We start from the raw sequence: 51,504 nt of genomic DNA on the forward strand, positions 1-51,504 counted from the left end.
GCACCAAAACCTACTAAGGAGTTAAGTTTAATGAGTAAGCCAACGATTGTTGTCCTTGAGGGCGATCAAACGGGGCAAGAACTGCTTGAAGAAAGTCTGCGCGTCCTTGATCCTGCGGTGACGGGCGTTGATATAGAGCTAAAGCGCTACGATTTGAGCCTCGAATCGCGCCGAGCAACCAATAATCAAATTGTGTTGGAAGCAGCTCAAGCTATGAAGGAAGCTGGTTTTGGCTTGAAAGCTGCCACAATCACCCCCGAAAAAGCTGGCGATGTTGGTAGCCCCAACGCAATTTTGCGCGAACAAATCAATGGCACGGTGATTGTACGAACGGGCCGTCGGATTCCAGGCGTGCGGCCAGTTGGTGGTGCATATGCGCCAATCTCGGTCATTCGCATGGCGGTTGACGATGCCTATGGTGCCAAAGAATGGCGTGAAGGCGAAGGCGATAATGAAGTTGCCTATCGTACCGAGAAAATTACTCGTGGCACATGCCGCGCTGTTTCAGAATATGCCTTTATGCATGCTCGCCGCATGAAAGCCAAAGTTTTCGGCGGCCCTAAATATACGGTTAGCCCAATTTATGAAGGCATGCTCAAAGAAGAAATGGATGCTGCTGCTAAACGCTATGCTGACGTGCGTTACGAACCACAATTGATCGATGCAACCTATGCTTTGCTCTTGACCAATTCGGGCGATCCGATGGTGATTCCTGCGCTCAACCGCGATGGCGACTGCTTGAGCGACTTGGTATTGCAAATGTTTGGCACGATTGCTGGAGCTGAATCGTTGCTCTTAGCTTTCGACAAAGATTTCAAGGTCAATGTTGTGATGGCTGAAGCACCCCACGGCACGGCTCCCAGCTTGGAAGGCAAGAACGTTGCTAATCCAATGGCGATGATCTTGGCTTCAGCGGCCTTGCTTGATTATATTGATACACCTCAAGCTAACATGGCTGCTCGGGCAATCAGCGAAGCCACGTTGGAAGCTGTCTACGATGGCGTGCGCACCGCCGATTTGGGCGGCCACACCACCACCAGCGATTTCACCGACGAAGTGATTCGCCGCGTAAAAACTAAAATGGAAGTTTGGCCATCGCTCGGTAACTAAACCGTTCGCTGCCAGAAATTGCAGCCAACTTGCGCATTAGAAAGCACACTGCAACGGCGGAGTGTGCTTTTGTTGTATCTGGGGAGAAGAACATAGAGCAACGAACATAGAACATAGGAATGGGGAATCGTTTGTTGGGGGGTTTGATCTACAAAGGATAGGAAGAGCACGAAGCGTTATTTTTTTAGCCACGAATTACACGAATTGCACGAAAAATACTTTGATAGATCCGATTTTATTTTTTGCCTTCTATATTTAACGTTCATCCTTCATCCCTCATCCTTCATCCTTATCGATAGAGGTATTGCCATGACCAACAGTATCAGCGATTTTTTTGGCTCGAACAATGCTGGCTTTGGTGATGTGAATATTGATGCGGTGGTTGCGGGCAATAACAATCAAATTAACAAATATTTGCAATTACCAGCCCAAACCGACCCTTTACCAGCCGCTTTGGCACGCTTAGCAAGATTGCCACAAGATCGTTTACCTGAACGCAGCCAATTGCCACCGTACTCAGTCATGCCCTATGTGCCACTGAATGATTTTGTTGGGCGTGAAGCTCAGTTGTATCAATTGGCTCAAGCGATGTTACGCCCCGACCCAACCATGATTACGCCAACAGCCTTTGCCACCGGCATGGGCGGGATTGGCAAAAGTAGCCTAGCCCTTGAATTTGCCCATCGCTATGGCAGTTATTTTGCTGGTGGGGTATTTTGGTTGTATGCCGCCACCAACGAAACCCTGCAAGCCAGCCTTGATCGCTGTTGGGATAGCCTGAAACCAGACGAATGGCGCTATGAAGTTAAGCCTGAAACCCGACTGCAGGTGGTACGCGAATTGTTTAATCAGCCCATGCCACGCTTGTTGATCTTCGATAATTGTGAAGATCCAGCCTTGTTTACTGCGTATCGTCCGCAGGCCAGCAGTGGTTGCCAAGTGCTGGTTACTAGTCGGCGCAGCCAATGGCAACTTGGCTCGATTAATCTGATTGTGCTGGATACCTTGCCGCCGCTCGAAAGCCGCCAATTGCTACAACAACTAGCCGCCCAACCGAATATTAACAACTATCTCAGCGATGATGCTGCTGATCAGTTGGCCGAATTGGTGGGGCATTTGCCTTTAGCCTTGCATTTGGTTGGCTCAAGCTTGAAATTTTATTTTCGTAAGCCTGCTGCTGAGTATATTACAGCCCTGCGAACCCAACGACTTGCCAGTTTGCAAGCGATGGTTAAGCCAACCAGCAAGCTCCATCAAAATAGAATCAACAATTTTTGGAGCGTGCGCGATACAGTTGAGCTTAGTTATGGCTTATTGCCTGCTGAATCAAGTCAAGCTTGTCGGCGTTTATTGCTGATAATGGCCTATTGTGCGCCGAATGTGCTAATTCCGTGGGAGTTATTGCAAACTGCCAGCGGCTACGATGATGATAGCTTAACCGAATATCTGTGGGAGCTAGCCCAAGCAGGCTTTTTCAATGACCCAACTCAACCACGTTTGCACCCGCTGATGGCTGATGTAATAATTGATCTTGATGCAGCGAATGAGCCTGAATGTTATGCGTCGGTTGAGCAAGCATTGATCACGCTTAGCAAACGCTATCATGATCAATGGGCAATGCATGAAATTGAAATGTTGCTGCCCCACCTTGAATATGCTCATCGCCAATCGTTGCAACGCCCAACCTACGATGGACAATTGGCCTATCAAACTGGGCTTTGTTTGCAACGTCAAGGTAAATACCCTCATGCAGAGTTATTGTATCGCGAAGCACTTGGGCGAAAACAACAGGCTAGCGAAACGCTGATCATTAAGTATAAATTTAATTTAGCCAGTAGTCTTGGTAAGCAAGGTTTATATACCGAAGCCAAACGCTTATATAGGGAGATTCTAGAACCCTACGAACAAATGTTTGCTAAAGACCATCCTGATAGCATCATCGTTAAACATAATTTGGCGGGTATTTTTGGTGAAGAGGGTGCTTATGCTCAAGCGGAATTACTGATTCGCGATATCTTGGCGGTTTGTGAGCAAACGCTTGGTAGCAATCATCCCGATACTTTAGCTGCTGAACATTCCTTGGCTTGGGCAATCGGTCATCAAGATCGCTATCCTGAGGCTGAGCAACTTTATCGTAAAGTCTTAGTGATGCGTGAATTGCTGCTTGGAGCTAACCATCCCGACACGTTAGCAACGAAACATGGCTTGGCTTGGGCCTTAGGATGTCAAACTTTGTATGCTGAAGCAGAATCGATCTATCGCGAAGTGCTTGTAATTCGTGAGCAAACCCTAGGCAATACCCATCCTGATAGTTTAACCACTAAACAGAACTTGGCTGCGGTTATTTATAGTCAGGGCCGAAACCATGAAGCTGAATTATTATTGCAACAGGTTTTCGTTGAACATGAAAAGGCTTTGGGTAAAAATGACCCAACTACCCAGGCAACTCAAGAGTGGCTTGAACTGGTGCGCAGCAAATTATAGGGTTTAGGGATCAGGGTTTATCCACGAAGTGCACGAAGATGAGGCTCTAGGCTCTAGGCTTTTGGCTATCGGAATGGTTGCAATCCCACAAAACGTTCCGATAGCCCAGAGCCAATAGCCTTATTCCCTATGTTCTACGTTCTTTGCTCTATGTTTTTTGCCTTCATCCCTCATCCTTCATCCTTCATCCTTCATCCTTATCAACACCACCCCAACCCATAAAAACCAGCCAATCATGCCCACACCAAAGAGTGTGCCAACTGCGGCGATTGCTGGAATCGTCATTGCAATACCTGCTGCGCCAATCAGCAAGCCGAGATAATTGAGTGCTTTGGGTAGGCGTTTGGTTTGTAATGCTGCAATACTGATTAAGCTGACCCAAATGCCTCCAGGCAACTCGATTGCCCCACCCAACCCGCTGGCAACTGCTGAAATTGCAGTCGAAACAGCGAGGGTTTGCTCAGGATTCTGCTGCTGAAGATCGGCAATAATTTTGATATTGTTGACCAACAACATACCACTGGAAAGAATGGTCGTAGCCCAAATGATCCCCATGGCTGTGGTTACCTGCATCAACAGCGGATTTGCTTGCTGCATACGGTGATGCAGGGCAATTGCCAGCGGAACCATCCAAACTCCAGCGACCAAATAAATAATCAAATACCACAGAGCCATCAAGTTTTGATGTTCGATCAAAAAGCTGATCTTTTCAGTTTGGCTAGCTTCGAGGAAGGTCGCTAACAGGGTGACGACCATGCCAATGCCGATAATATAGGCAAACCCGTTGATCAAGGCGGCAATGCCACCCCATTTTTGTGTGCTTTGCATCGCTTACTCCAACTATAGGCTAGATTTCTGCGGTTGAGCATACAAAAAAGGGTTAGATGCAATCAGACACCAAAGTGTTGTTGTGCGGTGTTTATCGGCGGCGAGGGGTCAGGTTTCAGGGGCGAGGGGTCAGAGATCAGAGTGTCCGCAACCATGAAGCACTATGTTGATCCACGAAGGACACGAAGATGAGGCTCTAGGCTCTAGTCTTTTGGCTATTGGAATGGTTACAATCCCACAAAACGTTCCGATAGCCCATAGCCTTTCGCCAATAGCCATGCGTGCTCTGCGCCTCTGCGTTAAAGCCTAGCCCCTTAGCCGATAAAAACACCCCTCGCCCACAATTGGACGAGGGGTTGGAGTGAGTAATAAAATAATGGATGCTTACTTTGCGCCGAGGGCTTGCAAGGTGTCATTCAACAAATTGATGCCTTCATCAACTTGATCTTTGGTGAGCACCAATGGCGGGCAGAAGCGGATAGTCGATTTGCCACAGGTTAGCAGCAACATGCCACGGCGGAACGATTCTTCCATCACGGCGTTGGATAAATCGCCATGCGGATCTTTGTTGACGTTATCTTTGATGAATTCCATACCGATCATCAAACCACGCCCCCGTACATCGCCGATACATTCGTAGCGATCTTCGAGTTCGTGCAGACGTTGTTTGAAGTAGCCACCAACCTCGTTGGCATTGGCCATCAATTCTTCTTCGGCGAGGCACAAGGTTTCGTAGACTGCTCGCATGGCCAAGGCATTGCCACCATAGGTATTGCCGTGTGCGCCTGGTTTCCAAACACTGCTAATTTCTTTGCGGGCGACCATCGCGCCAACTGGCACGCCTGAGCCAATGCCTTTGGCGCTGGTGATGATGTCGGGCACAATGCCTTCGTATTCAACCGCCCACATTTTACCCGTGCGGCCAACGCCGCTTTGCACTTCATCGGCGATCAACAAAATTCCGTGGCGATCGCAGAGGTCGCGCAAGCCTTGCCAGAAACCTGGAGCTGGCACAACATAGCCGCCTTCACCTTGAATTGGCTCGGCGATAATTGCCGCAACATCATCGGCGGGAGTGGTGGTGGTAAACAAGGTCTTTTCGATAAAATCCAAGCAGATTTCGGCAACCCGCTCTGGTTCAACCCCCCAAGGTGTGCGATAGGGGTTGGGATAGAAGGCGTGGAATACGCCAGGCATCAAGGGGAAGAAGCCTTTGCGTTGGTAGGGCTTCGAGGCGGTGATCGATAAGCTGCCATATGAGCGACCATGGAACGAGCTATAGAAGCCGATCACATTTTGGCGTTTGGTGTAATATCGCGCCAATTTGATTGCTGCTTCAACTGATTCAGTGCCGCTATTGGCGAAAAATACTTGCCACTCGCCTGAACCTGGCATCAACGAGGTGATTTTTTCGGCGGCCTTGACCATTGGCTCGTTATAAAAATCCGTACCAGCCATATGGATAAACTTGGATACCTGATCTTGCAGGGCTTGCACCAGCCGCGGGTGGCTATGACCAGTGGAAACCACCGCAATCCCCGCATTCAAATCGAGATAGCGATTACCATCAACATCCCACACTTCACAACCAAGGCCACGATCCATCACAAAGGGATAGACCCGCCCACTACATGGGGCCATTACCGCCGTATCGCGATCAACTAGGGCAGTTGCGCGGGGGCCAGGAATCGTCGTCAGCAGATCAGTCACGGGGAACTCCTTAAACAGGTTGATAGGCGACATTGCCAAAATACCCACCGTTGGCACAGTGATAGGTATTCCTACCCATTCTATCCGAGCCATTCTAGTGCGTCAAAGGTAAATCAAAAGTCAAAAGGCAGAAGTCAAAAGAGGGATCAGGTGCTCGTTGTTAGAGGGCAGGCGTTTGGCAATGGATGATAATCACATCAATCTGTGGCTAAATATTTAACCTTCGTGCAACTTCGTGTCCTTCGTGGATCAATAACGTTTTGACGAAAACTGCAAAGCCTGCTATAATCTCGCTTCGGTACAAGAAATACCACCGTAGACAGCAGGTGCGTTCGCGCTTAATGATGCCAAGCATCACCCGCCGAGGTAGCTGATAGATTCTTGCAATCTTCCACACAATTGTGTGCTACTGCCTCTGCGTGTCGTTACACTCAGGGCTTTTTTATTTGCCTGTGAAAGGAGGTGAACGGAATGCCAACACAAGCTAAGGTTGCAACCGTTGCCGAATTAACCGAACGCCTAAACCGCGCTCAAATGCTTTTAGTTGCCGACTATCGCGGCTTGACAGTTGCCGAATTGAACGAACTTCGCAAGAAAGTTCGTGAAAAAGGCGGCGAGGTGATTATTGCAAAAAACACCTTGACCCGCTTGGCAGCACGCGAAGCAGGTAAAACTGAAATTGAAGAATTCTTGGGTGGCCCAACCGCACTGGCATTTTCATACGATGATATTCCAGGCGTGGCGAAGGCAATTGATGATTTCTTCAAAGCATCGAAGAAAGATATTAAGGTCAAAGGCGGGATCGTCGGTACCTCAAAAATCACTGGCGCAGATGTCGAACGGGTGGCCAAAATGCCAACCCGCGACGAAAGCTTGGCCAAGATCTTGGGCGGTATCAATGCTCCAGCAAGCCGAATTGTCGGTGGCTTGAAGGGTGTTATGCGCAATATTGCCTACATCCTCGGTGCACACGCACAAAAAGGTGCTGAAGGCTAATCGCATTCGTTCGGCGAATCGCCTAGCCTTTTCGCCAAATCAACTTTGAAATCCCTATTTTATTGCTTTGGAGGCAATTACACTCATGGCTTCAGAAAAAGTAACTGCATTGTTGGAAGAACTCAAAGGCTTGACCTTGGTTGAAGCTGCTGAATTGGCTAAGGAAATGGAAGAAGTATTCGGCGTTTCAGCCGCTGCTCCAGTGATGGTTGCTGGCGTTGCTGCTGCTGGCGATGCTCCAGCCGCTGCTGCTGAAGAACAAACCGAATTCACCGTTATCTTGAAGGGCGCTCCAGCCGACAAGAAAATCGCGATCATCAAAGCCGTTCGCGAAGTTGTCGCTGGCTTGGGCTTGAAAGAAGCCAAAGATTTGGTCGAAGGCGCTCCAAAACCAGTCAAAGAAGGTGTCAGCAAAGAAGAAGCCGAAGCTGCCAAGGCTGCTTTGGCCGCTGCTGGTGCAGAAATCGAAATCAAGTAAGTTTTTACTTGGCTTTCAGCCGACGTTTGGGGTTTAGCCCTCAAACGTCGGTTTTTTTGTTAATTTCAGGCTTGTTGCCCGCTATTCTGCCAAAATTGGATTAAACTGAGGAGAAGGCTTTTTTTCAGTTGTGAGTTGCCATGCTTGTTGTTGTTCAACTTATCAAAACGCGTTGGACAGTGCCCCACGGCCAACGTCCGCCGCAGTTGTGTCAAGGCACACCTGAACGTTTAAGTGTTATGCCGCTCCCACCCCATGGTTTTGTCCAAGGCGCTGTGTTGCATCACGCCGAATTCGATGAAACCAACGCCTATACCCGCCCAACTCGGGCCAATTTGCGCACCTACAGCGATTTGCGTCATCTGTATCATAATGGTTTAGGTTTGCGCCTCAATACGACTCCACAGCTTGAGGTGCTGTTGCGCTTGCCTGAACAAACGCTTTCAACCAGTTTGATGCAGTTGGCGATTGGCGAATGGGGTCAGCTGAGTTATAAAACCCGTTTTGGCTTGGAACGCGAGGCCACCTATACCAAATATGTCTTCAATATCACCTACCGCGCCTATCTTGACCCATTTGTATTTATGCGCGGCAGCCCGCAGCATACTATTCATTTGCCATTGGAGCAGACCCCATGAGCCTTGAGTATCTGTTGATTGGGGCATTAACTCGCGATCGTACATCAACTGGCTGGCAGCAGGGTGGCACTGGCACATTTGCGGCGCGAGCTTTAGCCGCTTGTGGCATTGCAACCACGATCATTACGCCAGCCCACGCCAAGATCATTTTTGATTTGCCGAGCAACAGCACGCTGGTGCGCTTGCCTAGTCGAGCCACTGCCACCTTTGAAAATCGCTATCATGGTGATGCTCGCACTCAGTGGCTGCATGCCGCGCCAACCCCGTTGGATTGGGCCAATCTTGCGCCGCATTGGCAACAAGCCAGCCTAGTGCACCTTGCACCCTTAGCCCAAGAATTAACCACAATTCCGCCGCGCAAGGTTTTTCCGCAGGCTATGATTGGCTTGACGGCCCAGGGTTGGCTCAGGCATTGGGATAGTTCGGGCCGAATCCAACCCAAACGTTGGCAACCGACCTCAACGGAGTTAGCTCAAATTGATGCTTTGGTGGTGAGCGATGAGGATGTTGGTGGTGATGTGCAGCTGGTTGCTGGTTGGGCGCAGCACTGTGGTTTGGTCGCAATGACCCAAGGCTCACATGGCGCAACGATTTGGGTTAATGCTCAAGCCCAGCATGTCGCGGCCTATCCAGTGTCAGTTAGTGACCCAACCGGAGCAGGCGATGTCTGGGCGGCGGCTTGGTTTTGGCGCATTCAGCAGGGTAGTTCGGCCTTGCAAGCCGCCGATTGGGCTTGTCAACAAGCTGCCTTGCACATTAGTGGTCAATTGGTCTAAGCGTCCTTACCGCCAGCCTTTATCCCGCTTGGTGAAGAAGTGGAGTTTCCAGTTTTAAGGATAACTGACGTTCCCTCACCCCCAACCCCTCTCCCACGGTGCGGGAGAGGGGAGTTTAGTTTTGTGGTTTTCCATGATTCAGGATGATTAATAAGTCAATTCCCCTTCGCCTGCTAGGCGGGAGAGGGGGCTAGGGGGTGAGGGAAACCTGATTTAGCGCAGCACAATAACTTCAACTTCAACCTGCACATCGCGAGGCAGGCGAGCGACTTGCACGGTCGAGCGAGCTGGTGGGTTTTCAGGGAAGTATTCGCCATACACGGCATTGACCGCTGCAAAGTCGTTCATATCAGCCAAGAAAATTGTGGTTTTAACGACTTTTTCAAAGTTGGTGTTGGCTGCCGTCAGTACGGCCCGAATATTTTCCATGACGCGGCGGGTTTGAGCCGTCACGTCGCCCTCGATCACTTGGCCGGTTGCTGGGTCAAGCGGAATTTGGCCTGAGCAGAACAACAATCCATCAATTGCGATTGCTTGTGAGTAGGGGCCAATTGCGGCGGGAGCATTAGACGTGCTGATAACTTCACGGGTCATTGAAAACTCCTTGATAGCTGCTTATTCTATCGAAATTGCTTGAAAATGCTCAAGTTGGGGTTGACCACGGGAGAGCGTGATCGCGATGGCATCGATGCGGTAATCGCCGAGCCATGGGGTTTGGGCTGCATCGAGGGCTTCTAAATAAGCTTGGAGCAAACGAGCTAAACGATGGCGTTTTTTGAGGGTCAATGATTCAGCGGCGCTGCCATGGGCTGTGCCTCGGCGGGTGCGCACTTCAATAATCACCAAGGTTGCCTGATCATAAGCGATCAGATCGATCTCACCCCAACGACAACGCCAACCGCTGGCGATCAGTTGATAGCCTAATTGTTGTAGATACTCAGCGGCGTATTGTTCGCCCCAACGCCCAAGTGCTTTGCGATCATCGGCCATGCTTGCTCCCCCTAAAATAGCAAGCGGACACGCGCCGTTGCGTGTCCTGAATGGTCAGTATCGATTAGCCGCGTTTGACGGCGAAGGCACTCCAGCCAGCAAATTTTGCTTGGCTATCGAGTTCTTCTTCGATTCGCAGCAATTGGTTGTATTTGGCTACGCGGTCGGTTCGCGCTGGCGCACCAGTTTTGATTTGACCAGCGTTGGTGGCAACCACCAAATCGGCTACGGTTACGTCTTCGCTTTCGCCTGAGCGGTGGCTGACGATCGCCGTCCAACCAGCACGTTGCGCCATTTGAATCGCATCAAGCGTTTCGGTCAAGGTGCCAATTTGGTTGAGCTTGATCAAAATACTGTTCGCTGAGTTTTCTTTGATCGCACGGTTGAGCCGTTCGACGTTGGTTACCAACAAATCGTCGCCGACCAACTGCACGCGATCGCCGATGCGTTGGCGCAACAACGACCAAGCACCCCAATCGTCTTCGTGCAAGCCGTCTTCGATTGAAATGATTGGATATTTGTTAACCAGATTTTCCCAGTAGCCCACCATTTCTTCGGAGCTAAGCTTGCGGCCTTCGCGGGCCAAGTTGTAGATGCCATTTTCGTAGATTTCGCTACATGCTGGGTCGAGTGCCAACATGACATCTTTGCCTGGGGTGTAGCCAGCTTTTTGAATCGCTTCGACGATCACTTCGAGAGCAGCTTCGTTTGATGGCAATGATGGCGCAAAACCACCTTCATCGCCAGTATTGGTGGCCAAACCACGGTCGTGCAGTACGTTCTTGAGCGTGTGGTAAATTTCCGCACCCCAGCGCAAAGCTTCGCGGAACGATGGAGCGCCAACTGGCATCACCATAAATTCTTGGAAGTCGGTGCTATCTTGGGCGTGCTTGCCACCATTCAAGATGTTCATCATTGGGACTGGCAAGGTATGCCCGAAAACCCCGCCAAGGTAGCGATAGAGTGGCAAACCAACTGACAATGCACCAGCTTTGGCTGTGGCCAATGAAACCCCTAAGATTGCATTAGCGCCAAGTTTACCTTTATTTTTAGTGCCATCAAGCTCAATCAAGGTCTTGTCAAGGGTAATTTGATCAAGTGCCTCTAAGCCTTCGATGGCTTCAGCAATATCTTCATTGACATGCTTTACAGCTTTGAGCACGCCTTTACCGCCATAGCGGCTTTTGTCGCCGTCGCGTAGTTCGACTGCTTCGTGTGCGCCAGTTGAAGCGCCCGAAGGAACAATTGCGCGGGCAAGCGTGCCATCTTCCAAACCGATTTCAACTTCAACGGTCGGGTTACCTCGGCTATCGAGAACTTCGCGACCGCGAACGTGCGTAATGAGTGCCATATTGAGAAGCCTCCTCAAGGGACACGAATCTTTATGCCCCATCATACCACGCTCTGTCCATTCGCTGGGTAGCGATTTCGCGACCTATCGAGAAAATATGAAGGATGATGGATGAGGGATGAAGGCTCTGGGCTAGCGAAACGTTTTGAGGGGTTGCAATAATTTCGATAGCCAAACGCCCAGAGCCTAGAGCCAAATCTTCGTGTCCTTCGTGCCCCTCGCGGTTTCGGTTATGCTGACCCCTGTCCCTGACCCCTGAAATCTAGGCTACAACTACGGTTTCAACCCCATCCAAAAAGCCATTGAGATCGGTGATGCGCACCCGCCCGACATTCGGGGCTGCTAACGAGGCTGCTTTGACAACCGAGGTATAGGTGGCATCGAATGCGCCTTGTTTGATGTAGCGTTCGCATTGTCGCCCTGAAATGCCACTAATTCGTCGCCCACTGGCATAAACCCCTGGGGTTTGCACAATGTAGGTTAATTGATCAGCGGCCAATGCTGAGGCGATCATCTGGGCTGCCGTATCAGCGTTGAGCAATTTCACTGCACCTGTGGCACTTTCCATCGCCAATGGAGCTAAAACTGGCAGCCAAGCCTGCTCTAGCAAATAGTGCAACACCTCAAAGCGCACAATTGGCTCATCGCTTTTGGGCAGCAAATACATCAATTCCAAATCCGAGCCACATAAGCCAATTGCTTGCAAATGATGTTGCGTCAGCGCAGCAACCAAGCGCGGATTGATCCCGCCACGCAAAGCCATGGCTGCAATTTCGGCAGCAGCCGGATGATTCGGGCCACCAATAGCGTTTAAGACGCGCGGCAAAATGCTGCCACCACCATGAATTAAAACCACTTGATCGTCGATGCTGCTTAAGGCACTAATTAATGTTTGCAATGAATCAGCTTGATCCACTTCGTAGCCGCTAATTTTGATTACGTGCGTCATTGCTGTTGTCCCCATCTGTGTTGTACACAATTGTAACGAGGGGGACTAGCCAACAATAGGATTAAAGATGACGAAGCGGTGACAGTTTATTTAGGCAATTGCGCTAATGCTTGCCAAACATGAGTTCGCTCCGGAAAGCCATTGGTTGCGCCTTTGACTGCAATTTTTCTGGCAGCCACATATTGCCCAAAACTCAGGGCTTGGCGGGGAGCCAAATCGCTGGCCAAACCTGCAATAAAACCAGCGCAAAACGCATCGCCTGCTCCCGTTTTATCGACGACTGGCCCAAGTTCAAAGGCTGGTTCATATTCGATTATGTTTGTTGTTCGCACGCCAAGGGTTGCACCATGATTGCCATGGGTTGCTACCACGATTTCAACCTCAAATTGCTGCCATAATCGGCGCATGAATTCATGACTATGCATAGCCAGTTGCTCAGTGCTAAGGATAACAATCGAAGCAGCTTGCAGAAAATCACGGTGATATTCGTCAATATCGATCAAGGCTTGTACATCGACAATGACTTTCCTGCCAGCTTCGCGGGCAGCTTGGGCAACGTAGCGACACCAGTTTTGGGTCGAGCAATAGACCCATTGGCTTTGTGCAAATAGCGCTGGTAATGTGGCTTCGGGGTAACGATAACGATGTACCGCTTTGGGGTCGTTGATGCACTGGCGATTCCCATCAGCATCAATTAATACAACTGTGCGCGAGGTTATTGGCCAATCGGGGCGAATGCAGTTGGTGGCTAAACCTTTGGCTTGGGCCAGTTGCAGCACCAGCTCAGCCATACGATCTTGACCAACTACACTACCAAAATGAACCTGGTGGCCCAGCGCAGTTAAGCCAACCGCGACATTGGCCGCAGCTCCGCCAATCTCATCGCTAATGCCATCGAAGCTAAATAATGTATCGCCCACGTGCAGTGGAAATTGCCCAATTGAAACGCTGGTATCAAGATTAAGATCGCCAAAAACAACAATCGCCTGATCCATTGTATGCTCCTCAAACTCAATAATTTAGTGGTTGCGCAGGGCTAGCGCGGGTGGGCGATAATCCATGGGGCTTCATACCAACCAACTTCGTGGTTGGGTTGCTCACGCCATTGCTGCAAAATATGTTGATGAAATGGCGCTAAAGCTGGGTATTGATCAGGTTCGAACCAACCCATTTGATCAACCTCACGCGAGGCTTGAAATGTGCCGCCAACCAGCTTGCCACACACCACAAACTCAAATTTAGGGCGATCGCGAGTAACGCCAATTAATGCCAAGCGTTCAGCGCGGACGTGCAAGCCCGATTCTTCATGTACTTCGCGTTCGAGGGTTTCGAGCGGCGATTCACCTTTGCTCATCCAACCGCCAGGCATGCCCCACGGATGCGAGCGGCGATAGGTATGATGAAACAATAATAAACGCCCCTGCTCATCGGTGATAATGCCTGCCACACCCAGCAAAAAGTGCGGGTTGATCAGATTAGCAGCGAGCCAGTGCAAGCGCGGCGGCAAACGAAAGCGTTTTAATAATGGAAAAATAAAGCTTGGTAATTCCACAAAAACCTCATAATTACGCTATTTGCTTTAGTATACGCCGAGATTGAGCTAGTGAGCTATGGCAGGCCAAACACAGCTTGAATGGTTAATGTAAACAACAAACACAAACCAAGATAAATTAAATGCCAAACTGCCCGCCACCGCCAATTTAGATTGTTAAAATTGAACTTGATCTGTTCGCTAACCACAATACCTAAACTAATGATGCCAAACCAAAGCGTAAATAGACTTGCGCCTGAGCCACGCACAAGCATCGTAACAGCATCATGAATTGCCCCACAGATAATAAATGTGAGCATAATTGCCAACCAGCGTGGCCCAATGCGGCGCAATGGCGCTTCAATATATCGTGCCAACCCATAGCCAAAAATCGGATTCCAATAACGCCAAAACCCAGCCAAACTATTAGCCCCAAATGCACGCTTTAACATGGCACTTAACGAGCCTTTGGCTCCAAGTGGTAAGCCAGTACGCCAGCGAATATAGGTTGTCAGTGAAATTCGTGATGCTGAGGTTGGAGTAGATTGTTCGTGCATTGAACGATTCCCATAATCAAGAATTAGCAGCGCTACGCAAAAACCCTGATTGGGTTACCAATTGCTTAATTTCGCTTAATAGAGGCCTAATTTGGTCAATTAAACAAAAAAGTAGAACATCCTAGTTGACAGAACATATGTATTTTTCTATAATAAAGACTAGAACGTCTATTCGTGTATGGCTGAATACCCACAGCCTCGTCGGCCCTGAAAGGAAGGCGCTTCAATGAGCGGATTATCGCAACGCCAACAACGGATCTATGATTACATCAAGCAATTTATTCGCACAAATGGCTATGCTCCGGCGATTCGCGATATTCAACGCGAGTTAAGTATTTCATCAACCTCAGTGGTTGCCTATAACTTACGCGCCCTCGAAAGCAAAGGCCATATCCGCCGCGAAGGTAATATCTCGCGAGCTATCGAATTGATCAATGCTGAGCAACCACTACCAACCGTGCTTGGTGGCCAACGGGTGCCAGTGCTGGGCGTAATTGCCGCTGGTCAGCCTATTCCAGTTCCCAACGATTCGGCCAACTCCGACGATTCGGTGTTAGTGCCCGAGGAAATTGTTGGCAGTGACAAGCTGGGCGATGTTTATGCCTTGCGGGTCAAAGGCTATTCGATGGTCGATGCCTTGATTGCCGATGGCGATATTGTCTTGTTGCGCTATCAGGCAACCGCCGAAAATGGCGAGATGGTCGCTGCCCGTATTCGCGATGAAAACGAAGTTACTTTGAAACGGATCTATTGGGAAGGCGACCGTGTGCGGTTGCAACCAGCTAACGTCACCATGGATGCAATGTACTATCCATCAACCAATGTGGAAGTGCAAGGCCGTGTGGTTGGGGTGATTCGTAACCTCGGCTAAAATCTAAATAAAACCACATAAACCCAAGGGACGGAATTATTTCCGTCCCTTTTTGTTGCTACGTTGATTAATCTTCTCTTGGGTTTCGATCAATTTGGCTTGCTGTTCTTGGAGTTTGTGTTGTTCTTGGGCTTTTTGCAGCGCTGCCTCGCCGAGTTTGATCCCAACATTTTTCATCTCTTGGTCGTAGGCTCGTTTACCCCGCCACAGCAAAAACGGAATCAACACGGGCCACCATGGCCGCAAATCTTGGAATTTCTGGCGATAATCCTCGACTTGGGCGCGAACTCTGGTGATATTGCTGAAGGTGGATAAGATTTTTTGTTTGACCATCACGTATACTCCCAACTAAAGCTAGTTGCATTATAGCTGAGATCGCCAAGCAATGGTCATTGTTTTGGTTCCCTCACCCCCTCACCCCCTCCTTTCAAGGGTAGGTTTTAACAATGATTGGGTGGGATATGGAGTCGATTTGCATGCCCTCACCCCCTGACCCCCTCTCCCGCACGCGAGGCGAGGAGGAACCGTTCTAGGAGTGCTCCCCTCGCCCACCGCAGTGGGCGAGGGGTTGGGGGTGAGGGGTCATGATGCATTGCTAACGCATATGGATAACCAAGAGTTAACTGGTTTCACCCAAACCTTCGTAGGCAGCGACAGCTAAACCAGCCCCGACGCTGGTAAAGGGATCTTGCTCGCGCAGCCGATCCTCAGTAAAGCGGTCGGCTAATAATTTGATAAAACGCGGAATTCGCGAGGAGCCGCCTGTGCGCAGCACCACATCAATTTGCTCGTGGCTCAGGCCAGCCGCGCGAACCGTGCGATCAACACAATCGCCAATGGCGCGGGCTTCGGGGCCAACGAGGCGCTCAAATTCAAAGCGGGGCAGCAAATGATCAAAATCAATATCTTTAACATGCATACTAATTTCAACTTGGCGTTCGCTCGAAAGTCGTCGTTTGGCCGCTTCGGCATGCTCATACAGCACCAACCCATAATTTTCGCGCACTAATGAGCGCAAGGCTTTGAGTTCTTTGGGTTTATCGCTGGTACGCACCGCTTCTTCGATGATATCGAGCATTTTTGGGGTGTGCATTTCGAGAATATTTTGCCAGTTGTCGAGGTGCTCCATCAAGGTAGCAGGTAAAGGCAATTTACGTGGGCCAAGCCGAGCACCATCACCAAAATATTGACGCAAGGCTCCCGTGACGATTTTGCTATCGAGCACGTCGCCGCCAATTGGCACGCCATCGGTCGCCAGTACTTGGCGCTTTGCGCCATCAATGGCCATCACGGTTACGTCGAGCGTCCCGCCACCAAAGTCGAAGACGATGATATTGCGGCGTTCGCGTTGACTAGCAGCAAAGGCATGGGCTGCGGCAACTGGCTCGGGCATAAAACTCACATTCGGCAAATCGGCTAATTCGCAGGCCTCACGCATGCGCCGAATTGCCAAAGCATCGCCTTCGGGTGTGCTGGCATAGTGCACAGGTCGGCCAACCGTAATTGCACTAATTTTCTCACCAGTAAAGCGCTCGATCTCGCGACGAATTGCCCGTAAGATTTTGGCGATCAATTCTTCGAGGGTGGTTTCTTGGCCAAACACATTGGTTCTGATGTAGGATGGATCGCGCAGCATGGTTTTGATCGATTGAAATAAACGGCCTGGTGGGTTGCTATCGATCAAGCCTTCGACGGCCTGCGTGATCGTGCCAACCCCTGCATAGGTGTTGGTAACTGTGCCAACATAGCGTCGCTCGTAGACAATTTCGCGGCCAACGTTGCCCTCAGTAAAGGCATTAATTGCTGCACGGCCAATCCGTTGCTGGCCTTCGGGCGTGATAAATAAGGCGGTGCGTAACACATTGGGATTCGCCGCTACGGAGTCTAGCGGAACCAAAGTTACCTTTGCGCCATCGTAAATTGCTGCGGTCGTATTAGTTGTTCCGAAATCTAAGCCTACCCGCATTGCAATGCCTCCTAAATTAAGATGGATGAGTTGCACGGCGAAATGCCGCCCAAACCCAAAACTGGGGGGCGGCTGGTGCAGACCATCGATTGTAACAAAGCATTTTACGCGCCATGATCGGTCGTAGGGCGGATGTTGGATGAGCAATTTTGGGCTTTTGCAAATAATACCTATTTAAAAATTCCATCGTTGGTTGGTTGCAGGCTTGCCAGCCCTCGATTAAGCTAGGTTTAGTATTGTTCGCTGAGGAGCTTTCGCATATGAGCCTCGCTCTTATTTCACACGATCATTATCTCGACCACGATCAGCCTGAGCACCCCGAAAATGCCAATCGTTTGCGGACGATTCATGCCATGCTGGCGGCTGATTATGAATTGCAACAACATTTAACCCCACATGCACCACGCCATGCAACTGCAGCTGAGATTGAAGCGGTGCATGTGCCCAGCCATTTGCCAACGCTGCAACGTATGGCCCAATTTGGCGATTGGGCTGATGCTGAAACCTATATTTTGCCAGATTCGGTCGAGATTGCCCGACTGGCTGCTGGCGGCGCGATTGTCGCGACCGATGCAGTGCTCAGTGGTCGGCAGCGCAATAGTTTTGCTTTGATCCGCCCACCGGGCCATCATGCGACCGCTGATCAAGCGATGGGATTTTGCTTGTTTAATAATGCGGCAATTGCGGCGGCTTTTGCTCAACGTGAATATGGCCTCAAACGAGTGGCGATTTTGGATTGGGACGTACATCATGGCAATGGAACCCAAGATATTTTTTATGAAAATCCTGATGTGTTGTATATCTCGACCCATGGCTGGCCGCTTTGGCCAAACTCGGGCCATTGGAAGGAGATGGGCGCGAAAGCTGGCTTGGGCACAACCCTCAACCTGCCATTACGGCCATTGACTGGCGATATGGGTTTTCATTTGGTATTTGAACAAGCAATTGCTCCAGCGATTCGGCGCTTCAAACCTGAGTTATTGATCATCTCGGCGGGCTATGATGCGCATATCTACGACCCATTGGGGAATTTGGCGCTCTCAACCGGCGGTTATGCCCAGCTATCTTCGATCGTGTATAATTTGGCCGCCGAGTGCTGCGATGGACGCTTGGTGGGCTTGCTTGAGGGTGGTTATAACCTCGAAGCTCTCGCTCAAAGCCTCAGTGCAACGCTGCAAACATGGGTTTCTGGTCAGCCTGCCCCGATTTTTAACCAAGAAGTCAGTCATACCCCAGAACCCGATGTTACATGGCTGATCGAGCATCTGCGCCGCGAACATCCGCTTTTGAAGGGATGAAGGATGAAGAACATAGAACATAGCGATCAAGGCTAGGGGGTTGGCAATGATGCCTATCCCTCACCCCCTAGCCCCCTCTCCCGCACGCGAGGCGAGGGGGAACCGCTTCGGCATTGCACCCATCGCCCGCCGCAGTGGGCGATGGGTCGGGGGTGAGGGGTCGGAGTTGATTGGCAACCTGCTGAACCATTAAACATAGAACATAGAACATAAAGATCAGGGGCTAGTTGTCAGGGGGCAGGTTTTGAGTTTTCGGTACAGCAAACGACCCATGCGATGTGGCGAGCAACCGTCACTCAAGAAACTGAAAACTGACCCCTCGCCCCTGACTTCTGGCCCCTCGAATACATACAAGGACACTTATGATTGCAGTGATCAATTATGGAGCTGGCAACTTGCCCAATGCAGTGCGAGCCTTGGAATATGTTCAAGCCCCAATCGAAGTGGTGACTGATCCGGCGGCGGTTCGAGCAGCTCAAGCAGTCGTTTTGCCTGGAGTTGGCGCGACCGCCGATACCATGCGCTCGTTGCGTGAAATGGGCATGGATTCAGCAATTCGCGAGGTAATCGCCCGTGGAACGCCATTTTTGGGCATTTGTGTGGGGATGCAAGTGTTGGCTGAGCAAAGCGAAGAATTTGGCTTGCACGAATGCCTTGGTTTAGTGCCAGGCACGATTCGCCGTTTTGAACAAGGCTTGAAAGTGCCGCAAATTGGCTGGAACGGCGTGCAGCACGATGGCAGCGCTTTGTGGGATGGGATTCCCAACGGAGCTGAATTTTATTTTGTGCATTCCTATTATTTAGCAACTGACGACGCGGCTTTGGTTACTGGCCGTACCGAGTATGGCCTGAATTTTCCAGCGGCGATTGCCCGCGATAATATCACTGCTGTTCAGTTTCACCCCGAAAAAAGCGGCCAATGGGGGCTAAAATTGCTGGGGAATTGGGTCAAGGGGGCAGTTGGCAGGGGTCAGGGATCAGAATAGCCGCTAAAATACCGATGATTTATTTTTGAGACAAAACTATGGCAGGGGTAACTAATCCCTCATCCCCGACCCCTAGCCCCTACGTTTTAGGAGAACCATGCAACTGATACCAGCAATCGATTTGCGCGATGGCCGTTGTGTACGGCTGGTGCAAGGTGATTTTGAACAAACAACCGTCTATGGCGATGATCCGGTAGCGGTCGCGCAGCGGTGGGAAGCAGCAGGCGCGGCGCGGATTCACATTGTTGATCTTGATGGAGCCAAAGCTGGCCGACCAACCCAAACCAGCACAATTGCTGCGATCACCAAAGCGGTCAGTGTGCCAGTGCAACTTGGTGGTGGCTTGCGCGATGCCGCCAGTGTTGCCGCTGCTTTTGAGCTTGGCGTGAGCGATGTGATTTTGGGCACAGTGGCGGTGCGCAACCCTGAATTGGTGGCCGAATTGGTGGGCCAATATGGCAAGGCGATTACGATAGGGATTGATGCCCGCAATGGGGTCGTGGCGACCGAAGGCTGGCTAGCCAGCAGCCGTCAACGAGCAACCGAACTGGCTGAACAAATGGGCCAACTCGGAGTTGCGCGGATCATCTATACTGATATTAGCCGTGATGGCACCTTGAGCGAACCAAATTATGCGCAAACGGCTGCCTTGGTAACCCCCGATGGCCCAGCAATTATCGCTTCTGGCGGGATTGCCCGCGTCGAACATTTGGCGCGTTTGGCAGAGCTTGGCATTAGCGGGGCAATTATTGGCACGGCGCTTTATACAGGCCATATCGATCTGGCCTCGGCAATTCAAACGATTGAACACGGAGGCTAAACGTGTCGTCATCGAAACAAGATATTACCGCTCGTTATGAAGAGGAGCGTTTACGCGCCCAAGAGCAATCGCAATTGCTCTATCTCCAGAATCAAATTGATGAATTGCGTCGTCAAATCAAAGACGTAAACGGCAAATACGCTTGGTCAACCGAGCAATCGCGTAAATCCGAGGCGGTGGTTGCCCAACTGCAAGGCATGATCGAGCGTCAAGCCCAAGAGCAAGCCCAAACCTTGGAAAGCTATCGCCGCGAATTGACCACCTTGCGCAAGGAAATTGCTAACAGCACTGTGCGCATGGACGATAGCGTCAAGCCAATTCGTGACATTCAGCTTTCGTTGGCCCAACAGCAAGAGCATCGCAAACAAGATTTACAAACATCACAAAGCTGGTTTGCGCGAATTGAATTGATGGAACAGCGCATGAGCGATTTTGAGGCGCGGATGCGTGAGCAAACTGAGCATTATCGTTCGCTGGGCGGCCAGATCGAGCACTTGCGGGCTGCCGATGCTGAAACTGTGCAAGATATGCGCAAACTCAGCGAAGATGTGCAAATTGAAAAGCAACAAATGCGTCGCCAAGCCGTCGAAACTCAACAAATGGTGATCGACATTGGCGAAGGCATTCGCGAATTGCGTTCGCGCTTCGAGCGGCTTGAAGATTTGCAAAAAGGCTTGGAAGCCCAAATCGAACCATTGCCCGAGCAAATTGAGGTTGTACGTGCTCAACTCCCCGATATGATCGCCGAAATTAAGCGGATCGAGCGGGTCAGCACCGAACGTTTCTTGATGAACCAAGAACGCTTGGAAGAATTACGCGGTCAACATAACGAGCAGCTTGATGAGTTGCGCAGTGCTGATGAAACCCATCTGCGCCAAATTATGAGTTCGTTGGAGCGAATTGATACCTGGTGTCATGAGTATGAATCGAAGCTCAGCCGCACCCAAAACCGCCTTGAAGATGCCCAAATTTCCAATTTGAGCCGCATGCAAGATTTTGAGCGGCGCGAAGTCCAAGCACTGAGCGATATGTTGGCGGCAATTCAAGGCCGCTTGCAAATTGCCCAAAGCGAAATTTTGGAACGCGGAAGCGAGATCTAAGCATGCTGACACGGCGAATTATTCCTTGTTTGGATGTGAAGGCTGGGCGTGTGGTCAAGGGCATCAGCTTTCTCAACCATCGCGATGCTGGCGATCCTGTGCAATTGGCGGCTTTCTACAACGAATCGGGCGCTGATGAATTGGTGTTTTACGATATTACCGCTTCATCCGATGAGCGCAATATTATGGTCGAAGTCGTTGAGAATGTGGCACGGCAGGTCTTTATTCCGCTAACGGTTGGCGGCGGCATTCGCACGGTCGATGATATGTATCGAATGTTGCGGGCTGGCGCGGATAAAGTTTCGATCAACACCGCTGCAGTGCTCAACCCACAATTAATCGAAGATGGAGCCAAGCGTTTTGGTTCGCAGTGCATTGTGCTTTCGATGGATGCCCGTCGGATCAACGAGCCAGGCCAACCCAGCCAATGGAATGTTTTTACCCATACTGGGCGCGATCCACGGCCAACTGGCTTGGATGCAATTGAATGGGCCAAACGCGTGGTCGATTTGGGCGCTGGCGAGTTGGTGATCAACAGCATGGATGCCGATGGGACTGGTGCAGGCTACGATAACGAATTATTATCGGCGATTAGCCAGCAAGTTGGCGTGCCCGTAATTGCCTCTGGTGGTGCAGGTAAACCCGAACATTTGCTAGCCGCATTGCACGAAGGCAAAGCCGATGCCGTTTTGGCGGCCTCGATCTTCCACTTTGGCACCTACACGGTCGAAGCCGTCAAAGAATATTTGACAGAGCAAGGTATTCCAATGCGTCGCACGCCGAGGCCTGTATGATCATTCGCATTCGTTTATTTGCGGGCTTGCGCGAAGCGCTCAATCAACATAGCCTGAGTTTGGATGTGGCTGAGGCTGCGACGGTTGGCACGGCGCTGGCTCAATTAGCTGAACTGTATCCCAAATTGCCCTTAACTGGCTTAGCCTATGCAATTAATCGCCAATATGTGACGCTTGAGGCGACGCTTCAGCCCAACGACGAACTGGCCTTGATTCCGCCAGTGAGTGGGGGCTAAAGTGCAAGTATTTTTGGTAACCGAGGCAGTTTTGCAGCCCGAGCCGTTGCGCCAGTTGGTCAGCGACCCCGGCCATGGTGCGATTGTGCTGTTTGAAGGCGTGGCTCGCAATAATTTTGGTGGGCGAGCAACGGCCTACTTGGAGTACGAAGCCTATCCCGAGATGGCCGAGCAGCAATTAGCCTTGTTGGGGCAACAAGCCCAAGCTCAATTTGGCATTGGCAAGGTGGCGATTCACCATCGGGTTGGCGTGTTGCAAATTGGCGAAACTGCCGTGCTGATTGCAATTGGCTCGGCCCATCGTGGCGCGGCATTTGCTGCGGTGGCTTGGCTGATGGATCAAATCAAGTTGGTTGTGCCAATTTGGAAATGTGAGCACTGGGCCGATGGTTCGCAAGAATGGGTGGGTCAGCGTTGAAGCACTAAGGTGAGCTATGCGATTGCTCGAAAAACTAGCACGATGGTGGTGGCGTTGGCTTCTAACAACAATTAGTTTGTTGGGCATGGCGCTGCTTGGCGTAATCGTGGCGAGTATCGCTGGCTGGGTTCCGCAACCAAGCGTTTTGCGCCTAACGCCGTTGGCTGGTAGCCGCGAATTGCCGCCAGCCACGGCCTTGGAATTTAATTTCAATCTGCCGATGGATCGATCGAGCGTCGAAGATGCTTTGGTGATTACGCCGCCGGTGCGTGGACGTTGGCATTGGGAAGGCCGCTCTCGCGCTCGTTGGCAGCCTGAATTTGGCTGGACACCAGGCACAACCGTGACGGTGCAATTACGCCCAACCGCTCAATCGATGTTGCGCCAAACCCTAGCGACGACGGTTACCACTCAATTTGCCGCCGCACCCGCTCCATTGTTGGTGTTTCGTTCACCGCTGCCCAATGCGATTATCGCTCCCAATACTCCGATTTTGTTGCGCTTCAATCGGGCGATGATCGACTATGCCAACCAAACTGAGCGTGGCTTAGCCGAATTAAGCATCGAGCCAAACGCCGCTAGCCAAGTGCGTTGGCTCGATGATCGCAGCGTTTTGGTGCAGGTGCAATGGCAGGTTGGTCAGCAATATCAACTCAAACTTCAAAATCTCAATGATCTGCTGGGCATTCCCGTTCAGACCACCGAATGGCAAGTGCAGGTGAGCGAACCAAACCTGATTGCGCCGCCAACAGCCCAAACCCTTCAAGCCGATCAAGCCGTGGAATGGGCTTTTGAGGGTTTGCTTGATCAAACTACAACCCAACAATTGATCAAGCGGATTCAATTTACTCCCGCTGTGAGCACAACATGGCAGGTGCGGTATCAACCTGAGCCACAGCCGCAAACCATCATTCAGGTCTTGCCTGCTCCGGTTTGGCCGACTGGTCAAGCCCTTACCACCAGCCTACAACTTAGCCAGCCGATCACCCAGGTTTGGCAAATTCAGTCCAACTTGCAATTAATTGGCTCAGTGCCAGGCCGTGGCGGCAGTTTGGCCGTTGATGATCCATTGCGTTTGCTGTTCAATCAAACGCCTGAGCGCCAGCAACTTGCCGAGCAACTGTTAATCGAGCCTGAAGTTGCGAATGTGGCGATTAACATCAACAATCAACAGGCCTTAATTAGCGCTGCTTGGCAACCAAGCACTGTTTACACCTTGACCTTGGCTGGCTCTGCTCCGCTGACCTTTCGTACCCAAACCCAAGCCCAACCATTGCAAATTGAAGGCGTAGGTTATTCGTTGTTGTTGCCGGAAACGACCGCCGAATTGCGGCTGAGCGGACGCGAAAATAGCCGACTCACTGCGAGTTTGTATGTGGTTGATCGGGCGGTTTTGGCAGCGGCCTTACAACAACCGCAAACCCCGCTCAATCCGCAGCGTTATAATTTGCAACCGCAACAGCAATGGCAGATTGCGGCTGGCCCTGAACGAACTATCAGCATCACCCCAACTCAAGCGGCGTTATTGCTGCAAGTGCAAGCTCCCAATACCGAACTTGTGCAACATGTCTTGATTTGGACACCCTATCGAGCACAATTGTTGGCGACCCCCGAGCAAGCCCAAGCATGGATTGTCGATCTGGCCAATCGTCAACCAGTCGCCGCCGCAGATTTGAGCATTTTGGCGGGCGCGAATCAACTTGCCACAGGCCAGAGCGATTCGCAAGGGCTTTGGCAAACCGCAATTCAGGGCAGTAGCGGGCGTTTGGTCTTGCTTGGCGGCGAGCCGCAAGCGCCGATTGTGGCCGAAACAATTATTCGACCGCAACGCCAAGCTCCAAGTTTGAGCAGCCAATTGCTGCTTGACCGCCAGAGTTACCAAGCCAACCAACAACTGACGATTATCGGTAGCAGCGAGTTTGCAACCGATCTGGTAACTACGCCAACCCTAACTTTGGCTGTGCTTGATCCCAGTGGCCAAGCGATTGCGCCCGAACAAACTTTGGTGGTAAGCCAAAGCCTCTGGACAACCAAGGTGCAACTTGCCGCCGATGTTCAACCAGGTTTGTATCAAGTGCGACTGCGCTATGCCAACCAAGTGATTGCCAGCCAAAATTTTGTGGTCAATCAGCCAAATTTGGTGTATCGTGTGGTTTTGCCCGAAGTTCAAGCGACCAATGCGATCGTGCCAGCTGAAATCATCAGCGATTTACCGAACCAACATGGCCTGTGGCGCTTGCTTGATCAACGTAATCGCCAAGTGACTGCTGGTAGCTGGTATAGCAACGCTGCTGGAATTGCCCAGTTTGATTATCAACAGAGCCAAACGTTGTTGGGCGATTATGTGCTCGAAGTTCAGCTTGGTGAGCAAGTTAGCTATCATCCCAGCCAAATTCGCTATGTTGCGCAATTGGCTGCCAAGGCCGAGCAACAGTTGCTCAATCCTAATCAACCAACCAACATCAGCTTCCAACTGCGTGATCAACAGGGCATGGCTTTGGCCAATCGCGCTTTGCAAATCGAGGTTCAAGGTGCAATTACTAGCACCCAAAGTTTGCGTACCAATGCTGCTGGCGAGGTTATTTGGCGCACCAATGGCTTACGTTCGGGCTTGTGGCTGATTCGTGCTAGCAGCCCCGATGCTGCCAGTGTAGAAGTGCCATTATGGGTGCTTGGCGTAACTACTGAACAAGCGATTGGCCGGAGCCAAAGCAATTTGGTGGAAACTGCCGAGCTAGCCCTTGCCCCGCTTACCAATCTGGCGGCTACTAGTGTTTTGGTCAGCTGGTTTGAAGGCGGCACACTTCGCCAGCAAATTCAGCCTTGGGTTGCGGGCCAGCGCATCGCAATTACGCCTAGCCTGAGCAATACTCAGCAATTAGAGGTGGCTTTGGCTTGGCTCGATGCTGAGCAATTAATCAGTAGCAGCAGCCAAATTCCCTTCCAAGCAGTTGCCCCGCTCGATTTGACGATGGTTGTCAGCGGCTCGCAATTGGTGCTGGCAACCCAACGTGCTGGTCGGCCTGTTTCGAGCATGATTGGTTTGAGTTTTCAGTCAATCCAAATGTCAGCGAGCCAACAGCGGCTTGTCCGTACAGCCAGCAATGGCCAGGCAGTGCTCGATTTGCAGGGGTTTGGTGAGGGTTGGCAGATTCAGGCCTTAGCCAGCGATGGCTTGAATAGTGCCGAGGCTACAACCCTGTTTAGCCCAAATCCGTTGATCGATGTCCAAATGCTACTGCCCGAACGCTTGATTGTGGGCGATCAGCTGAGTGTGACCGCCCGCTTGAATTTGCTGGCAACGCGCGGTGGTATTCCCACCATACGCTTAAGTGTTGATTCGACCGATCTTGCGGCATTGACTGAGCCAACCACGGGCAATAGTGGCCGAATTTATACTACGACCCAAACTTTGGTTGCCACCAATCTTGGTACGACCACGCTTACCGCAACTATTGAAGTCAATCAGCAAACCCAAATTATCACCAAAGCCCTGACAATTCAGCCACCAAGCCAAGTGCGTTTGCAACAAAGCCGTTTGTTGACCGAAGCGACCGATATTACTTGGCAAGTGCCAATGGCTAACCAATCAGCCTCGATCAACATTGCGATTGCCAGTTTAGCCCAAGCCAGCCAAGCCTTGCCTAGCCAATTGCAAGGCGATGACCCCTTGACTTTGGCTGGACGAATTGCCATGGCCCGCTATACAGCTCAGCCTGCGCATGCTGAGATTGAATTATTGGCCAAGCAGCAGCTTGCCAATGGCAGCTGGAGTTGGGATGCGCAGGCGGGAGATTTGCAATTAACTGCTTTGATTGTGCAACTGATTGCTAGCGAACAACGTTCGCCCCAACTGCGCCAGCTTGAAGAGCAAGCAACCCGTTGGTTAGCCTTGGTTAGCCCGCTTGATCCCGATTTGCGCAGCGAAATGTTGTTGGCCTTGGCACAAAGCGGCAAAACAGTTGAGGCTCAAATCACCAGTTTGCTCAAAAATCGCCAATTAACTACGGCTCAACGGTTGCGCTTGATTTATGGCTTGGTGCTGCTTGATTCACCGCAAGCTGATCAATATTTGCTTGAAGTGCGCCAGATGTTGGCGCAACCCTTGGAGCCAAGTGTTTGGATGAGCCGCACCCGCCAAGCGGCGCTGATCGGCTTGATTTTTGAGCGCAGTCAGCCAAGCTCAGCCTTGCGTGCTCAAGTGCTTAATAGTATCGCCGAGGGCTGGAATGGCGCGACATGGGAAGATTTGCCCAGTAGCGTGGCGGTATTTCAGCTAACCCAACAAGATTTTCCGACCCGTGGCAATTATCGTTTGGGCTTGAATGGCACAACGTTGAGCGATTATGATCAAGCCAGCAGCCTGAGCTTGCCAATTACCAACCAACTTAACTTGCAGATCGAGCCGAATGGCCCAATCTTGCTGGCTAGCCAAGCTAGCTGGCAAAACCCAGCCGCTCAAGCTCACTTGCTCCATTCCAGTAGCGATGATCAATTGGTTTATGGTGAGCAATGGCTGTGGCAAGGCTATTTAGTGCTTGAACACGATCTGCCAAGCTTGCAATTACGCTTAGCTACGCCCAGGGGTGTTGAGTGGCAACTTGGTTCAGCCACAGGCTTGAATTGGCATGATGGTCAGTTCAGTGCCGCCAATGTTCGGGCCGGCATTTACCCAATTCAACTGTTGGGTGTGGCTCGCCACAAGGGTCAATTTGCTTGGCCAGCGCCCCAATTAACCAGCGGCGGCCAGATCATTGAGCTTGAACAAACCGCGCCGTCAGTGCTAATTCGCTGATGGTACAATAGAGACATCTTTATTTTCAGAATTAAGGCACATCAATGCGTATTCCAGAAGCAATTCAATGGATTGAACAATCGGGCAATGTTTTAGCCCAAGCCAAAATAACCCACATGCTTGAGGCAACTCCAGCAGATGACGAACTACTTGATCAATTAGCTGCCCTGCAAAACGACGATGGTGGTTTTCCACTGAATGGCGTGGCTGGCCGCCCGAGCACCCTCAACGATAGCTGCAACATTATTCGCCATTTTGTCGAACTTGAAGCCAGCGATCATCCGGCGGTAGCTACGGCGAGCCGCTTTATTCTCGATGCTCAATCGCCGCGTGGTTGGTGGCGCGAAGGCAACAATTTGGCGATCTATAGCCCGCCATTGTGGATGGATAGCGAGTCGGATGCAGCACTGATCTATACGACCGCTGTTTGTTCGGCCAGCCTAGCGCTGTTGGATAACCCCGAAGTCAACGTGGCAGCAGATAAAGCCAACACTTGGTTGCTCGGTCAAATTGCCAATAACGGCTTGTTGCCAGGCTTTCGAGTTGAAGCAACTGGTTGGGCGATGTTAGCAGCGGTTTTGTTGGGTCACCGCGAAAGTCGGCCAGTCAAGCGCATGTTGGGCGGTCTAGGCGATTTGCTTTCGACCGATTGGGATGCCCCAAGCCTCGCAGTGATGTTGAATGCTGCGGGAATTGCCCGTATTCCCCGCATGACCCGAGCCGTTACCCAGGCGATTAACTTACTGCGCAATTTGCAACAACCAAGTGGTGCTTGGCTCAACGAAGATGGCCTGCCTGATCCCTTGCTAACAGCATGGATTGTACGGATTGTCCGGCGCTTCGGCTTACGCTAAATTTCATCGATTCACTTAACGTTGCTGCCCTGCTCTGAAGGCTCAGAGTGGGGCAGTTTGGCTTGATCGTCCTAAAGGACTAGTGGCGACAGATCGAAAGATCATTTTGCAAATTGAGCAATCTTGGCATAATCGTGATTAATCGCTGCGAATTGCTGCAACTATTTTTTGCGGGTCAGCGTCTCAAGCAACAGAAGCCACGCTGATGGCAAGGAGTTGTATACTGTGGCCGAACCAACTACAGAAATTTTATATCGCGCTCAACGCAATGACCCCGAAGCAATGGGAGCATTGATTGTTAGCCAACAACATTATATTTACAACATCGCCATGAGCGTGATGCGCCAGCCCGAAGATGCCGCTGACCTAACCCAAGATGCTTGTATCAAGCTGTTGCGGGTGATTGGCCAGTATAATGGCGAAAGTCGGTTTACCACTTGGCTCTATCGTTTGGTGATCAACCTTGGGCGTGATGAGCTGCGTAAGCGTGGCCGCCGTGCTCCAGAGATGCCACCAATGACCGATGACGATGGTGAAACCGTCGATCCATTATCGAGCATTGCCGACGATAATCGTTGGGCCGACCCTCAAGAAGTGGCAACCAACCACGAGTTGCGGGCCGAAGTAACCCAAGCCTTGGATAAACTTGAAGATCATTATCGTTTAGCATTAACTCTCTACTATTTTGATGATTTGCGGTACAATGATATTGCTGAAATTTTGGAAGTACCGCTGAATACGGTCAAAAGCTATATTCGCCGTGGTAAAGAGCGGCTTGCCTTGCTCTTAGGTGCTAATCAATCGGAAGCAATTTTGCCTGCCAAACGTGAACCTGTTGCCGATGAACGGCCAAACCGCGGTCGCTTTGCCTTTGCCCTAGGATTGCGCTGAGGTGTGTCATGAAGCGTTGTGAATATCGTACCAACTATGATCTGCGCGAAGAAGCGCTTGATCCACAACTTACAGACCATCTGGCTGAATGTGAAAGCTGTGCGCAACGTGCTCGTCGCGCCGAAGCCTTCGATACGGTCGTGCGCTCAGCGATGATTACCAGTGTTCCCGATGATCTGACTGCCAAGCTTTTAGCCTTGGTGCCAGGTTTGATGCCGCCAATGTTGGTGCGCAGCAAGCACTGGAAGTTGCAACGCCGCGCCTTTGTGGGGCTAAGTGGCTTTGCCAGCATTTTGGCGCTTGGTTTGCTGATCTATGGGGTGTATCTCTTGGCCAACACGGTTGGGGTTGGCGATTGGCTGGCGACTGCTAGCACTTGGCCTGGCGTTGCGATCGATTGGCTCTATCGGCATATTCCATCATCGCGCTCGTTTGTGGCCGCAATGATTGCCGTGCGCCAACCATTGCAATGGATGATTTTGTTGCTGCTAATTTGGCAAGTCTGGGAACGCATGCCGCTGCCGAACAATCGACAAACCGCCTAAAAAGTACAACCCGCAAGTCAACTGGCTTGCGGGTTTGATTTGGGGCTACGATGATCAACCGTTTATGGAATAGCTTGCTTGATCTCGTTTACCCGCCACGCTGCTATAGCTGTGGCAAGGCTGGCACGCAATTTTGCCCCACTTGCCTCGCCGAATGTATTCCGCTGACTCCACCCCAACGCCCTCAGCCCTTGGCCGCCGATTCACCGCTTGAACGCGCTTTGGGCATTTATCCATTTCAAGGCAGCTTACGTGCGGCAATCCACGCCTTTAAATATCAAAATGCCCATCCCTTAGCCCAAATTTTGGCTCCATTATTGTTTGATTTTTGTGCCTGGCAGAATGTTGTGCTGATGCCTGTGCCACTGCATGGGGTGCGCAAACGTGAGCGGGGTTATAATCAAGCTGAATTATTGGCGCGTAATTTGGCCAAAGCTTGGCAATTGCCACTGAGCACCGATTTGCAACGGGTGCGTGCTACCGAGCATCAAGTTGGGCAGCAAGCTCAAGCTCGTGCCAACAATGTCGCCGGAGCCTTTGAATGGCGGGGTCAACAGCCAGCTCCAAGCCACGTATTGCTGATTGACGATGTGCTAACCACTGGCTCGACCTTTGAGGCCTGTGCTAGTGCATTAATTGCTGCTGGCAGTACCGCAGTCGAAGGTCTAGCCCTCGCCAAAGCGATTATCAAGCCTGCGTCACCGCTTGATTCGCCTGAATAACTCTGGCCCAACCCCATAAGCGTTCAACTGCTCCCGCTGGTTGCTCAGGCAGATAGACATCAGCAATGGTCATGGCCCAACAGCGCAATTGTGGTCGGCGTTCAGCCTCGGGCCGTAGCACTCGCGTTGCCCCTGCATAGGTTTTGGCGGCCCGTTGCCGTAATTCGGCAGCACTTACCCCATGATTAAGATAATCGTTAAATGCCATCCACAGTTGTTCAAGCGCCATTTCAGTAAATTGGGCTGGGTGTTGCAAATTGTAGCTGGCGACAACCAAAAAATGCTGGGCATGCAAAGCTGGGTCGTTATATTCCCAAGCGATTAACGCCCCTAATTGCTCCCAACAATTGAAACCTTCAATCGGTGGAGCACCACATTCAGCACAAGTTTCAGTAGTTGGCATTGATCACCTCATTCGGTATAATTCATGCTTAGTCTACTTGGGTTGAATTACAGCAACATCTGCCGAACGAATGATTTTAGCGAGAGAGGATCAATTGTATGCGCCGCTGGCTTAATCGATCGATTTATAATGTGAAAGCGCTGCGTCAGCAATTTGCTGCTGATCATCCTGAATTGCAACCACGAACAATATTAATTGCCAAAATAATTAAAAACCCACTTGATCAACCAATAGAGTTAGTACGTGGAACAAACTGGGTCGAGTCGTTACGGGCAGTTGTGTTTGTTACCACTACAGGCCTATGGATCTATCCAATCAAAAAATTTGCAGCTATGCATGGTGCGGCTAGCGGAATTGAGCAAACTGAACCATTTTGGCTTGGGGGGCAGTCGATCAGCACTGCCCAATTAATGAATGTTCGAACAGGTTTAATTCGTGGGAGTGTGTTGCAATTTACTTACGAACAGCAAGCGATTTATCAGTTCGGCTTAGAGTATCATGTCAACTTGGCTAGTTTATTACCGTTTGAGGTTACTGTAACCAAGGGCAAAATCAAACATACTACGGCGAGCATTAAAGCGCGAATTTACCTCTATGCCACGGTAGTTTTTTTGGGTTGGTTTTTTCTGTGGTTTGCTTCGATAATCATTCAAGCATTATTCCGATGAGGTTTCCCATGCAACGCGAAGTTACCACAACCTACCTTGAAATGTTGACTGCCAATGAACTCAAGCCAAGTTTACGCCATGAGCCAGATTTTGGCTTTGCGCAAGTGCAGCGGATTAGCCCTGAACTCAATCGCTTTTTGTATACAGCAGTGGGCGGGCCGTGGTATTGGCTTGATCGGCTCAGCTGGTCTGGTCGTATCAGCAATGGCTCGATTATTTGAGCCAGCCTACGGTTCAAACATGGATCGGCAGCTATCAAGGCATTCCGATTGGCTATTGTGAGTTGGTGCAAGAGGCCGATGGCTCAGCCCAAATTGGCTATTTTGGGTTGTTGCCGCAATGGTATGGCCAAGGCTTGGGCGGGCTTTTGCTCACTAAGGTCATTCAACAAGCATGGCAATTAACTAGCTCGCGGGTTTGGCTACATACTTGCACGCTCGATGGGCCAACTGCCTTAGCCAACTACCAAGCCCGTGGTTTCAAGGTCTATGATCAAAAAACTGAGCTAGTTGAGTTGCCAAGCCAAGCACTTGCACTATGACCAAATGCCCTGTAGTTATGCACCAAACCTTCCTATCCAAAGAGTATGATTGATCTTTCGCTTCCGTTCGTACCAATAATTGTACTTTAGGGGGTGCAGGGGGATGAAAACACCCTGCGTTCCCCGCCTTGAGGCGGGGCGGAGGGGTGGTGATCACTGAAATCGAAAGATCTTTGGATTTTCATAAACCTTCTAAAATCATAGGCAGAGTTGACAGCTATGCTAGAGTAACGAGGATTTTGTTTGGAGGTTGCTTTAATGGCTGATCACGCTGCGTTGATGATTTTAATTGCTGGGCCCTATCGTTCTGGCACTGGCGACGATCCAGCTAAAATTGCGGCCAATGTTCATTTAATGGAATCGTATGTGTTGCCATTGTTCAATGCTGGCCATTTGCCAGTGCTTGGCGAGTGGTTGGCCTTGCCAATGGTCGATTTGGCTGGCTCTAAACGGATTGGCGATGAGATCTTTAATGCGATTTTCCACCCAATTGCTGAGCGCTTGGTAATTCGTTGCGATGCGGTGTTGCGGGTTGGCGGGCCTTCGGCAGGTGCTGATCAGATGCTTGAACTGGCCAAAGCCCATGGTCGCCAATGCTTTGAGCGTTTGCAAGATATTCCTGGCTGTAGCGAGTTGATCGATCCCCAAGAATATTAGGAATGGTGCTACATGAGTGCAAATAGCGAATGGCCTGAATTAAACGCTCAATCCAATGCTGTTTGGGAAACCAACGCCGAGCATTGGGATAGCGCGATGGGCCAAGATGGTAACCGTTTTCATTTGCAATTGGTGCGGCCTGCGATGTTGAGTTTGTTGGAGTTACAAACGGCGCAGCGTGTACTTGATATTGGTTGTGGGAACGGTCTTTTTGCACGACATTTGGCGGAATTAGGTGCAACGGTGCTGGCAGTTGATGCTAGCACCAGCTTAATTGAACGTGCCAAGCAGTATCCAAGCCCGGCTATGCTCGAATATCAAGTTGTTGATGCCACCGATTTCGCGCAATTGCTGGCTTTAGGGGCTGCAAGCTTTGATGCCCTGGTTTCAACGATGGTGCTGATGGATTTGCCCACGATTGAGCCTTTATTTCAAGCAGCAGCCAAATTGCTCAAATCGCAAGGCCGTTTTGTGCTGGCAACGGTGCATCCATGTTTTCAAACTCCGCAAAGCCGCAAAATTGTTGAGCAATTTGAAAATGCCCAAGGCGAAGTTGAAACCCATGCGCGACTACAGATTGGCAGCTATCTCACGCCAACAGTGCATCAAGGAGTGGGGGTGGCAGGTCAACCAGTTGCTCAATTCAACTTTCATCGTTCATTGACGAGTTTGCTTGGGGTTGCATTTGCAGCGGGATTTGTGCTTGATGGATTGTTAGAGCCAAGCTATCCCCCTACTACAGCCAGCACTCACCCGTTCTCATGGGCCAATTTTAGTGAAATTCCCCCAGTTTTGGTGCTGCGCCTACGGTTACGCTAGATCAAACCAACTGCAATAAATCGCGTAAATCGTGCAGAATTGGGCAATCGGCTTTGGGAATGCGCTTGTGACGGTCGATTAATGCTGCTTGCATGCCAACTGCGCGAGCGCCCAATACATCAGCATAATAACTATCGCCAATATGAATAATCTGATCGGCGGCAACACCAGAGCGCTTGATCGCCAGTTGATACAGGTCGGTCATGGGTTTGGCATAGCCGGCATCCGCCGAAATAACCGCAAAATCGAAGTAGGGCAACAGTTTGTTGTAGGTCAGAATAGGCCGTAAACTGCTGGCCCAATCCGAGACAATCCCAATTCGAATGCCTTTGGCCTGCAAACTATCGAGGGTTTCGCGCACATCATTGAAGGGAACCCAATTTTCGGGCTGCTCGTAGTGCGCAATCAAGCGATCGCCAAGCAGCGCGTGATCAAGCGTTGGATCGATTTGATCGAATAGGTGTTGATAGAATTCTAGCCAAAGCGTGCGAATCGTGGCATCGGAACTCCAATCGTTATTATCGAGCGAATGATAACGCTGATGATACCAACGATTAGTCGCTTTTCGGGCATCGCGAATCAGGCTGGGTTCAACCTGCAAGCCCAATTCTTGCAGCACCTCACCAATTAAATCGTGAGCATCAACCCGCTCATCGAGCAAGGTAAAGCCTACATCAAAACAGACTACCGGAAAACGCAGCATTGCAACCTCAATTTAATAAATAACAGGGACACGGAAATTTCCGTGTCCCTGAGGGTCGATTGGCTTCGTTCAGAACTAACCGAAGAAATCGACGTTCTTTTGGGTGTATGAGGCCCATTGTTCGGGCACGCTGTCGCTTGAGAAAATTGCGCTGACTGGGCATTCTGGTTCGCAAGCGCCACAATCGATACATTCGTCGGGGTTGATATAGTATTGGTCTTCACCTTCATAGATACAGTCAACTGGGCAAACTTTGACACAGGCTGAATCTTTGGTGCCGACACATGGTTCTGCAATTACGTAGGCCATTGTGGATACTCCTTCGCGCTGGGGCGTAAACTTCATACTTATTTTCTAACTCTAGTGTAGCAAGCTCCTCGCCATGCTTCTGTAACTTTAGTCACATAATGAGAATGATTCTAATAAAGACGGTAAAATCAGGCTTTTTAGTCTATATTCAAGCCATTCCGATCTTTACCTTCCCCTTCGTGCTGTTCGCGTTCTTAGCGGTTTCGTGCTGACTAGACCCTTGTCCCTTCATAATCTCTGTGATTGTCTGTCGCCCGATCTCCGATCCCTGACAACTGATCCCTCATCCATCCTACTAACTAGCCTCGTATCTAGGGAAGCGACTTGCCCCAATATGCTACAATAGCCCAATTATGTGATTGTTCCTGCAATGAGGGTAGTGCATGTCAACCTATGTCATCGACGGACAGGAACTGCATATCCGCGATAATCGCCGTAATGCCCCCGTCGCGCTCTTAATTCATGGCTGGTCGAGTTCCTGGTTTACTTGGACTCCCCTGTTGCAAGCGCTTGGCACGCGCTATTCGTATATGGCGGTCGATTTGCCTGGTTATGGGCGTTCGCCTGCGCCCAAACACCCAATTACGATCGATTGGTATGCCGATTTGATGGCCAAATTGATTGAGGAAGCCAGTGATCGGCCTGTGGTGGTGCTTGGACACTCGATGGGTGGCCAAATTGCTATGACTTTAGCTTTGCGTCACCCAATGCTGGTTGAACGTTTGATTTTGCTCAATCCAGTCGTTAGCGGGCGACTATCAACCTTTATCAATTTGTTTGTGGCTCCGCATATTTTGCTCGAACGTACCAGATTGGGCGGCAAAATTCTGAGCTACCTCGAAAATACGCCTTTAAGCTATATCAATCAGTTGATGAAGCCGATTCTCTTTGCTGAACGCGCCGCAATTTCGCAGCAAGATTATGATCGGATTCGCGCTGATGCACGGCGACCAGGCCAAGGCAGAGTTCGTGCTGCCTGCTATGAAGCCATGAAAATGGGCGATCTGCGCGGCAAACTCAAGCAAATTCAACCGCCAGCTCAAGTGATTTGGGGTGCTGAAGATAACACTGTGCCGTTGCGTGATGCTGGCGCGGTTGCTGACGAATGGCCCCAAGCTGACTTGCGTTTGATTCCGAATGCTGGGCATTGGCCACATTTTGAGCAATATGAAACCACCATGCGCTATATTGCCTCTTTTTTGGGCTTGCCAATTTTACCGAGCCTGCCGAATGATCAAGTGCAACAGCAGCGCGATCTTGATGTGGGTGAAATTGCCCAGTTTCTCTCGAATACTGAGTTGGGCCAAGATTTGAGTGAATCGCAGCGCTTACGGGTGGCGGGCTTGTGTCATCAACATCATTTTGCCCCGCAAGATGTGCTGGCACTCGAAGATTCGAGCGGCGATGAGTTGTTTATTGTGCAAGATGGCCAAGTTGATGTCTTGGTGCGAATCAGCAATGAGCTTGGCATCGAGGAAGCACGGCGGGTCAATGTGCTGATGGCGGGTCAAATCGCTGGCGAAATGGCCTTGATTCAGGGCAAAGGTGGCCGACGTACCGCCGATTTACGCGCTGGCAAATCGGGCGCAACCGTGCTTTCGATCGATAGTCGTTATCTATTTGCCTTGTTTGAAGATGATGCCTCACTAGGCCTGAAGCTGATGCAAAATCTGGCTCGCTCGTTGGTGCAACGTTTGCGGGTGCAAAATTGGCAATTACAATTAGCCGAACAACGCGCCGAAGTCCATCGCTAAATAAGCACAAAATCATGACTTTTAGCCTGAACGCTACTGTTTTACCAGTGGCGTTTTTCGTGTACCATTTGCCATGAACCACAAATTGTAGGGTGCTGTCTATGAATCGTCAACGAATGATTGGGCTGGGTGGCCTGTTTGGGATAGGAATATTGATCTTAATCCTGCCAAACAGCCGTTTTTGGTTTGCGGCGCTGGTTTGTGCACTGGCTCCAGGCTACTTGCTCGAGCGCTGGCTGGATTTGGATTTAGCGCCATTGGTGCGGCCAAGCCTGTGGATTGGGCTGAGCTTGGCAGTTTGGCCGTTGGGCTATTTATGGCTGACCACGCTTGGTTTAGCTCTGAGCACTGGCATGATCACGTTGATTGCCTTTGGTTTAATGTCGGGTGTGGTTTGGCGTTTATGGCGTGAAACTGCTCAGCCGTGGTTTTTACCAGCGCCCTTGCCGATTCTGGGCTTGGCATTATTAATTATCGGTTTGACGATTAGCACCCGCATCGAACACATCAGCAATCTGGCTTTTCCACCGTGGGTCGATTCGCTGCACCATGCCACAATTATGCGGGTGATTGCTGAAAGCGGCCAAGTACCTTACTCGTTGCGCCCTTACATGCCAGTTGATAATTTTGGCTATCACTGGGGCTTTCACGCCACCGCAGCCACCATCTACAATCTGAGTGGCATGAGCATTCCTCAATTTATGTTGTGGTATGGTCAATTTTTGGGTGTCTTGGTGGTGATATCGGTTGGTAGTGCCACGATTGGTCTCACCAAAAGCCCAATTGCTGGCCTAGCTGCCGCCACCATGACTGGCTTTATCTCGATTATGCCAGCTTATTACCTGAGTTGGGGACGTTACACCTTGCTTTCGGGCTTGGCGATGGTTCCGGTGGTGCTACTGTTGGCGTGGGTTGCGCTTGATCGCCCCGATCGCAAAGGCCTTATTTTGCTAACGATCGTGGTTGGTGGGCTATTGCCAACCCACTTTGTGGCGGCTGGCTGTGCCTTGCTCTGGTGTGTGGCGGTTTGGTTGGGTCGCGATGTTTGGACTGAGCAGCGTTGGCAAATCTTGGGCAAGCAAGCGGCGGCAGTTGGTATGGCAATTTTGTTGATGTCTCCATGGTTGGCCTTATTAATTCGTGAAATTCAGCCTGCTGGCAGTGGCACGCCCAAACAATTGGTTGGTGGCGGCTACAATACGTTTGAAGCGGCCAAAGGCTTATATTTTACATGGAATAATGTCTGGCTCCTGCGAGTAAGCATGCTGGCGGCACTGGTTGGCTTTTGGCGACAATGGCGTTTAGTGCTAATCAGCTTTTTATGGGCTGGCCTTGTGATGTTATTTGCTAATCCAGTGGTGATTGGCTTGCCTTATCTTTCGTTTTTCAACAACAATATTGTGGCCTTGGCGATCTTTTTGCCGATTAGTTTATGGCTCGCGTTGGGGGTTGCTTCGCTCGATCAAGGGCTGAGCCAGTATCTCTCGCTTGGATTTGCCCGTAGTTGGCGGGCGATACGGACAATTATTTTGGCCTTGACGATTGTGATTTCAGCGGCAAAATTGCATGGTGTGACCAACGATGGCACAATTATCGCCAAAGCCGATGATTTAACTGCCCTGAATTGGATTGTGCAGCGTATCCCCAAAAATGCCCGTTTTGCGATTAACACCGAGGGTTGGCTGTATAACGTGGCCCGTGGCAGCGATGGTGGCTGGTGGATTTTGCCCTATGTTGGCTTGCAGGTGAGTACACCGCCAGTTGTTTACAACCAAGGCACGCCTGAATATATCAAGGCGGTTGAGGCTGAAACCAGCTGGTTGCGCAATGCCAACGAAAAAACTGCCAGTGAATTAGCCCAGTGGATGCGTGAACATAATTATGATTACGCCTATGCTACTACCAATGGCAAAATCTTCAATCAAGCCAAATTAGCCAATGTGCCTGAATTTGAGCTGGTCTATGAAAATGCGAGTGTGGCAATTTATCTGCGGAGATAGATGGGGCTAGCGCCAAGCCTAGCCCCATCGGTGAGGCTCAGGCAGCGGGAATCGCTGAATAGGGCAAAAGATCGTAGCGTTCTTGTAAGCGGTCGATATACATCATTTGATAGAGCACCGCATCTTCAACGTGATCATGGCGTTGGCGAAGTTGTTCCAACTCCTGATGCTTGCTCGGATCGGGCGTATCGCATACGTGTTGTTCTAAATCGGCGACAGCATGTTCAAGATCGTCGAGTTCCCACACAAGATCTTGCAGTTTGCTGCGCTCATCCTTGAGTTGACGCAAAAGTTGGGTATGGGCAGCAGGCAATCGCATATGCATCGGAAAAACCTCTTGGGATAGTGAAATAGCCAGTTCGTAAAGCTAAGAAAGTGCAATAGGTTACTTAACAACCATGCTACTGCTATCATATCATGTTCCGACAAGAGACTTTGGTATGATTCGTGGGCCGACAATGGGGGATGCTGCTGCAAAGTGATGGGGGATATGTGCTTAGTCAAGCCTAAAATAACCCCAAGCCAGCGGCAAGCAGCTTGGGGTGTTAGCAAATGTTCATTGAATCTGCTTCGGAATAGCCTGAGCCACATCTTCTCTCAGCGTTGCTTATTTGACCATTTCACCTTCGCCGATGCGACCACCATAACGTCGTTCGCGATTGCCAAAATTGCTGACAGCCTCACGAAACTGATCGGGGCCAAAATCGGGCCAGAGCAGCGGAGTCATATAATATTCGCTATAGGCAGCCTGCCAAATCAAAAAGTTGCTTAGGCGTTGCTCGCCACTGGTGCGTACAATCAAATCGGGGTCGGGAATGCCCGATGTATACAAGTGACCAGCAATCATCTCGTCGCTAATATCTTCAGGATTGATCCCCTTGGCGACGATTTCGCGGACAGCGTTGACAATATCGGCGCGACCGCCATAGTTGAAGGCTACCGAGAGCGTCAAGGCTGTATTATTGGCAGTCAAGGTAATGGCATTCTGAATTTTCTTGGCGAGGGCTGAATCGACCCCATCGAGCGTGCCCAGCAAGTGCAAGCGCACCCCTTCAGCGTGCAACTCACGCAACTCACGATCAAGATATTCAGCCATAATGCGCATTAATCCGCGCACTTCCCACGATGGGCGCTTCCAATTTTCGGTTGAAAAGGCATAAATCGTGAGATAGGGAATGCCTAAGGCAATAGCCTCGCGCACGATTCGTTTGATATTTCCAGTTCCAGCATGATGCCCTGCCAGACGGGGGAGTCCACGGCCTTGTGCCCAACGGCCATTGCCATCCATTATTATTGCGACATGTCGAGGTGCGACAGTAGTTTCAAGTTGTTGTACGGTCATAGATCTAAAGACCTCATCAATTTAAGCGTTTGTCTAGCATTCGTTGTAGGGTAGCGAATATACTACCATTGTTGCAAGCACTCGCGTGCAATTTATGCGAAACTAGCCTTGATCGACGATTTTAGGCAAGCGAGGGTATTGTGATGTTGCTGAAAGGGCTTATTTTGGGGTTTTCGATTGCCGCACCAGTCGGGCCGATTGGCGTGTTGTGCATTCGACGCAGCTTAATTCATGGGCGTTTGGCGGGCTTTTTATCGGGCTTGGGAGCGGCAACTGCCGATGGTTTGTATGGCATGTTGGCGGCGTTTGGTTTGGCGGCAGCCCTCAATAATGTTGATCAAGCTTCGGGGTGGTTGCTGGGATTACGGATTATCAGCGGCCTATTTCTCGGCTATTTGGCGATTAAAACCATGTTGAGTCGTCCGGCAACCGAAGCGGCTAATGTCAAAGCTGATAATTTATGGGCGATGTATGCCTCGACGCTCTTCTTGACCTTAACCAACCCTTTGACGATTTTATCGTTTGCCACGGTATTTGCTGGCTTGGGAATCACGGCCTATGGCTGGGATAGCGTCTGGTTGGTAGTGGGCGTGACCACGGGTTCGGCTTTATGGTGGTTGCTCTTGAGTGGCGGCGTGAGCTTGTTGCGTGAGCGGGTGCAAGCCTATAGCATTTGGATTAATCGAATTTCTGGCCTGATTATTTTGGGCTTTGCGCTTGCGGTATTGTTGGGATGATGCTTAAATCAAAAGCGGGTGTTGGCGCAAGCCAACACCCACAATTTCAAAAGCTATTGTTTACCCATTTTTGCTTTCAGAGCGGCCAATTCATCTTCGACAGCAGTATCGCGTTCGAGGTCGGCAAAGCGAGTTTCGAGCGAACTACCTTCAAGCTTTGACATAGCATCGGCTTGAGCCAAGCGATCATCGACCCGTTCTTCCATTTGGGATAATTTATCCATGGCATTGAGGTTGCCCAAGCCTTGAACTGTGCGTTGAATCGCTTCTTGAGTTTCGGCGCGATTCTTCTTGGCGATAATCAATTCTTTCTTGGCTTTGGCTTCTGACAAGCGTGATTCAAGACTGACCAAGGCTTTTTGGAGTTGCTCAACTTGTTCGTCTTGTTGTTCGTATTGTTGGCGATAGGTATCAGCCATTTTTTGAGCATTGGCTTTGCGGCCTAAGGCAGCTTTGGCCAATTCATCGTCACTTGCGCGAACCGCAGCTTCAGCCTTGGATTGCCATTGATCAGCTTCGGTTTGGAATGTCACCATTTTGTTGTGCAATTTGGTTTCATCGGCCATGGCGGATGCAACAGCGGTTTTGGCTTCGTACAGTTGTTCTTGCAATTGCCGCATGTACTCGTTGACCATTTTTTCAGGGTCTTCGGCCTTATCCAACATCGCATTGAGATTAGCGCTAACCAGGTCGCGAACACGGCTCAACAACGACATAGGAATTCCTCCTTAGCTAAACACAAAGACTGTGTGAACTTCATTCTAGCACACCGCGCTGGCGGTTCTCAAGTGGTACGAGCGCTTTTCCAAAAAGTTACAAAGGCTTTTTGGATGGTGTGCCAACCGTGCGTGGATAGGTCAATGGGGTTGAAGCTACTTTGTCTACGACAACAAGTGAACGGACAGGTTCAGCTGGAATGGTGACGTTATAGACCGCCCGTAATTGACCTCCAAGAATGGTTATGGCCTGCTCGGCATCTTGCACTTCTGGCTCAATGTCAAAACCTTTAGGTGCAAGCCACATGCCACCAACTTTACACAAGGGCAAACAGTATTCGGCGAGGGTCGCTAAATTGGCGACAGCCCGAGCAGTAACCAGCGCAAAATGCTCGCGCCAGCGCCGTTCGCGGCCCACAACCTCGGCCCGTTCGACCTCAACCAAGACCCGCTCAAGCTGTAATTCTTGAGCCACATGGCGCAAAAATTCGGCCTTCTTGCCGATCGATTCGATCAGTAAAACTTCGGTCTCGGGCCATAAAATCGCTAAAGGAATACCTGGTAAGCCCGCGCCTGAGCCAATATCGGCCAAACTGGCGGGAGCTTGCTCGCAGGTCGTCGCTAACGAAAACGAATCCAACAGATGGCGGCGGGTTGCTTCGGGCAAGGTCGAGGGCGCAACTAAATTCATGCGCTCACTCCATTGCGTTAGCAACGCCACATACTGCTCCAAGCGGTCGATTTGGCTCGTGGTCAGGGTTAGTTGCCACTCAGCCAGGGTGGTTTGCAATAGTTCACGATCGATCATTTTTGTTTTGATAACCTATAGTGCATTTCAGCTTGCTCATATAAGCCTAGATTATCATAAACCCGCCCAATTGCTGCATGTAATTGTTGCGGACGGCGACTGGTTGGCAAGGCTGCCTTCCATTGTTTAACCGCAGCAGCTGGAAAATCGCGGTCGCTATACATTTGAGCGAGCCGTTCACGATCAAGCTTGCGTTCGGGTGTAAGAAAATTCTCGAAGGAATGACCACACTCGCAGATCCAGTGTTCACGCACATCAATCACATGACCACAATTGGGGCAATCGAAGGTTTGCTCAGTGCCACAGTTGCTACATTCACCAGTGCTTTGGGTCGGCGTGCCACAAAATGCGCAGGGAGCTTCGAGATTTTGCGGTGGCTTGGGCACATTCGTTGGAATATTGCCAAGCACTGGAGCTGGCTCAGATGCTACTTCAGCGACCATCGGGGCAAAACCAAAGCCAGCCATTGGCTGATCAAGCTCGATTGGCACTGGCTCGAACATAGCCGCAGGTGGCTCGTCGAAACTAGTTAAGCTGCTGGCAGGTGCTGCTGGCGCTGGTGTTGGGGCGACTGGTGGCGGCGCTGGTGGTGCTGGTGGCGGTTTATGTGGCTCGAAGGTCGAAAGAAAATCGGCAGCCTCGCTTTGGGCTAATTCTTCTAGCCCGCGCCGCGCCGCAGTATTATCAGGATTAATAGAAAGCACAAGTTGTAAGCAGTCGCGCTTTTGGGTGCGAGTTTCAACGACTCCACTGAGCCAAAGCCAAGCGGATTCGTTTTTGGAATCGGTAAGGAGTACTTTTTGGAGATGCTGGCGAGCTAGCTCACGCTGGCCTGCTCGCACAGCGGCGATGCCTTTGGCAAGTTCATCATCGATTGTCATAACGGTAATCCATCGCTAATAAAGACATTCATTGGCTATTTTTAAGGATACACCGATTTTGACATAGATTTGGCTTGTTGCAAATAAAGATTGGCTAAGGAATTAGGATTGAGCCACTTGGCGGTGGAACTCGGCTTCTTGGTTGCGACCAATCTTATCGTAGGCTTGGGCCAACTTTCGGTGCAACATCACCACATGCGAGCCATCTTTGAGCGCTCGATCCCATTGGCGAGCAGCAGGCTCCCAACGCTCCATCAAGGCATAGCGCTGGCCCAGCCCTTCGTGATCGATGCCATCGGGAAAGAAAATGTAGTGACGTAACCCTTCGCCGCATGGGCAGCGAGTGGTTTCCCATAAGTTTATTGTACTATCACATGAGGGGCAGGTGAGAATAATATTCTCGCCACAAACTTGACAATCGAGCTTGCTACTATCGGTATTCGATTGACAAAATGGGCATTGAATCAGGTTGCTACTGGCAGCGGCGATCGCCACAATTGGCGTTGGCTCATGAATTGGCGGGGCTGGTTTATTTTGCACTTCGAGGGCCGCGATGCCTCGTTGAGCGGCTTCGTTGCTTGGGTTGATCAACAAAACCCGCACAAGGCAATCGCGGCGCTGCTCGGGCGTATCCACAATTGCGCTCATCCAGAGCCACGCCAGTTCGTTCCGTGCATTCAGAGCAATCACTTGGGTCAGGAAATCACGGGCTGCTGCACGTTGGCCTGCTTTGGCGGCAGTAATACCTTCAGCCAATAAATGCGTTTCATGCACGGACGACATAGGAACTCCTTCTATCTATAATCTAACGTGGTTCGAGTGCAATCCATTCTTGCACTGGGCTAGCCACGTCGCTGCTTGGTTGATGATGTTGTAACTCCCCAGCGTGGAATGATGATCGGATGAATGGCCCTGCAAAAGTTGCTCGAAAGCCCAATTGCTGGCCATGATCGCGATACAAGCCATAACGCTCAGGAGGAATATATTCGCTCACTGCTACATGGTTCAGTGATGGTTGTAAATATTGACCAATCGTGACTAGTTCAACCCCAACCTGTTTAAGATCATCCATGGTTTGGTAGATTTCGTCGGTTGTTTCGCCTAAACCCACCATAAACCCCGATTTAGTTGTGATCTGCGGGGCAAACTCACGACTGCGGGCTAATAATTCAAGCGATCGATCATAATCGCCTTGGGGCCGCACACTCTTAAACACGCTACGAACGGTTTCGATATTGTGATTGAGCACATGTGGTTCGGCATCCAATACCGTTTTGAGCGCTTCGGCCTCACCTTTGAAATCGGGAATCAAGACCTCAACCTCGGCCTCGGGTAAGCGTTGGCGAATCGCGCTGATGGTGCGGGCAAAGTGCCGAGCGCCACCATCCTTGACATCATCGCGAGCTACCGCCGTAACCACCACATATTTCAAGCCCAAGCGAGCAGCGGCTTCGGCCACATTGCTCGGCTCACGTGGATCAAGCGGGAAAGGCTTGCCAGTCGTAACATCGCAATAATGACAACGCCGGGTACAACGATCGCCGCCGATCATAAATGTAGCAGTGCCATGGCCAAAGCATTCGGCAATGTTGGGGCACGATGCTTCTTCACACACAGTATTCAGATTCAGATCACGCAGTAATTGACGGACATTACGCAACTCTGGCGAAAGCACGGGTTTGCGTAACCACTCTGGTTTACGCTGACGATGCGGTGTTGATGGCATACCAACCTCACGTTAAGCAGCACATGCAGCATTGCAAGTGACGGCAGACGAATGTGGCACCAGCTTGCCTTTAAGCCAGCGATAACCCTCACTCGCTATTGTAAAAAATTATTTAAGCCATTGCGATAACCCAAAAGCACCACTTTAGGCCATCGGTGATCCTGCCCATATGGGGGACATTGCAACGAATTCTAGGGCAGACTAAGGCCAAAAAGGCTAGGATTAAGCTTGGCAATTTGCGCCAAGTATAGCACGAAGTTGGTGCATTCAACCAAGCGGCTGTGCTATAATTTAACGAGATGCGGCAAGCAAGGAATATGGAACTTCATGGCCAAACAACGTACAATTTTCGTCTGCCAACAATGTGATGCGCAGTTTCCCCGTTGGATGGGTCGTTGTACCGAATGTGGTTCGTGGGATAGCTTAGTTGAACAAGTTATCACAAAATTAGCAGGTACGACAGGCGGTAGTACTCGTTCACCTATTGGAGTGAGCGAGCCATTACGCTTGCCCGATATTCAACTTGGCGATGTTCAACGTTTGCCAGTTCGTGGCAGCGAATTTGCTCGCGTGCTAGGCGGCGGGATTGTGCCTGGCTCATTGGTGCTGATTGGCGGCGATCCTGGGATTGGTAAATCGACGCTGTTGCTCGAACAAAGTGCCGCCTTGGCGGAAACTGCTGGTGATGTGTTGTATATCTCAGCGGAAGAATCGCAGCAGCAGATTAAGCTTCGCGCCACACGTTTGGGCTTATCGGCGCAGCGTTTATATATTTTGGCCGAAACCAGCCTTGATACGGCGATTGCCACAATTGAACGCATGAAACCAGTCTTGGTGATCGTTGATTCAATTCAGACCGTGTATAGTGAGGCTATAACCTCGGCGGCAGGCAGCGTTTCGCAGGTGCGCGAAGGGGCGCTGCGGCTCCAACGGGTCGCAAAACAACATAATATTTCAATTATGTTGGTTGGCCATGTGACCAAAGAGGGTGCGATTGCTGGGCCACGTGTACTTGAGCATATTGTTGATGTGGTGTTGTACCTTGAGGGCGAACGGTTTCATCAATATCGCCTATTGCGCAGCGTCAAAAATCGCTTTGGCTCAACCAATGAAGTTGGGGTTTTCGAGATGAATCAAGGTGGGATGGTCGAAGTGACCAATCCATCGCAGATTTTCTTGGCCGAGCGTAGTACCAACTCGCCTGGCTCAGCGGTCGCAGTGATGTTAGAAGGTACGCGCCCCTTGTTATTGGAAGTGCAAGCCCTGACTAGCCATACTGCCAATGCTCAACCACGCCGAACCGCTAATGGCTTTGATCAAAACCGCTTAGCGATGATCATTGCAGTGCTCTCAAAGCGGGTTGGTGTGCCATTGTTCAATCAGGATATTTATGTTAATGTGGTAGGCGGTTTGAAAGTGACCGAGCCAGCGATCGATTTAGCGGTGGCCACGGCGATAACTTCATCATTTCGCAACCAACGCGTTGAACCAAATACCGTTTTAATTGGCGAAATTGGGCTTTCGGGCGAATTACGTTCGGTAAGCCAGCTTGATCGGCGTTTGAACGAAGCCGCCAAGTTGGGTTTCCATAACGCAATTGTGCCCCAGATCGATGCCTTACCGCAGATCGATGCGTTTCAGGTTACTGGCATTCGTTCATTGATTGAAGCAGTACGAGCTGCTTTAATTGGTGCGCCGCGACCATCACCTGGTGAGCCGCCAACGGCCAAGCCAACAACCGACCATGATGATTAAGTGTGAATTGTGGATGTGCTCACGAGGAGATTTATGACGATTTCGGAAAAAAAGGCTGTACCTGTAAACAGAAATCGCTTACTTAGCATTGATTTTTGGGTTCGCATTCTGGGGATGGTTGTGCTTGGCTATGTTGGCTGGTATTTTAGTTCAAGCTCAGCGAGTAATCCCGCTACCGAAGACGAAATCTTGGCAATGCAATTGTTAACGCTTTCCGGGGCTGGTTTGGGTTTATTAATTACCCATCGCGTAACGTTATACCCGATTCGCGATATTAATCAGCGCTTGCGCCGCAGTACTGCCCAAGAAATGCTTGCTTTAGGTTTAGGTACGTTGTTGGGGGTTGTGATTGGGGCTTTATTAGCGATCCCACTGAGCCATTTACCTGGTCTTTTAGGGAGTTATTTGCCTGCAATTGCCAGCTTTTTTACGATCTATTTTAGTATTGTGGCTTTCGAGTATCACAAGAAAAATTTAGTCAATTTTGGCATTTCACTCCAAACATCCAAAGCTCGTCCAGTTAAAGAAGCTGTCCCGATGCGTCGAACATGTTTGGTTGATACGAGCGCAATTATTGATGGTCGGGTTTTGGCGGTTGTCCGTAGCGGCTTTCTCGATGGCATTTTGGTTGTACCGCGTTTTGTGCTCAACGAACTGCAATTATTGGCCGATTCGAGCGATGATATGAAGCGGATGCGTGGCCGACGCGGCCTAGATATGCTCGAAGAAATTCGCAAAGATGATCAACTGCGGCTTGAAATGCCCAACGAAGATGTTGCCAATGCTCGTGGCGTTGACCAGAAATTGGTGACGTTGGCGTTACAAGATGGCCATGCCTTGATCACCAACGATAAGAATTTGAGCCAAGTTGCCGAATTACAAGGCGTGCAGGTACTCAATTTAAATGTACTTTCCGATGCGGTGCGCCCACCAGTTGGCGCTGGCGAAATGCTGGTCGTGAAAGTGCGTGAAGAAGGCCGCGAACGCGAACAAGGCATTGGCTACCTTGAAGATGGCACAATGGTGGTCGTCGAAGATGCCCGTGAACGGATTGGCGATGAAGTTCGGGTGATTGTCAGTCGGGTTTGGACGAACGACCGTGGTCGCATGGTTTTTGGGCGAATCATGGGCAGTGCTGGGGCATTTTACGGGGGCAAAAACGATGCGAGCAATTATCCAGCGCGTAGCTAGTGCCAGCGTCACCGTTGCCGAGCAGATTGTCGGCCAAATTAACGCTGGCTTGTTGGTATTGCTGGCGGTTAGTCCCAGTGATACCAGCGACGATTTGCAAAAACTCGCCGATAAAATCCTCAATTTGCGGATCTTCCCTGACGAGCAGGATCGTTTTGATCGTTCGTTAATTGATTGCCAAGGCCAATTGCTAGTCGTTTCGCAATTCACGCTCTATGCCGATACCCGTAAAGGCCGTCGGCCATCGTTTACTGGGGCAGCTGCTCCGGCTTTGGCTGAGCCAATGGTTGAACAATTTATTGCCTATTGTCGTGGGCAAGGAATTACGACCGCTAGTGGTCAGTTTGGCGCGGCGATGCAAGTGCAATTGATTAATGATGGCCCAGTCACAATTATTTTGGATACTGCGGAGTGGCAGCATGGCCGAGGTTGATGATTCTGAGCAGGTGTTGGTGCAATTAGCCCAAAGCCTGCATCGCCATCGCTTGAACGGAGTCGCTCAATTGTTTCTGCGATCGGGTCAGGTTGCCAGCATTGTTTTGAGTCAGCTGTGTTTATTTGGCCAAGCCTTTGTGCCAATCCAGCTACGACAGCGCCTCGCAAGCTATGCGAATGCCTTAGAAACCGAGGCCAGTTGGCAACGCTTAATTGAGCATCTGAATGCCCTAGAAAGTTGACAAAGCATTAACGATGGGCTACACTCAGCGCAATTACGCCTATCCGCCTACTTGCTGCAAGCTATGTCAGTTGTGAGGGCCAACCCGTGTCTCCCTTTGAGATTCTTGTCGTGTCACTCATCTTAACCCTAGCAATTGCCTTGCCCTTTGTCTATGCACGGCTAGTTACTGGTGGACGTAAGATTAATCGCCGCCCTCTTCCCCCAATTGATCTGATCAATAGTGCCTTGGCACGTTCTGCTGAAACTGGCCAACCGATCCATGTTTCGCCTGGCAGTGGCTCGCTTGATGGCTCGACGATCAACCCAGAAACTTTAGCTGGTTTGGTCTTAGCCCAACGGATCACCGATATTGCGGCGCGGCGCGGGGCTGGAATTGCGGCTTCAAGTGGCGATCCAATTGCTCATTTGGCCTTGCGGGGCACGGTTCGCCGCGCCTATCGTGATGCTGGCTATAGTGAAGATTATCGGCCTGAGCTGATTCAGCTGTTGGCTGCCAATGATCCAATTGCCTTTTCGGCTGGTTTAAGTAATCGGATTACCAGCGAACCAATGGAGGCCAGTATTACAGTTGGCTCATTTGAGCAAGGCTATTTATTGTTTGCTGAGCCGGGGCGTGCCCATAATATTTTGCAAATTGCTGGAACCACCGATCAACAAGCCTTGACAGCAGCACTGCTGACGGCCAATGGCACCTTGTTGGGTGAGGAGATCTATGCGGCTGAGGCCTATATTGCCCCAACACCCTTGGGATTTGCCCGCATCTTAACCCATGATGTCCTCCGTTCGGTCATTATTGGGGTCATTATTCTTGGGATTATTTTGGTTTCTTTAGGCCAATTAGCAATCTTGCCACAAGATTTTCCATTGCTGCCTAGATAAAGGATGGGTGGGATGCGTCGAATTGACCTGCTCCGCAATCCAAAGCGCTTAATTCCTATTTTGATCGGCAGCGTTGCCGGTATTTTCGTTTTAATTGATCGCCTTTTTCCTGGGATTGGCAGTATTAATAATGGCAGCCAAATTTTGCTCAATTGGGCAACCGTTATTGCTGCGTTCGCGCTGATTGCTGGTTCAATCAATGTTATTATTCATCATATTAAACGTTTAGCCTCAACCGATCCCAAACGCTGGTATAGTATCGCGCTGCTCTTGGGGGTGATTATCCCACCCGTGTTGGCAGTCTATGGCTATACGACCCAAGGCCGGGCCAATGTCTTGGAATTAGGTTTATTTCAAGATGTTATTCGCTGGGTTTATGCTCCAATCAGCATTAGCCTCTTGGCCCTGCTGACATTTTTTGCTTTAACTGCGGCAATTCATGCCTTTGGTGCTGGCCAGCGTGAAGCAGTGATTGTGGTCAGTGTTGCCTTGGTATTTTTAGTGTTGCAATTGCCATTGCTCGCAGGCTTGCCCTATTTGGGCGAGACCTTGGGCTGGATTCAACGCTACATTGTGATGGCTGGCCTACGCGGCTTGATCTTTGGGGCGGCAATTGGTGCTATTGTTGCAAGTATTCGCATCTTACTCGGGATTGATCTCCCGTATTTGGATCGCTAGGAGGCGGCCTCAATGAATTGTCCTCGCTGTGGCACGCCCAATACTCCTGATCGCCAATTTTGTGGGCAATGTCAAGCGCCTTTGGCTGCAACCTCAAGCGCTAGTAACGATCTCCCACCATGGCTGCAAGATCTTGATCAGCAACAAACGGTTGTGCCTGCCAAACGCGGCACATCGAGCCTACCCCCATGGTTGCAAGAAGAAAGTCCGCCGCCGCCAGTTGCTGCAAGTGCTGAGGCTATCCCTTCATGGTTACAAGAATCGGCAGCGCCAACCCCAGCACCGAATGTTCCACCAGCACCCGCCAATAGCGAGGAGCTTCCGCCATGGCTGCGTGATTTGCAAGCAACTGCTCCTGCCTTGCCTGCTGACGAACCCTTGCCAACTGCTCCCCGTTCCGAGCAGCCCTTGCCTAATTGGTTATCCGATTTGCAATCAGGTTCAGCAACCCCACCAGAAGTACCAGTAGCAAGTGCAGATGTGCCATCGTGGTTGCAAGGCTCAGTTGAAGCAGCCCCACCAGCACCCAAGCCAAGTGCTAATGCTGATGTGCCATCGTGGTTACAAGAACCAGCCTTGCCAACAACCCCGCCACCAGCCCCACCAGCAGCAAGTGGCGATGTGCCGTCGTGGTTGCAAGGCTCAGTTGAAGCAGCCCCACCAGCACCCAAGCCAAGCGCCAATGCAGATGTGCCGTCATGGTTGCAAGAGCCAGCCTTGCCAACAACCCCGCCACCAGCAGCACCAGCAGCAAGTGCAGATGTGCCATCGTGGTTGCAAGGCGCGGTTGAGGCTGCTCCACCAGCGCCCAAGCCAAGCGTCAATGCAGATGACGAGCCGATGCCAGCTTGGTTGCAGCAGTTGCGACCAAGCGAACCTGCCCCACCACCAGGCATTGCTTCATTCGTTGAAGATAATGATGAGCCAGTGATTGCCCGACGTGGTGGGACTGGTAACTTACCCGATTGGTTGAAAGATTTTGATACCGAGCCGCCAGTGGTGCAGTTATCTGAAGTCGATTTAGATGCCGCTGGTTCAAGCGATGACGTTCCGCCATGGCTTAAGCCTGCAACTGCTCCATTAACTCCGCCAGCAGCCCCGGCAGCAAGTGGCGATGTGCCGTCGTGGATGCAAGCCGAATCAGCCCCACCCGCACCGCCCGTAGCAAGCGCTGGCGATGATGTACCAGCGTGGTTGCGCGGCGATTTGGATGCTACGCCGCCAGTAGCTCCGGCAGCGAGTAGCGATGTACCAGCGTGGATGCAAGCCGAATCATCGCCACCCGCACCGCCCGTAGCAAGTACCGGCGATGATGTACCAGCGTGGATGCAAGCCGAATCATCGCCACCCGCACCGCCCGTAGCAAGTACCGGCGATGATGTACCAGCGTGGATGCAAGCCGAATCATCGCCACCCGCACCGCCCGTAGCAAGCGCTGGCGATGATGTACCAGCGTGGTTGCGCGGCGATTTGGATGCTGCACCGCCAGCAGTTCCGGCAGCGAGTGGTGATGTGCCGTCGTGGCTGCAAGCTGAATCAGCACCACCCGCACCGCCCGTAGCAA

The 51,504-nt window shown here is 50.7% G+C and carries 55 protein-coding genes and 1 other annotated feature; of the genes, 34 read left to right on the forward strand and 21 right to left on the reverse strand.

Annotation, left to right across the window (positions count from 1 at the left end):
• The first annotated feature begins 30 nt into the window (after window positions 1-30).
• Both ABEB26_RS18125 and ABEB26_RS18130 read left to right on the forward strand, forming a co-directional pair.
• Entirely contained in the window at window positions 31-1,110 is a 1,080-nt protein-coding gene (locus tag ABEB26_RS18125; RefSeq protein WP_012187693.1) for an isocitrate/isopropylmalate family dehydrogenase, read from the forward strand.
• A gap of 309 nt (window positions 1,111-1,419) precedes the next feature.
• Window positions 1,420-3,594, forward strand: a complete 2,175-nt coding sequence (locus ABEB26_RS18130; protein WP_345723451.1) for a tetratricopeptide repeat protein — start codon at window positions 1,420-1,422, stop codon at window positions 3,592-3,594.
• A gap of 177 nt (window positions 3,595-3,771) precedes the next feature.
• Here the strand turns inward: ABEB26_RS18130 and ABEB26_RS18135 are convergent, their stop codons facing one another.
• A complete protein-coding gene (locus tag ABEB26_RS18135) occupies window positions 3,772-4,422 on the reverse strand; it encodes a DUF4386 family protein (RefSeq protein ID WP_345723452.1) in 651 nt (216 codons plus the stop codon).
• Window positions 4,423-4,806: 384 nt separating this feature from the next.
• The gene (locus ABEB26_RS18140) at window positions 4,807-6,165 is read right to left on the reverse strand and encodes an acetyl ornithine aminotransferase family protein (protein WP_012187699.1); all 1,359 of its coding nucleotides are present in this window, start codon (window positions 6,163-6,165) and stop codon (window positions 4,807-4,809) included.
• 262 nt (window positions 6,166-6,427) lie between these two features.
• Window positions 6,428-6,585 (forward strand) — a sequence feature (ribosomal protein L10 leader region).
• Between the two features lie 18 nt (window positions 6,586-6,603).
• Here ABEB26_RS18140 and rplJ point away from each other — a divergent pair.
• From rplJ to ABEB26_RS18160, 4 genes are all read left to right on the forward strand, one after another.
• Window positions 6,604-7,128 (forward strand): 50S ribosomal protein L10, encoded by a 525-nt coding sequence (gene rplJ / locus ABEB26_RS18145; protein WP_345723453.1) that lies wholly within the window; start codon window positions 6,604-6,606, stop codon window positions 7,126-7,128.
• A gap of 85 nt (window positions 7,129-7,213) precedes the next feature.
• The gene (gene rplL, locus ABEB26_RS18150) at window positions 7,214-7,606 is read left to right on the forward strand and encodes a 50S ribosomal protein L7/L12 (RefSeq protein ID WP_012187701.1); all 393 of its coding nucleotides are present in this window, start codon (window positions 7,214-7,216) and stop codon (window positions 7,604-7,606) included.
• Window positions 7,607-7,746: 140 nt separating this feature from the next.
• Window positions 7,747-8,244: a hypothetical protein gene (locus ABEB26_RS18155; protein ID WP_345723455.1), complete on the forward strand. Its 498-nt coding sequence runs from the start codon at window positions 7,747-7,749 to the stop codon at window positions 8,242-8,244.
• Window positions 8,241-9,020: a PfkB family carbohydrate kinase gene (locus ABEB26_RS18160; protein WP_345723456.1), complete on the forward strand. Its 780-nt coding sequence runs from the start codon at window positions 8,241-8,243 to the stop codon at window positions 9,018-9,020. The genes ABEB26_RS18155 and ABEB26_RS18160 overlap by 4 nt, the downstream gene beginning before the upstream one ends.
• Before the next feature lie 213 nt (window positions 9,021-9,233).
• Here the strand turns inward: ABEB26_RS18160 and ABEB26_RS18165 are convergent, their stop codons facing one another.
• The 7 genes from ABEB26_RS18165 to ABEB26_RS18195 form a co-directional block, all read right to left on the reverse strand.
• Window positions 9,234-9,614: a RidA family protein gene (locus tag ABEB26_RS18165; RefSeq protein ID WP_345723457.1), complete on the reverse strand. Its 381-nt coding sequence runs from the start codon at window positions 9,612-9,614 to the stop codon at window positions 9,234-9,236.
• Between the two features lie 21 nt (window positions 9,615-9,635).
• Complete coding sequence (locus tag ABEB26_RS18170; protein WP_345723458.1) at window positions 9,636-10,010, reverse strand: YraN family protein; 375 nt, start codon at window positions 10,008-10,010, stop codon at window positions 9,636-9,638.
• A 64-nt stretch (window positions 10,011-10,074) separates the two neighbouring features.
• Window positions 10,075-11,361, reverse strand: coding sequence for a phosphopyruvate hydratase (gene eno / locus ABEB26_RS18175; protein WP_345723459.1), 1,287 nt, complete (start codon window positions 11,359-11,361; stop codon window positions 10,075-10,077).
• 262 nt (window positions 11,362-11,623) lie between these two features.
• Complete coding sequence (locus ABEB26_RS18180; RefSeq protein WP_345723460.1) at window positions 11,624-12,310, reverse strand: amino acid kinase family protein; 687 nt, start codon at window positions 12,308-12,310, stop codon at window positions 11,624-11,626.
• An 86-nt stretch (window positions 12,311-12,396) separates the two neighbouring features.
• A complete protein-coding gene (locus ABEB26_RS18185) occupies window positions 12,397-13,305 on the reverse strand; it encodes a carbohydrate kinase family protein (RefSeq protein WP_345723461.1) in 909 nt (302 codons plus the stop codon).
• A 41-nt stretch (window positions 13,306-13,346) separates the two neighbouring features.
• Window positions 13,347-13,862 (reverse strand): NUDIX hydrolase, encoded by a 516-nt coding sequence (locus tag ABEB26_RS18190; protein WP_345723462.1) that lies wholly within the window; start codon window positions 13,860-13,862, stop codon window positions 13,347-13,349.
• A 56-nt stretch (window positions 13,863-13,918) separates the two neighbouring features.
• Entirely contained in the window at window positions 13,919-14,398 is a 480-nt protein-coding gene (locus tag ABEB26_RS18195; protein ID WP_345723463.1) for an MBOAT family protein, read from the reverse strand.
• Between the two features lie 226 nt (window positions 14,399-14,624).
• Between ABEB26_RS18195 and lexA the strand changes: the two genes are divergently transcribed.
• A complete protein-coding gene (lexA, locus tag ABEB26_RS18200) occupies window positions 14,625-15,269 on the forward strand; it encodes a transcriptional repressor LexA (RefSeq protein ID WP_345723464.1) in 645 nt (214 codons plus the stop codon).
• A gap of 36 nt (window positions 15,270-15,305) precedes the next feature.
• Here the strand turns inward: lexA and ABEB26_RS18205 are convergent, their stop codons facing one another.
• Entirely contained in the window at window positions 15,306-15,602 is a 297-nt protein-coding gene (locus ABEB26_RS18205) for a hypothetical protein (RefSeq protein ID WP_345723465.1), read from the reverse strand.
• Window positions 15,603-15,888: 286 nt separating this feature from the next.
• A complete protein-coding gene (locus ABEB26_RS18210) occupies window positions 15,889-17,235 on the reverse strand; it encodes an Hsp70 family protein (protein WP_345723466.1) in 1,347 nt (448 codons plus the stop codon).
• 260 nt (window positions 17,236-17,495) lie between these two features.
• Between ABEB26_RS18210 and ABEB26_RS18215 the strand changes: the two genes are divergently transcribed.
• From ABEB26_RS18215 to ABEB26_RS18270, 12 genes are all read left to right on the forward strand, one after another.
• Window positions 17,496-18,533 (forward strand): histone deacetylase family protein, encoded by a 1,038-nt coding sequence (locus ABEB26_RS18215; protein ID WP_345723467.1) that lies wholly within the window; start codon window positions 17,496-17,498, stop codon window positions 18,531-18,533.
• A gap of 362 nt (window positions 18,534-18,895) precedes the next feature.
• Window positions 18,896-19,519, forward strand: a complete 624-nt coding sequence (gene hisH / locus ABEB26_RS18220) for an imidazole glycerol phosphate synthase subunit HisH (protein WP_345723468.1) — start codon at window positions 18,896-18,898, stop codon at window positions 19,517-19,519.
• Between the two features lie 97 nt (window positions 19,520-19,616).
• Window positions 19,617-20,339, forward strand: coding sequence for a 1-(5-phosphoribosyl)-5-[(5-phosphoribosylamino)methylideneamino]imidazole-4-carboxamide isomerase (gene hisA / locus ABEB26_RS18225; protein WP_345723469.1), 723 nt, complete (start codon window positions 19,617-19,619; stop codon window positions 20,337-20,339).
• Between the two features lie 2 nt (window positions 20,340-20,341).
• Window positions 20,342-21,439, forward strand: coding sequence for a coiled-coil domain-containing protein (locus ABEB26_RS18230; RefSeq protein WP_345723470.1), 1,098 nt, complete (start codon window positions 20,342-20,344; stop codon window positions 21,437-21,439).
• A 2-nt stretch (window positions 21,440-21,441) separates the two neighbouring features.
• Window positions 21,442-22,233, forward strand: coding sequence for an imidazole glycerol phosphate synthase subunit HisF (gene hisF, locus ABEB26_RS18235; RefSeq protein ID WP_345723471.1), 792 nt, complete (start codon window positions 21,442-21,444; stop codon window positions 22,231-22,233).
• Entirely contained in the window at window positions 22,230-22,469 is a 240-nt protein-coding gene (locus ABEB26_RS18240) for a MoaD/ThiS family protein (RefSeq protein WP_345723472.1), read from the forward strand. The genes hisF and ABEB26_RS18240 overlap by 4 nt, the downstream gene beginning before the upstream one ends.
• 1 nt (window position 22,470) lies before the next feature.
• The gene (locus tag ABEB26_RS18245) at window positions 22,471-22,887 is read left to right on the forward strand and encodes a molybdenum cofactor biosynthesis protein MoaE (RefSeq protein WP_345723473.1); all 417 of its coding nucleotides are present in this window, start codon (window positions 22,471-22,473) and stop codon (window positions 22,885-22,887) included.
• A gap of 16 nt (window positions 22,888-22,903) precedes the next feature.
• Entirely contained in the window at window positions 22,904-27,682 is a 4,779-nt protein-coding gene (locus tag ABEB26_RS18250; RefSeq protein ID WP_345723474.1) for an Ig-like domain-containing protein, read from the forward strand.
• Between the two features lie 44 nt (window positions 27,683-27,726).
• Window positions 27,727-28,536: a prenyltransferase/squalene oxidase repeat-containing protein gene (locus ABEB26_RS18255; protein ID WP_345723475.1), complete on the forward strand. Its 810-nt coding sequence runs from the start codon at window positions 27,727-27,729 to the stop codon at window positions 28,534-28,536.
• A 225-nt stretch (window positions 28,537-28,761) separates the two neighbouring features.
• Window positions 28,762-29,427 (forward strand): RNA polymerase sigma factor, encoded by a 666-nt coding sequence (locus tag ABEB26_RS18260; RefSeq protein ID WP_345723476.1) that lies wholly within the window; start codon window positions 28,762-28,764, stop codon window positions 29,425-29,427.
• Between the two features lie 8 nt (window positions 29,428-29,435).
• Entirely contained in the window at window positions 29,436-29,972 is a 537-nt protein-coding gene (locus ABEB26_RS18265) for a hypothetical protein (protein WP_345723478.1), read from the forward strand.
• Window positions 29,973-30,022: 50 nt separating this feature from the next.
• Window positions 30,023-30,694 carry a ComF family protein gene (locus ABEB26_RS18270; protein WP_345723479.1) on the forward strand — a complete coding sequence of 224 codons (672 nt, stop codon included), beginning with the start codon at window positions 30,023-30,025 and terminating at the stop codon, window positions 30,692-30,694.
• Here ABEB26_RS18270 and ABEB26_RS18275 read toward each other — a convergent pair.
• The gene (locus ABEB26_RS18275) at window positions 30,660-31,097 is read right to left on the reverse strand and encodes a DUF5946 family protein (protein WP_345723480.1); all 438 of its coding nucleotides are present in this window, start codon (window positions 31,095-31,097) and stop codon (window positions 30,660-30,662) included. The two genes, ABEB26_RS18270 and ABEB26_RS18275, sit on opposite strands and share 35 nt — an antisense overlap.
• Before the next feature lie 98 nt (window positions 31,098-31,195).
• Here ABEB26_RS18275 and ABEB26_RS18280 point away from each other — a divergent pair, with 98 nt between their 5' ends.
• The 5 genes from ABEB26_RS18280 (at window position 31,196) to ABEB26_RS18300 (ending at window position 33,782) form a co-directional block, all read left to right on the forward strand.
• Complete coding sequence (locus tag ABEB26_RS18280) at window positions 31,196-31,765, forward strand: hypothetical protein (protein WP_345723481.1); 570 nt, start codon at window positions 31,196-31,198, stop codon at window positions 31,763-31,765.
• A gap of 8 nt (window positions 31,766-31,773) precedes the next feature.
• Window positions 31,774-31,986 (forward strand): hypothetical protein, encoded by a 213-nt coding sequence (locus ABEB26_RS18285; protein ID WP_345723482.1) that lies wholly within the window; start codon window positions 31,774-31,776, stop codon window positions 31,984-31,986.
• Window positions 31,983-32,306, forward strand: a complete 324-nt coding sequence (locus ABEB26_RS18290; protein ID WP_345723483.1) for a GNAT family N-acetyltransferase — start codon at window positions 31,983-31,985, stop codon at window positions 32,304-32,306. The genes ABEB26_RS18285 and ABEB26_RS18290 overlap by 4 nt, the downstream gene beginning before the upstream one ends.
• Before the next feature lie 258 nt (window positions 32,307-32,564).
• Window positions 32,565-32,963 carry a DUF4406 domain-containing protein gene (locus tag ABEB26_RS18295; protein ID WP_345723484.1) on the forward strand — a complete coding sequence of 133 codons (399 nt, stop codon included), beginning with the start codon at window positions 32,565-32,567 and terminating at the stop codon, window positions 32,961-32,963.
• A gap of 12 nt (window positions 32,964-32,975) precedes the next feature.
• On the forward strand, window positions 32,976-33,782 hold the full coding sequence (locus ABEB26_RS18300; protein WP_345723485.1) for a class I SAM-dependent methyltransferase: 807 nt from the start codon (window positions 32,976-32,978) through the stop codon (window positions 33,780-33,782).
• Window position 33,783: 1 nt separating this feature from the next.
• On the opposite strand, the gene ABEB26_RS18305 is transcribed toward ABEB26_RS18300, so the two are convergent.
• Window positions 33,784-34,485, reverse strand: a complete 702-nt coding sequence (locus ABEB26_RS18305) for an HAD-IA family hydrolase (protein WP_345723486.1) — start codon at window positions 34,483-34,485, stop codon at window positions 33,784-33,786.
• A gap of 75 nt (window positions 34,486-34,560) precedes the next feature.
• Window positions 34,561-34,794 carry a ferredoxin family protein gene (locus ABEB26_RS18310; protein ID WP_012187733.1) on the reverse strand — a complete coding sequence of 78 codons (234 nt, stop codon included), beginning with the start codon at window positions 34,792-34,794 and terminating at the stop codon, window positions 34,561-34,563.
• Between the two features lie 383 nt (window positions 34,795-35,177).
• Here ABEB26_RS18310 and ABEB26_RS18315 point away from each other — a divergent pair, with 383 nt between their 5' ends.
• Window positions 35,178-36,548: an alpha/beta fold hydrolase gene (locus ABEB26_RS18315; protein ID WP_345723487.1), complete on the forward strand. Its 1,371-nt coding sequence runs from the start codon at window positions 35,178-35,180 to the stop codon at window positions 36,546-36,548.
• Window positions 36,549-36,649: 101 nt separating this feature from the next.
• Entirely contained in the window at window positions 36,650-38,548 is a 1,899-nt protein-coding gene (locus ABEB26_RS18320) for a hypothetical protein (RefSeq protein WP_345723488.1), read from the forward strand.
• 37 nt (window positions 38,549-38,585) lie between these two features.
• Here ABEB26_RS18320 and ABEB26_RS18325 read toward each other — a convergent pair whose 3' ends face one another.
• Both ABEB26_RS18325 and uppS read right to left on the reverse strand, forming a co-directional pair.
• Entirely contained in the window at window positions 38,586-38,873 is a 288-nt protein-coding gene (locus ABEB26_RS18325; protein WP_345723489.1) for a hypothetical protein, read from the reverse strand.
• 282 nt (window positions 38,874-39,155) lie between these two features.
• Window positions 39,156-39,890: an undecaprenyl pyrophosphate synthase gene (gene uppS / locus ABEB26_RS18330; RefSeq protein WP_345723490.1), complete on the reverse strand. Its 735-nt coding sequence runs from the start codon at window positions 39,888-39,890 to the stop codon at window positions 39,156-39,158.
• Between the two features lie 143 nt (window positions 39,891-40,033).
• Between uppS and ABEB26_RS18335 the strand changes: the two genes are divergently transcribed.
• Window positions 40,034-40,627 carry a LysE family translocator gene (locus tag ABEB26_RS18335; RefSeq protein ID WP_345723501.1) on the forward strand — a complete coding sequence of 198 codons (594 nt, stop codon included), beginning with the start codon at window positions 40,034-40,036 and terminating at the stop codon, window positions 40,625-40,627.
• Window positions 40,628-40,680: 53 nt separating this feature from the next.
• On the opposite strand, the gene ABEB26_RS18340 is transcribed toward ABEB26_RS18335, so the two are convergent.
• The 5 genes from ABEB26_RS18340 to lipA all read right to left on the reverse strand — a co-directional run bounded on the left by ABEB26_RS18340 (window position 40,681) and on the right by lipA (window position 44,758).
• A complete protein-coding gene (locus ABEB26_RS18340; protein ID WP_012187739.1) occupies window positions 40,681-41,343 on the reverse strand; it encodes a PspA/IM30 family protein in 663 nt (220 codons plus the stop codon).
• 97 nt (window positions 41,344-41,440) lie between these two features.
• Window positions 41,441-42,151, reverse strand: coding sequence for a 16S rRNA (guanine(527)-N(7))-methyltransferase RsmG (gene rsmG, locus ABEB26_RS18345; RefSeq protein ID WP_345723491.1), 711 nt, complete (start codon window positions 42,149-42,151; stop codon window positions 41,441-41,443).
• Window positions 42,148-43,032 (reverse strand): hypothetical protein, encoded by an 885-nt coding sequence (locus ABEB26_RS18350; protein WP_345723492.1) that lies wholly within the window; start codon window positions 43,030-43,032, stop codon window positions 42,148-42,150. Before ABEB26_RS18350 ends, rsmG begins: the two co-directional genes overlap by 4 nt.
• 102 nt (window positions 43,033-43,134) lie before the next feature.
• Window positions 43,135-43,815: a tetratricopeptide repeat protein gene (locus ABEB26_RS18355; protein WP_345723493.1), complete on the reverse strand. Its 681-nt coding sequence runs from the start codon at window positions 43,813-43,815 to the stop codon at window positions 43,135-43,137.
• Between the two features lie 22 nt (window positions 43,816-43,837).
• Complete coding sequence (gene lipA / locus ABEB26_RS18360) at window positions 43,838-44,758, reverse strand: lipoyl synthase (RefSeq protein WP_345723494.1); 921 nt, start codon at window positions 44,756-44,758, stop codon at window positions 43,838-43,840.
• Window positions 44,759-45,085: 327 nt separating this feature from the next.
• On the opposite strand from lipA, the gene radA reads away from it, so the two are divergent.
• The 7 genes from radA to ABEB26_RS18395 all read left to right on the forward strand — a co-directional run.
• On the forward strand, window positions 45,086-46,513 hold the full coding sequence (gene radA / locus ABEB26_RS18365) for a DNA repair protein RadA (RefSeq protein WP_345723495.1): 1,428 nt from the start codon (window positions 45,086-45,088) through the stop codon (window positions 46,511-46,513).
• Window positions 46,514-46,546: 33 nt separating this feature from the next.
• On the forward strand, window positions 46,547-47,704 hold the full coding sequence (locus ABEB26_RS18370; RefSeq protein ID WP_345723496.1) for a PIN/TRAM domain-containing protein: 1,158 nt from the start codon (window positions 46,547-46,549) through the stop codon (window positions 47,702-47,704).
• Window positions 47,676-48,137 (forward strand): D-aminoacyl-tRNA deacylase, encoded by a 462-nt coding sequence (dtd, locus tag ABEB26_RS18375; RefSeq protein WP_345723497.1) that lies wholly within the window; start codon window positions 47,676-47,678, stop codon window positions 48,135-48,137. Before ABEB26_RS18370 ends, dtd begins: the two co-directional genes overlap by 29 nt.
• Entirely contained in the window at window positions 48,124-48,381 is a 258-nt protein-coding gene (locus ABEB26_RS18380; RefSeq protein WP_345723498.1) for a hypothetical protein, read from the forward strand. The genes dtd and ABEB26_RS18380 overlap by 14 nt, the downstream gene beginning before the upstream one ends.
• 110 nt (window positions 48,382-48,491) lie before the next feature.
• Entirely contained in the window at window positions 48,492-49,262 is a 771-nt protein-coding gene (locus ABEB26_RS18385) for a DUF6754 domain-containing protein (protein ID WP_486348316.1), read from the forward strand.
• Window positions 49,263-49,274: 12 nt separating this feature from the next.
• Window positions 49,275-49,940, forward strand: coding sequence for a hypothetical protein (locus ABEB26_RS18390; protein ID WP_345723500.1), 666 nt, complete (start codon window positions 49,275-49,277; stop codon window positions 49,938-49,940).
• Between the two features lie 12 nt (window positions 49,941-49,952).
• Window positions 49,953-51,504 (forward strand): zinc ribbon domain-containing protein (locus ABEB26_RS18395; RefSeq protein WP_486348317.1); only part of this gene is annotated, 1,552 nt, incomplete at its 3' end.

Origin of the sequence: Herpetosiphon gulosus (assembly GCF_039545135.1) — a bacterium.
GTDB lineage: Bacteria > Chloroflexota > Chloroflexia > Chloroflexales > Herpetosiphonaceae > Herpetosiphon > Herpetosiphon gulosus.

Coding starts and splice junctions, on each gene's coding strand:
- ABEB26_RS18125 (WP_012187693.1), top strand. CDS start 31: ATGAGTAAGCCAACGATTGTTGTCCTTGAGGGCGATCAAACGGGGCAA.
- ABEB26_RS18130 (WP_345723451.1), top strand. CDS start 1,420: ATGACCAACAGTATCAGCGATTTTTTTGGCTCGAACAATGCTGGCTTT.
- ABEB26_RS18135 (WP_345723452.1), bottom strand. CDS start 4,422: ATGCAAAGCACACAAAAATGGGGTGGCATTGCCGCCTTGATCAACGGG.
- ABEB26_RS18140 (WP_012187699.1), bottom strand. CDS start 6,165: ATGTCGCCTATCAACCTGTTTAAGGAGTTCCCCGTGACTGATCTGCTG.
- rplJ (WP_345723453.1), top strand. CDS start 6,604: ATGCCAACACAAGCTAAGGTTGCAACCGTTGCCGAATTAACCGAACGC.
- rplL (WP_012187701.1), top strand. CDS start 7,214: ATGGCTTCAGAAAAAGTAACTGCATTGTTGGAAGAACTCAAAGGCTTG.
- ABEB26_RS18155 (WP_345723455.1), top strand. CDS start 7,747: ATGCTTGTTGTTGTTCAACTTATCAAAACGCGTTGGACAGTGCCCCAC.
- ABEB26_RS18160 (WP_345723456.1), top strand. CDS start 8,241: ATGAGCCTTGAGTATCTGTTGATTGGGGCATTAACTCGCGATCGTACA.
- ABEB26_RS18165 (WP_345723457.1), bottom strand. CDS start 9,614: ATGACCCGTGAAGTTATCAGCACGTCTAATGCTCCCGCCGCAATTGGC.
- ABEB26_RS18170 (WP_345723458.1), bottom strand. CDS start 10,010: ATGGCCGATGATCGCAAAGCACTTGGGCGTTGGGGCGAACAATACGCC.
- eno (WP_345723459.1), bottom strand. CDS start 11,361: ATGGCACTCATTACGCACGTTCGCGGTCGCGAAGTTCTCGATAGCCGA.
- ABEB26_RS18180 (WP_345723460.1), bottom strand. CDS start 12,310: ATGACGCACGTAATCAAAATTAGCGGCTACGAAGTGGATCAAGCTGAT.
- ABEB26_RS18185 (WP_345723461.1), bottom strand. CDS start 13,305: ATGGATCAGGCGATTGTTGTTTTTGGCGATCTTAATCTTGATACCAGC.
- ABEB26_RS18195 (WP_345723463.1), bottom strand. CDS start 14,398: ATGCACGAACAATCTACTCCAACCTCAGCATCACGAATTTCACTGACA.
- lexA (WP_345723464.1), top strand. CDS start 14,625: ATGAGCGGATTATCGCAACGCCAACAACGGATCTATGATTACATCAAG.
- ABEB26_RS18205 (WP_345723465.1), bottom strand. CDS start 15,602: ATGGTCAAACAAAAAATCTTATCCACCTTCAGCAATATCACCAGAGTT.
- ABEB26_RS18210 (WP_345723466.1), bottom strand. CDS start 17,235: ATGCGGGTAGGCTTAGATTTCGGAACAACTAATACGACCGCAGCAATT.
- ABEB26_RS18215 (WP_345723467.1), top strand. CDS start 17,496: ATGAGCCTCGCTCTTATTTCACACGATCATTATCTCGACCACGATCAG.
- hisH (WP_345723468.1), top strand. CDS start 18,896: ATGATTGCAGTGATCAATTATGGAGCTGGCAACTTGCCCAATGCAGTG.
- hisA (WP_345723469.1), top strand. CDS start 19,617: ATGCAACTGATACCAGCAATCGATTTGCGCGATGGCCGTTGTGTACGG.
- hisF (WP_345723471.1), top strand. CDS start 21,442: ATGCTGACACGGCGAATTATTCCTTGTTTGGATGTGAAGGCTGGGCGT.
- ABEB26_RS18240 (WP_345723472.1), top strand. CDS start 22,230: ATGATCATTCGCATTCGTTTATTTGCGGGCTTGCGCGAAGCGCTCAAT.
- ABEB26_RS18250 (WP_345723474.1), top strand. CDS start 22,904: ATGCGATTGCTCGAAAAACTAGCACGATGGTGGTGGCGTTGGCTTCTA.
- ABEB26_RS18255 (WP_345723475.1), top strand. CDS start 27,727: ATGCGTATTCCAGAAGCAATTCAATGGATTGAACAATCGGGCAATGTT.
- ABEB26_RS18265 (WP_345723478.1), top strand. CDS start 29,436: ATGAAGCGTTGTGAATATCGTACCAACTATGATCTGCGCGAAGAAGCG.
- ABEB26_RS18270 (WP_345723479.1), top strand. CDS start 30,023: ATGATCAACCGTTTATGGAATAGCTTGCTTGATCTCGTTTACCCGCCA.
- ABEB26_RS18275 (WP_345723480.1), bottom strand. CDS start 31,097: ATGCCAACTACTGAAACTTGTGCTGAATGTGGTGCTCCACCGATTGAA.
- ABEB26_RS18280 (WP_345723481.1), top strand. CDS start 31,196: ATGCGCCGCTGGCTTAATCGATCGATTTATAATGTGAAAGCGCTGCGT.
- ABEB26_RS18285 (WP_345723482.1), top strand. CDS start 31,774: ATGCAACGCGAAGTTACCACAACCTACCTTGAAATGTTGACTGCCAAT.
- ABEB26_RS18295 (WP_345723484.1), top strand. CDS start 32,565: ATGGCTGATCACGCTGCGTTGATGATTTTAATTGCTGGGCCCTATCGT.
- ABEB26_RS18300 (WP_345723485.1), top strand. CDS start 32,976: ATGAGTGCAAATAGCGAATGGCCTGAATTAAACGCTCAATCCAATGCT.
- ABEB26_RS18305 (WP_345723486.1), bottom strand. CDS start 34,485: ATGCTGCGTTTTCCGGTAGTCTGTTTTGATGTAGGCTTTACCTTGCTC.
- ABEB26_RS18310 (WP_012187733.1), bottom strand. CDS start 34,794: ATGGCCTACGTAATTGCAGAACCATGTGTCGGCACCAAAGATTCAGCC.
- ABEB26_RS18315 (WP_345723487.1), top strand. CDS start 35,178: ATGTCAACCTATGTCATCGACGGACAGGAACTGCATATCCGCGATAAT.
- ABEB26_RS18320 (WP_345723488.1), top strand. CDS start 36,650: ATGAATCGTCAACGAATGATTGGGCTGGGTGGCCTGTTTGGGATAGGA.
- ABEB26_RS18325 (WP_345723489.1), bottom strand. CDS start 38,873: ATGCATATGCGATTGCCTGCTGCCCATACCCAACTTTTGCGTCAACTC.
- uppS (WP_345723490.1), bottom strand. CDS start 39,890: ATGACCGTACAACAACTTGAAACTACTGTCGCACCTCGACATGTCGCA.
- ABEB26_RS18335 (WP_345723501.1), top strand. CDS start 40,034: ATGTTGCTGAAAGGGCTTATTTTGGGGTTTTCGATTGCCGCACCAGTC.
- ABEB26_RS18340 (WP_012187739.1), bottom strand. CDS start 41,343: ATGTCGTTGTTGAGCCGTGTTCGCGACCTGGTTAGCGCTAATCTCAAT.
- rsmG (WP_345723491.1), bottom strand. CDS start 42,151: ATGATCGATCGTGAACTATTGCAAACCACCCTGGCTGAGTGGCAACTA.
- ABEB26_RS18350 (WP_345723492.1), bottom strand. CDS start 43,032: ATGACAATCGATGATGAACTTGCCAAAGGCATCGCCGCTGTGCGAGCA.
- ABEB26_RS18355 (WP_345723493.1), bottom strand. CDS start 43,815: ATGTCGTCCGTGCATGAAACGCATTTATTGGCTGAAGGTATTACTGCC.
- lipA (WP_345723494.1), bottom strand. CDS start 44,758: ATGCCATCAACACCGCATCGTCAGCGTAAACCAGAGTGGTTACGCAAA.
- radA (WP_345723495.1), top strand. CDS start 45,086: ATGGCCAAACAACGTACAATTTTCGTCTGCCAACAATGTGATGCGCAG.
- ABEB26_RS18370 (WP_345723496.1), top strand. CDS start 46,547: ATGACGATTTCGGAAAAAAAGGCTGTACCTGTAAACAGAAATCGCTTA.
- dtd (WP_345723497.1), top strand. CDS start 47,676: ATGCGAGCAATTATCCAGCGCGTAGCTAGTGCCAGCGTCACCGTTGCC.
- ABEB26_RS18380 (WP_345723498.1), top strand. CDS start 48,124: ATGGCCGAGGTTGATGATTCTGAGCAGGTGTTGGTGCAATTAGCCCAA.
- ABEB26_RS18390 (WP_345723500.1), top strand. CDS start 49,275: ATGCGTCGAATTGACCTGCTCCGCAATCCAAAGCGCTTAATTCCTATT.